Origin of the sequence: Allomesorhizobium camelthorni, assembly GCF_011045125.1 — a bacterium.
In the GTDB taxonomy this organism is placed as follows: Bacteria; Pseudomonadota; Alphaproteobacteria; order Rhizobiales; family Rhizobiaceae; genus Allomesorhizobium; species Allomesorhizobium camelthorni.
Genome location: NZ_JAAKZF010000032.1, coordinates 1 through 57,671, shown reverse-complemented (window position 1 = coordinate 57,671; position 57,671 = coordinate 1). Strand labels below are relative to the sequence as shown.

Here is a 57,671-nt window from a genome sequence, read left to right as displayed (position 1 = left end):
CGCACTACCGTCATCCGACCGGTTTCGCCGGGTAATACCGACCGCTATGGCTATGGTAATAGACGTAGCTGCCGTCCGGCATACGGTAGAAGGTGTACCGAGTGGTGGTACCTTTGATCACGCCGTTCGGCAGCAACGTATAGCTGCCGTGATGAGACCAGCCACTGTCGTCCTGATAGGTGTATGCACCACCACCCAGTTGGAAGAAGAATCGGCCTCTTGGGCCTCGCCAGGAATGATCGATAAAGGTGGCTTGCACCTCGGCAGTAGTGAGCTGAGTGCGTTCAGAGCTGGAAGTGGTGGCTGAACAACCAGCCAACCAAGCCACTGCCATCAGAGAAAGTATCGTTTGGCTCTTCATCGTGGGTTTTCTTTTCGGTTAAGAGCGCCTTGTGAATGTTGTCCTTGCAGTGACATTCGAAGCTTTACGGACGGCATAAAGCCTCCCGTCACGTTCGGTGAACGTGAACCTAATTGCATCGCCCCACGAGAGTTGGTTTCCAGAAACGTTCGCTTGCGTGCGCTGACTTCCGGCACTGGTGAACGATGTCTGCTGCCACGTGTACGTAATATCGGCCGTGTTGCCACTAACGCTATGAACTACGAGCGTCGTGTTGATTACGCCACCCCAATTGCTTTTCCACGCACCAACGAACGCGCTCTCCGCCGTTTTAGAGGTGGCTGACGACGTGCCGTCACCTTCGGAGGTGGTGGCGGTGCAACCACCAAGCGCCAGTCCAACCAGTACGATGCCGATAGCTGTTTTCATTCGCTGAATCCCGTCCTTTTGCCTCGAAAATATAACTGTTTGGAATATCGAAGACCCAGCAGTTGGTCAAGCGGTCTCGGTGTGGTTGCAGCGGACGGGATATCAGGATTTCCGGATTGATGGTTGCTGAGGACGGTCATGAGATAGCTCCCTGTTCGGTCCGTTTTCGTGCTGCCAGTCTTCGAATTGGAACTATTCTATCAGCAGGAATGAGTTAGCCACACCATTAACTATCGTTTCACGATCCACTTCGCTAAATGAGTCGCTGAAACTGAAGGTCACCGTAGTCTCCGTCGATTTCTCAAGTAGTGAAAATGTATAGAATACCTGCCCATTAAACGTATTAATGTACCGTTTTACGAACGATATTCTATTTTCTTGCAAGTCAATTACACTTAACTCTACGAGATTGCTCGGTCTGTTTTGGAAAGTAAAGTCAGCGTACCCCCCAACTGAACGAAAAGATGTTGTCTCTGAAGGCTCGATTACAATCTGAGCCCCAGATATTATGTATTCTCTTCCGTATTCTCCTCCTTCGCGATCGGCAAAATCACTCGTTTGAAAGATGCATCTGCCCAAAAGGTCACCCGCATCAACTCGAAAGAGCCAATCCGTCGGCACCTTCATTGATGCGTAAGGACATTTCCCTCCTGTGGAGGCTAGAATAAGCCTAGGGATTTCCTCAGGCGTTTTTCTGTGATCGATCAAAAATCTGGCGTTCCAGAAAAAAGACAAACCTAGAACTACCATAGCTGGTAATAAAAATAATTTACATATCATAAAACAACAATATTATTGTGTAAGAATTATATTGTATAAAAAACGAATAATCAATTCTATATATCTATTGGCGAAGTAACGTCTCTACTGCCATCTGCTACTGTAGCATCTCTCCACTTAACAATCGATGTTCCGAAGTGTACATGAAGGTGAGGGCCGCTGCTAAGACCTGTGTTGCCGGATTTTGCAACAGGAGCGCCGGCCGACAATTTATCATTCTGTTTCCAAGGTTCTCCCGACGAATTGACGAGGCTTCCTCGACTTAGATGGGCATACGTTATGTATACTCCACTGTTTGTTCGTATGGTGATGTAATTTCCAACCCCACTATTACCGTTTTTATTATCTTCGACATTGTCCTCAACTGCAATTATCACTCCTTCTGACATGGACAATACAGGCGTACCCGATGGCATTTGATAGTCAATGCCCCATTGTAGTGGACTGTCTTTGTGATGACTCGTCGTTCCGCCGAAATCCTGTGTCACGGTATATGTTTTATCAGCAGCGTAAGGTTGCAAGATTGTGGACGAATTCAAAGGGATGGCTGTGGTACCTGGATAGGCTGCGACGCATTGAAGTGTGCCTAACATGCATTGAGGTGCGTCCGGATCAGCATACCGGTCAATGATATCCTGCACTGATACCGCCGGGTTCAAAATTGCCTGCGGGATCACCGGTACCGTTGAAATAACCGGCTGAACAACCTGCACGTAATCGACGGTGAAGCTGCGTGTGATCTGCTGGCTGCCGGCGATTACCGTCACTTCCCATTGATAGATGCCTTGCGGATCGCCCGCAGCGACCAGGGCGGGCGAAACGGTGGCAGACGTGTCGCTGACAAGCACGGCACGGCCGTTACCCCAATCGTTCGCGGCGTTCCAGACGACAGTGCCGGTGTTTCCGTTCGGGTCAGTCCATGTCCAGCGGATTTCGGTCACGTTGCTGAATCCACTGCCAGTGACCTCTATGGTAGGCTGGTAGGGATCGCTCGATGTTGAGAAGGTTGAGGGGAACGGGTCCAGGGTGAGCGGCTCGGGATCAGGTTCCGGCTCCGGCTCCGGCTCGGGATCGGGAGTTGGCGTGCTTGCAACTTGCCAGCGCAGATACGGATAGCCATTGTTGATGGCTGGATCAATATCCCAGTCGTTGGTAAAATCCCACCCCGCGTTGATGAAGGTGGAGGCCGTTTTCATTTCGTCTGTAGTGAGGCCGACGCCCTTGCCTGTATCCGACTGGCCAGTGGTTTGCATGTCGTAAAAGCTGGCAGTAACGGTCCCACCGTCATTGTACCCGACAAGCCCGCCGACAGCACCGATCCCCGAAACATTTCCAATAGCATAGGTGTTTTTTACTGTACCACTATTCCCACCAATCAGTCCTCCAACATAATCGTCGCCAGAGACATCTCCAGTCGCGTAGCTGTTTTTTACTGCGCCGCTATTCCATCCACTTAACCCGCCCACCGTATCGCCACCATTGCTTGTGACATCGCCGGTGGCGTAGGACTTGTTGATCGTCCCGTGGGAATTGGTACCGACCAGTCCGCCGATGTCACGGAAACCGGCAACGGAGCCGGTGGCGAAACTCTCGCTGATCGACCCGTAATTGAAGCCCACCAGTCCGCCGACTGCAGTTTGTCCTGCAGATTGTCCGGCAACGGAGCCGGTGGCGAAACTCTCGCTGATCGACCCGCCATTGCTGCCCACCAAACCACCGACTTCTTCCCCTCCGATTACCGTCCCAGTGGTATAGACGCGCGTTATCGTGCCTGTGTTATCTCCAGTGAGCATACCGACCACCGAAGCGCCTTCGACCGAACCGCCCACCAAGCCAATGTCTCGAATGTCTCCCTCGGTATTGCGAAACAACCCCACATAGAACTCTGTGGGGCGGTTAATGGTTAGATTGGTAATGGTGTGCCCGAGGCCGGTGAAGGTGCCAGTGAAGCCATCGATGTCACCGCTCCCTATAGGCTCAAAACCGGCACCGCCGTTCCAGCCGGCAGTGGCGGAGGCATCAAGGTTGGTGCCGAGCGCATAAGCACCAGACAACCCTAGCGCCTGCAATTCCGCCAACGAAGAGATGATGGTGTAATTGACTGTCGTACCGCTATTCCCTCGGGTCGAGAAACTGCCGGTCGAAGCAATGTTCACCGGCTTGTTGATGAAATAGTCACCAGTGCTGTCGGTTTGCGCGTATTGTAGAGCCAAGCCAGCCGTATCTTGCAGCGCCATGGCGTGGTTGATTGCGATATTACGGTCAGCGCGCAATGTCAGCGTATTGGCGTTCCATAATACTTGGTCATTGACGAAGATATCGCCGTTTCCTCCCGGCGTCCCCTGACTGGCGGTCGAGATTACGATGTTGTTGCTGCCGAGCTGGGCGGTGAGTAACCCGCCGGTGATGTTGCCGCCGGAGGCGGCAACAGTGAAGTCGTTTGGATCAAGTAGCCAGGTGCCGGTCTCGCCTCTGGCGGCCGTGGTGGAGACGTTGGTCTCTTCACCGATATTGAGTATCGCGCCCGAGGTTTCCACGAATCCGCCGTCGCCACCATTCGCACCACCACGCGCGGTGATGGTGGCGGCAACGCTGGTGGCTTCGTCAGACCACACCACCACCTTGCCGCCGTCGCCCTGATCGGTAGCGTCGGCACGGAGGGTGGTGCTGCTGTCCAGAGTGACGGTTGAGGCAGTCGGTACCGGGCTGGCCTCTTTAGCGATACCAAGTGAAGCCATCGTGGCATCATCGGCACGGCCACCAAGGTAGTCACCGCCAAGCAGGATGGTTCCGCCACCACCTTCGCCGCTGGTGTCAATGATGGCTCCGGCCACTTCGACCACCTCACCGGTCACGATGATATGTCCACCAGATCCTCTGTCAGGACGCGATGTTGGAGTTGGAATATTGGTCGCCAGCAATTGGCCGGAAACCTTGACACGCTGCACTGGAGCGGAAGCGGTCTTCGTGCCAGCGGTCTGCCCACCCAGCACGATCTTGCCGGCGCTCGTACCAACCGAGTTGGCCTCGACGATGCCGGTGTTGTTAACAACAGAGTTCACCGCCCGTCGCGCCGTGGCGGCTTTGAGCGCCACGGTGCCGCCGGAAGCGGAAATGCGTCCCTCGTTCTTCACCAGATCGGCTACAGGTTGGCCGGTCGAGATATCAACCACCTCTTCGGTAATCTCGTCGTCAACCGTCAGATTAATGAGATTGTCACCGTAAAGGTCGAGCGTGAAGCTGTTGCCCGAGGCAAGCGAGACCGAGCCCATCTTCGCGATAATGACACCAGAATTGCGCACGCCTGGTGCCACGAAGGCAGCTAGACCGTAGTCGGCAATCGAGACACTACCTTCGTTGATAACGGACGCTGCCGGATTGCCGGGCTGATTGAAGTGGAACCGTCCGGCCATGAAATCGTCGTTGGCAATGTCATGCGTGGTGGCGACGAGACCACCCACATCAACCCTCGCATCAGGGCCAAACAGGATACCGTCCGGATTGACGATCGCCACGTTGCCGTTGGCTTCCAGCGTTCCCAAGATACGAGACGGCGCTATGTTGCCAGTGACACGGTTGAGGGTCCAAGCCTCCCGGCTCGGCTGGACAAATCGGGTTGTCTCACCGGCTTCAATATTGAAGCTCTGCCACTCAATGACGGCACTGTGGGATGTCTGGTCAATTTGCAGCGTCGTGGCGTTTGGTGCGCTGATAGCGGCCTCGCCGGCCACCACTTGGCCATCAACTGGATTGGCATGGGAAAATCCACCCATAGCCAAAGAGAAGAGCATAGCCGAGCTAAGGGTGGTGGTTGTCTTCAACCAGACGATGGTTGGCTGTCTTTTCATTCCGCTCTCCCTCAAAAATGCGTAGCGAGGCTGAACCAGCCGCGCCAGTCGCTCGGATTGGTGACACTGGTCGGTTCAACCAATGTTCTGGAAACCGCCACATCAACACTGAACCGCTCACGTCCGAAACGAAGCCCTAAACCAGCCGAAGTCCCATCGTCAGTGCCGGGGGTGCCGGCCGGCGCGTCGATGTTCCAAATGCGTCCGTAGTCGGCGAAGACGTATGGCTGGAGATAGTCAAGCGCTCCACTAAGCGGCTCCGGTACGCCGAGGTCGTAGCGTAATTCGCCATTTAGAATGAGACAGTGGTCGCCGGTGACGATGGAGGGGTCAAACCCGCGACCAAAACGACGACCGCCATAGCCGCACTCTTGTGACGACAGCAATGGATCGGCCGCTAATTGTCCATAGGCACTGACATAGATACTGAAGCGTTCAGGAAGCGGCTGCTGGCGCGACAAGAACAAGGTGGTTTTGAAGAAATCCACCTTGCCGGGCGTGCGCGAAGCGTTCGGATTGTCGTTCTTGGTGCTACCAAGTCCATCAATGCCTTGGCTGGCACTCCAGATGACCTGATTGATACCACTCCAACGATCCGCAAAGTCATAGGCGAGTTCCGTGCGCAAGATACGCAGGCGATCTTCGCTCGCCAGTCCGGCCGCTGAGAAGCCTTTGGAGTGTTCCAAATCAAAGGCGAGCGTGCCGGTGAGGTTGGTGGAGCGGGTGCGGATAAAGGGATAAGACACCGCTGTCGAGAGATTAAGCCCCTCGGTTTGATAGGCGATGTCTGAGAGAAGCGGCGTGCCGGGATCACCCCAACTGGCATTTCCAGAGAGCGAGAACGTCAGCCCTTCGCTGTTCAATACCTGATCATAGCCGAAGGACAGGTAATGGAGTTCGGGCTGGTTGGAATCGAAGGTCGGCCCGGCCAGGGCGTAGCCAAGATGGAAGCGTTCGTGGAGACCGAACGTATTGTTGAGCCGTCCCGAGATAAGGCCTTGATAGGGACCGCTGGCTTCCGTGCTGTGGTTGTTGGTGGAGAGCGAGGCGTCGTATGGTGTCTGCTCCATCGTCAAGACTAGGGTCGAGGCACCGGGATTTTGCTCCGAGGCTCGGAGATTGGAGCGGAACATCAGTCCCGGCAGGTCATTGGCCAGCAGTAGATACCGCTCCAGTTGTTCCGCCTTGATCGGTCGTTGTTCGGTGATCTTGGTCGCGTAGCCCGTGAAGAGATCGCGGTAGCGGCTCAGACCGTCTGGCCACACCACCTCGTCAATATACCCCTCGACCGCTTGAAGACGGATGACGGCACCATGAGGGTCGAGTTCCTGCGGCGGCACGATAACCCGAGATAGTAGGTATCCTTGCTGACCATAGTGGGCGGTGAGGGTGGCGGCGACCTCGAAAACCTCAAGTAGGGACACTTCCCGCCCTAGCAGCTCCCGCCAGTACGGTTGCAGATCGCCAGCGGAAAAGACGGTGGAGCCTTCAATCTGAATGTCGCGGATGACCAGCGTGATCTTAGCGGCCTCTGCCGCCGGCATGGTGCTTTCCAGACCTTCAATCACTCTCGGTAGAGCCTCCGGCTCGCGCGCTTCCAGGAAGCGCTCTTCCACCCGTCCCGGTTCTGCACCCGGCGGCAGGGTCTGTGCCGCCGCCGACAATGACAAGAAGCCAACCCACACCAACGCCGTGCTGGTGCGCAGAATACCACCTAGATTGTTCACCGATTGTCCCCGCCGAAAAAGCCCTTGCCCACTTATGCCCGAAATTATTCCACTTTCAACCGTTGGGTATACGCTGATTGGTTGCATTTCCAGCCTTGCTACTATTCCACATCCGGCGCTCCCGTCTAATCAGCACTCGGGCAAAATCTTATTCCAATAGGAATATAATGTTTGGAATATCGAAGACCCGGCATTTGGTCAAGTGCTCTCGGTGCGGCAGACGGTTGTTTGGAGTGGGCGGTGCACCTTGGCGACAAGCTTCATCAAGAGCTGTCAGCTCGGCTCCTTGCAAGCGGATTGCCAGCCTTGCTACTATTCCACATCCGGCGCTCCCGTCTAACCGGCACTCGGGCAAAATCTTTGCATTGAGGTTGATCAAGACGAAGGACGCCTTGGTGGGTCAAAGGCGTCCTTCGCTTCGGCGACATGCTCAGACCCCCCCGGGAGATCAACAGGACCAAGCATTTCGCGCGAGCCGTAAAAAGCTGCTTCTTTGGTATCGCCGCTCAGCCGATGCTGGCTGAGCGGAGAGTCTCGCGCACGCAGTCACATACCGCGGTCGCTGAGATGCAACTTTTCATTCCGTTAGAAGCTGCGCTGGAAGCGGAGGAATCCGCCGATCTCGTCGCCATCATCGTCATCGTCGTCGAGGTTGTCGACATACGAGATTTCAGGCGTAATCACGAGGCCCGGAACGAGCGTGTAGTTCACGTTCGCAAGGGCAGCGAAGTTTTCGTCCTCATCATAGGAAAGCTGGACGTTGATCTTGGCCTTTTCCGAAACGGTGAAGGTGCCACCGCCCCAGACAGCATAGTCGCCCGACCAGCTACCGTAGTAGTTCGGACGATCCGCACCCGCGATGCCGAGGAAGTCCTCATCCGCGCCCGACTTGTAGCCGCCCATGATGAAGAGAACGAGCTGTTCGGTCGCATTCACGTCGAGACGTACCTTGCCGGCCCACTCCGACCAGTTGGCGTCGTAACCAGCGACGGCCGAGATGCCGCCCCAGCCCTGCGTCCAGGCAACACCGCCGACCACATGCGGGACATAGCTGTCGAGCGTGAACTCGTTGGCAAGTCCCGAAGCGCCAGACGAACCGTCGCCTTCTTCAAGAGCGATCGCGGCCGAGAAGCCATTGCCGCCGGTGAAGGTGTAGGCGATCTGGTGCGTGCCGAACGGGCCGTAGCTGACAAAATCGTCGTAGAGGACGCCGCCGGCATAGCCGGTGAAGGTCGAGAACAGCGAGTCGGTCTTGCCGATGCGGAAGCCCCCGAGTTCGATATAAGCATGCGGTATGCCGACAGCATCGGATGCATCGGTGATGCCGCCCGGAGCGCTCGTCGTGTACTGGAAGTCGATCGCAGCGTAGGTTCGCAGGGTGCCGAGCTCGGTTTCCGAACGGCTGTCGACGCGCAGTTCGAAGCGGGCACGCTTGTAGTAGGTGTCGTTGAAGTCGTCGACACCGTCCGACAGGTCTTCCTTGTCGGAGACGTCCTGGTGGCCGACGAGGCCGATGCCGATATCGTAACGGAGATAACCGCTGATCTTCAGGCAGGTCTCGGTGCCAGGAATATAGAAGAAGCCCGTGCCGTACGCGTCGCAGACGCGCACATATTCCATAGGCTCCGGTTCAGCTATCACGACCGCATCGGCAGCGCGGGCGCTGGAAACTGCGACGAGAGCCGCAGCTGAGCCGAGAAGAAGGCTCTTGATGTTCATTCTTTATCTCCTTTCAAAGATTTAAAAAGAGGGAAGGACGTCAAAAGGACGAACCCTCCCTATCCCCACGATCGAAAAAGAGGCGCATCGCGCTCTCATTCACAGCCTGACGCTATCAGGCATACTGAATTACTCAAGAACAAAGCTGGCTTATTTTAGCTGTTTTGAATTCTCAGTTGCAGTTATGTCACAACGTACCAGTATTCATTGCACAACTGGCACAGACGATACAAAGTATACAAACTGCACAATTGGTACATTATTTAGCACGCTGACATAACTGCCATGAACGAGCATTAAAAACGCACCACGACTGTATAGCTGGTCGACGCAGTCAATGCATACCGGCGCACCGATCCGTCAGCTGGACGCGATTAGAGAAAAGGCTCGTGCGGCCGATACTACTTCCTCAGTCAAATCTTTTCTGAGCATTTCGATCGGAACGCGATTATTAAGAAGAGGCGATGGGTGGATCAGCCACAGCCACGCCGATCTGGGATTGGAAATTGAGGCGAGCACCTGCCGGATTCCCGGCGCAGGCCTGCCATCGATGAACTGAGCTAGGGGGAACACATACTTGCGAGCGCCTTTTCGCAACGCAATCACATCGTTGTGCCGCTGCCACCGATACAATGTGGAGCGCGGTATCCCAAAGTGTTTTTCCAGATGTGTTGGTCCGGCAATCTGGCCCGCCCAGTCTGCAATTCGCATGTCATCTGTTTGGTGATTGTGCGCTTCTAGAACCACAGAGCCAGGCGTGTCCTCGACTCGAACCATGGACGAAGCCACCTCCCGGGCGTCAACATTCAGGCGTCGTGCTGCTTCGACCGCGAACTTGTAGACGAATTCGAACGCCAAGGCGGTTAATTCGTCAGCAGTATGAAGTCGATGGGTAGCAGCAGTTTCTTCAGCTCCAATACATAGTGAGATTGAACTCCGTCCCCGTACCGCCTCATTGTAGTGTGCCAGAACGCGCTGAAGCTCCTTTATGATCAGGCTCGAAAGCTCGGCATGAAGTTCATTTCCACGATCACTTGACCCGGTCATGTTTGGCCCCCACGGCGTTGGTGCCTGCACAATCCTCGAAAATATAACTGTTTGGAATATATAACAGGCGGATTTTAGTCAACCCGTTGTCGCGACCTAAGGCGAACAACGGATGCGCATCGCGCTCTCATTCACAGCCTGACGCTATCAGGCATACTGGATTACTCAAGAACAAAGCCGGCTTATTTTAGCTGTTTTGAATTCTCCGTTGCAGTTATGTCACAACGTATCAGTATTCATTGCACAAATGGCACAGACGATACAAAGTATACAAACTGCACAACTGGTACATTATTTAGCACGCCGATATAACTTACCATGAACTAGAATTAAAAAACACATCACGACTGTATAGCTGGTTGACGTGGGCAATGCGTGTCGGTGCACCGATCCGTCAGCTGGGCGCTAGAAAGATCACTTGACCCGGTCATGTTTGGCCCCCACGGCGTTGGTGCCTGCACAATCCTCGAAAATATAACTGTTTGGAATATATAACAGGCGGAATTTAGTCAACCCGTTGTCTCGACCTAAGGCGAACAACGGATGCGTACCTCGATCTATTCAAATTTGAACGCTCGTCTCTCTGACGTGATGAAGCAGGCTCGGCTTGACGCTGGCCTGACGCAAGCCGAACTGGCTCGTGCCACCGGTCGCACCCAGGCATACATCTCCAAATTTGAACACGGTCAGCTACGGCTTGATGTCGAGGATTTCATCGCCTTTTGCGATTCGCTGAAAATTCAGCCCTCCGAAGTGATTGATACCCTTAAAGGTAATCAATCAACCAGATCGGGGATTAAAGGGATTTAAGATACGCCCCCTTTCCAAAGAAACGATCGCCAAGTACAGATCGAAAAGCCGGAAGACACGAGGATAGGTAGTTGCGATTCCTTTTTCTCACATACATTTTCGTTATGGCTATGTTATCGCTGGTGACACTCTTTGTAGACCAGTCGCAGGTGGCCGAGCTTGAAGCCAAAGCCAAGGCTGAGCAGGAACAAGTTGAGCGTGAACAGCAAGCCGCCGAGCGTCAGCGACAGCAAGAAGAACTGGCGCGCCGTGAGCAAGAGCGACGAGAGTCGGAAGCCAGAAAGGAACAGCTTCGGCAACAGCAAGAAGAGTTGGTGAGGGAAAAACAAACTCCTGATTATCTAGGAAAAAGACGCCCCAACTCCTTGTCGCCATCAATTCAGACCAAACAACAACCACCCACACTAACCGCCAAACCACCGCAGCCAACCTATACGCCACCACCGGGCTGGAAACTATCCGATGGCAATTGTCTGGGAAGGATAGAGTATATTCCTGAAATTCAGGAATACATCTGCAAGCTAGTGGCTGGTGAAGATACTGTAGACGGCAAGGCTGGTCGTTGGTTGGACTGCCAAGGGACTAATTTCTGGCGTGGGCGCCAGCGTTGTCCACTCGGTCATCAGGTTTTTGTACCGTTTTGATGGTGGTAACTCGTGGCGGTTAGCCCAACAAAGTAATTGGCCTGGCCAGGCCATCACACAATGGACAGGTCAGAATGCGGTTCTGCTGAGCGACCAGCGTTTCAATATCAACAAACAGGAACCGCACCGGCGGAACCCGATAAAGCGGTCCGGTTAAATGCTTTTGGTAAGCCTCTATCATCTGCCGCACTCGTTCACCGGTGGTGGTGACAACCAGTACCTGAAAAGTTGGAATGCCGAAGAGTGCGGTATGCGAACCAGCTAAAAACCCTTGTCCATAGACCACGAGCTTCCGCAACAAGGAGTTGCCACGAAAGAGCTTGTCACCCCTGAGGTTGCGAGCTGATGGCTCGATCGTCTCGGTGCCTCTATCTATCTCAATGAAGAGGTAACGGCTACTTTTCTCCGGTGGAGCATCAATGTAGCGCAACGCACAAAAGCCGTCTGGTATCGTACTCTCTTTTTCGTGCCAGCCGTGCCAGTTGACCCTGGTCGCGAAGATGAGGGGGTGCTGTTGCTTTTTCAGTAGTGCCGGCTTCAGACGCGCGAATATCTGGTCAGGATACTCAAAGGCCATTGTCTTGGCATGACGTTCTACCGCCAGTCGCAATTGCACCATAAAGCGACCCTGCTCCAAAGAGTGCTCAATATGGAGAGACGAAAGTGCGCCGGTAGTGGTGCGCCAGCGGTCGGTGCGGACCGGCAGATTAAAGCGAGCTTTGAGGTGTCGAGCTGCGCCGTTGGCGAGGGTGTAGCAGAGAGGATGACTACCACCACCCAACTTGTGCAAGCGCCGTTGCTGGCGTGGACGGCAGAGATAGCCGGCGTCGGTTAGTTTGCGGAGCCTTCGTCCAAGCCAATCTTCGCTTCGTGTTGGCAGAAGCTGGCGGATGGTATGAGCATCAAGAATGCCATGCCGGTAGAGATCTAGGAAAATGCGTTCGTCGTCCTCGGTAATCTCGACCTTGCCGGCATCTTTGATTTTGAAGTGTGGGGTTCCTCGCCTCACTTGGTCGTGCATTGCAGACACCCGCTACCAAGACCGACCGTCGTCCTCTTTCGAACTGTCAGAAACTTGAATCGGCACAGCGCGCTTCAACTCGACCAACTTAGTGTCCATTATCTGCTTCGCTTGGAGGCGAGGCACGGTGTATGGACTGGCTGTCAGCACTCGTTCTTTAAAGCGCTCCACATCAATCGGATGAATAGCCGGTTTTCGCACGTTGAAAGTAGCAATATCAAAAGTTGCCCGTTCGCTGGCTTTCACCACAGCGTTCTGGGGCGGTACGCTACGCAAACGCTTCACTGCCATATGCCGCACATTGTCGAGACTGTGAACGGAGGTGGTCTGCATTTCCATAATGGGCTCCAGCGCTTCGGACGTGCCGTACGAACTTGACCGTGTGCTAGTGCGAGCGCCACCTTGTGATGCGGTGGTAACTTGACCGCTACCAGAGCTAGAGCTGGTACCGGTGGCAACACCAGCCGTATAGCCTCCTAGCGGAAAGCCGTATTGATCGAAAAGTTGCGAACTGGATTGACTGGCAGACTCTAGCGACGTGTCACTTTCACTCTCGCCCTGGCTCTCAGTCCAACTGTCGGTGTCACCCTCTGACGTTCCTTCACTCCAGTTGTCGAGCCAGGTGCGGCGATAGCCGATGACACCGGGTTTCCGCAGTGCTTCGACCGGTATCTCCAGGTCGTATTCGGTACGGAACAGCTCGTCCGCGATCACCACGGCGTCGGCGTCCGAAAGACCGCCGAACACCACCTTGTTTTGAGTAGCCATCACGCCGGCATAGATAGCGTCACTAGCGTCCCGTAATTGATCGAGCCACTGGTGCGCCAGTACGGCATGAAGCCCGAACTTGCGAGTTTGCGCCAAGAGTTTGGCGATATCATCGGTGAGGAAGCCGGCGCACTCGTCCACGTAGAGATAGAAGGGATTCAGGGCAGCCTGTTCAATGTTACGACGACGGGCGGAGTAGAACAGTTCGCGCACCAAGAGCGCGCCAAAGGCGCGCGCCGGATCGTCACCCATCACCTCGGCGGACAGATTGACCAGTACGACTTCGTTATTGTCCATACACCGGCGGAAGTCGATTGGCTCGTCATACGCCGCAAAGGTCTCACGAAATTCTTCATCGCCCATAATTTCGGAAAGTCGGCGGCGCACACCGGCGAACTCGGAAATGTGCTCGCGTGGCGCTTGTATGCGTTTGAAATTGTACCCGTCCCAAATCTCTTCCAAAATCGGGTTGTTATGGTGACGAGTTAACCGCTCCACAATCCCATACGGATCGGCAGTGCTGGTGAGATAGAAGGCTTCAGAGAGCGAGTAGCCGTGAGAAATGAGGACCGCGAGCACCGCCTGCAAGGTGGTACGAATGGCTGGCGTTGAAGTCGATTCCTCACCACCCCAAACTTGAGCCAAGGCTGTCACCACGTTGTCTCGGCGGTGAATTGGCTTCTCACCCGGATGAACAAAGAGCGGATTAAAGCGAAAGCGCCAATTGGCTTGGCCAGGGTCGAATAGGTGAATGGTGCGGAAGCGGTCGGCCCGAACAGCGGCACACCACTCCACAACGTCATCATACAAAGAGCCGTGCGGATCAATGAGACAGACGCCGTGGCCGGCCAGAATGTCTTCTCGGATGCAGTGTTCCAGAAATTTTGACTTCCCCTGTCCCGAACCACCGACAACATGCAAATGATATGAACGTCGCTTAGCGTCTAAATAGACCTTGCGCTTGTCTGCGGTGCCGATGGGGATACGGCGGGCGGGCATCGGCTACCCCCGGCTTTCATCACGCTTAGCTGCTTCCGTGCGAAGCAGGCGAATCCGTTCCCGGTCATCATCGGTGAGTTTGTCTTCTCCACCCTTGTCCTTGATGAACTTAGTTATCACAGCCTCGGCTTTTCTCTGATTCGGTCCAGTCGCTCCCGTCCGCAAAATTTCCTCGGCGAAATCCTCGAAGTCGGGTTTCTTTTTAGGTTGTGTTGGTGGAGGGTCTTTTGGTGGATTGTTGATATTTTCAATATCACGCTTGATTTCTGCTACTTCTCGGGCATTCCGCCCTAACTGCAATTTGTTACGCTCCTCTGCTAGCTCTGTCGAGTACCTGACATCTACCTGCGATTCATTGTATTCACCGCGCGTCTTATTGGCCTCCGTCTTCTTCTTCAACGTCTCAATCTGCCTGTCCACTTCTTTGCCCTCGACTGTCTCACGAAGTCGTTCCAGCTTGGAAGTAACCAATGTTGGAATAAGATTGCTTATCGTTATTTTTGTCGACGATACTGTGGTGTCTGGAGATACAGAAGAATAGCGATCCAGCGTTGCATCCAATTCCTTAGAGTCGTCTTCATGTTCATGGCTCATAGATTTATTTCCAGATTGACGTATGCTGTTTGTTGTCGACCAAACCGAAAAAAGAGAAAGAAATTGCCAACCTTCTGGCAACTTACTCAGATCAAACCTTAGAACACTCAAACACACAGTCAACACGCTGACGACACAAAAGAATAAGAGTGACATAAGCCCTAATCTGCCAACCCAACCCTCGCTCCAGCCAATTGAATAATTGTACGAGAAGACACAAACAACAATTGGTATCCAGGCAACCAAGGAGATCAGGACAACAGCCATCACAGTCAAATAGCCTAAGGTATTGAAAAAATTGAAAAATGTGCTATTATTATAGACAGACATAACCCCCTCCTATGCGCCAACAGCGGCTGGAAAGCATTCAAGCCGCGGTGTACGCATAGGAGAATAAGATGGAATCTTTGCTCTATCCAGTAGGTTATGGGTTAATGCTCATTGTTGGGATTTTGTGGGTTTGCCTAGTGGTTTGCGGTATCCGTAAGTTAATTCAAATGGTGACCGCACCAAATGTCACACATTCCACCACTGGCAATCGGAGCGGTGACAATCGTCGCTCGACATATCGAAATCCATACATTGATCCGACCGAACTTCGATTTCGACCACACCTGAACAATCCGCAGGTGGCTCGGCGCATCGAAGAATGTGCCGGCAACCTCCATAACTCTCGTCAAAATCTGGCGAAGGAACTCGGACGGAAAGCACTCACCAGTGAGCGTGTCGAACACGGTCACAACTCTGAATTTCTTCGGTCATGGAAAGCGGTATGCGAGGTGGTACGCGCCAAGTACGGCGAGGAAATCGTCCGCATCGCTTTGGAGATTACTGGCTACCGAGAGCCTTCCCATTTCGATATAGAGTACGGTCACCTCTGGTGACGCACCTCAATTCAGTCGACCACTCCTGTGGTCGACTTTTTCTTTGTCGGGCAAAGGAATTAGCAAAACCTGCCTTTCTCCAAAGGCAGGAATGAGGCGGAGCGAAGCTCCGCCAATTAGCCATCGGAAACCTTTGTTTCCGTTTTTTTTGTTTCCGCCAACGGCGGAATCGGAGGGCGGTTCACCGCCCCTTTTGCGATTGTCAAAGAGCGTGCCGTTCACGGCACTAACGTTCCCCCGTGTTGTCGGAAGCCGACGAAGCAGCCCAGCCCTAGTTTTGCCACCCCACAACGTCACGAATTTCCTAAAACAGTACGATGGCAAAACTGGAGCTGGGCGTGGCGAAGTCGAGCGCCCGACCCCGAACATTCTGGCGCAGGACGCACACCACTATGAATATCAGGGTGCGGACAAGCCCGAGCAAGGGAACGCTCTCTCACTTAGTGCTAGCAGTGAGAGAGCGTTTCTTTGTGAAGCCCGACCCAAAACTCGTGGTCTTCTTGAAGCCACAGAGTTTTGCGGAGGGAGAAGGTTCGGGGTCGGGCGCAGCCCGACAACACGGGGGAACAAATTTCTTTTTCTATTTCAGGCGGATACGCCTGAAATAACGATATCCAGACCCTCCATTTCTAGAAATGGAGGGTCAAACGTAGGGGCAAATTTCATCTAACCGACTGATCTAATTAGAGGATTGGATGATTTCCAGATTCGAGGGTGTGAAGCAGGCAATCGGAGCTGAATCAGCCCGAATAACGCCCTTTTCGCCCTCAATCTCTTGCACAAACACTTGCACAAAAAATTAGAGTATGCCAAATAAGCACGGTACAACAAGTCGATAGGAAGAGGTAATTCGGACTGAAAATCCGCGTGTCGGTGGTTCGAATCCGCCTCTGGGCACCATTTCCCCTTCTCTCTACATTCCCTTCCGCCAAGCCTCCTACGCTGAAGCCCGCGTAATTAGCTGTTATTCCATCGCTTTTGGAAGTGCCCATCGAATTTCAGCGTGTTTCGGGACAGGTCGTCGCGTTTGGTCCAACGGCGCGAACTGTTGGTATTTTTGTTGGTATCTGCCACCCTGTTGGTATCGAAGGTTACGAACAGGAGCATTGGACGATGCCGCTCTCTGACGTGAAATGTCGGAATGCCCGGCCGGGATCAAAACTTCAGAAGCTCTCTGACGGAGGTGGTCTCCAGCTATGGGTACAACCGGCCGGCTCAAGGTTGTGGCGCTTGGCCTACCGTTTCGGAGGGAAACAAAAGCTCCTGGCTTTGGGGACGTATCCGCTTGTTTCGCTAGCAGATGCCCGGGAGGCGAGAGACGAAGCCAAGCGGCGGCTGATGGCGGGGATAGATCCCGCCCGTGAGAAGCAGGACAGCAAGGACGACAGTCGCGACAATTTCCGCGTTATATCCGAGGAATTCGTCGCCAAGCTGGAAAAGGAAGGCCGCGCCGACAGGACGATTACCAAGACGAAGTGGCTGCTTTCCTTCGCCTATCCGGGGTTGGGCGACCAGTCGATCAGGAAAATCGATGCGGCAGCCATTCTCAAAGTACTTCGGGAAGTGGAGGTTCGCGGCCGGTATGAATCGGCTCGTCGGCTTCGCTCAACAATCGGAAGCGTATTCCGCTACGCCATTGCCACGGCCCGGGCCGAAACGGATCCCACCTCAGCACTCAAGGACGCCCTTATCAGGCCGACCGTCACGCCACGGGCGGCAATAACCGCCCCAAAGCGGCTAGGAGCGCTTTTGCGTGCAATTGATTCGTTCGATGGGCAACCGACTACCCGGGCTGCGTTGAAGCTGATGGCACTCATGTTTCCTCGTCCGGGAGAGTTGCGCGCAGCGGCTTGGGCCGAGTTCGATTTCGACAACGCGGTCTGGACCATACCTGAGGCCCGCGCAAAGATGCGGCGACCGCATAGCGTTCCGTTGTCGGCTCAGGCCCTCGCGATCCTTGATCAGCTGCGGGAGATTTCTGGTCACGGGTCGCTCCTGTTTCCCAGCGTTCGAACGACGAAGCGCCCGATTTCAGATAACACGCTCAATGCGGCCTTGCGGCGTCTCGGCTACAGCAAAGACGAGGCTACGGCCCATGGTTTCCGGGCGACTGCGTCCAGCTTACTCAACGAAAGCGGCAAGTGGCATCCCGATGCTATCGAACGCCAACTCGCTCACGTGGAAGGCAACAATGTTAGGAGAGCCTACGCCCGTGGCGAACATTGGGATGAACGCGTCAAAATGATGCAGTGGTGGGCCGACCATTTGGACGAGTTGCGGCTGTTACATCATGATCATCGATACGCCACTCGTGATGCTCAATATATGTAGACATTATAAGCGACACTACTTTGCGCTCGTGTCACGCCAGTCACCAATGGGTCCCATTCCCGCCATGGCCGATCCCGAACCCTGTCCGGTCGTTCGACGCTCTCCTCGATGCATTGAGCGATGGCGGGTGCCGGTTACAACTCCTTCGCGTGCTCCTTTACGGCCAAATCAAGCGCTTGGCTCAGAGGCACCGCCTTGGAGAATAGGAAGCCCTGAGCGGTTCTGCAGCCCAGCTTGCGCAGCGCTTGCCGATCCGCCTCTGTTTCGACACCCTCGGCCATGACCTCTATTCCGAGCGTCCTACCAAGATCGATCACCGATTTGACAAGCAGTCGATCTTCCCGGGACTTGGCTAAGCCGCGAACGAAGCCCTGGTCTATTTTCACCTTGCCTATCCGACTGTCCTTGAGCGATGCCAACGTGGAAAAGCCGGTGCCGAAGTCATCGAGGGCGATGGAAATGCCGGCATGTGAAAGGCGTCCGAGCTTTTCATCCACTCTGTCCGGGTCCACTGGCGATTCTTCGGTAATCTCGATTTCGAACATCGTTGCAGGGAGGCCTTTTGCCGCCAGACCGTTCAGAATCATATCGTCGATATCGCCGGCTTCCAATTCGCGCGGTGAAACATTCATCGCCACACGAATATTGCGACAGTCAGCCTTCATCAAGCCGTCGATGAGAGCGCAACAGTCGGCGAATACCGTTTGGGTTAGCAGCTGAAGCATTCCGGTTTCGCGGGCGGCTGTCATGATTTCGGGTGGAGAGATGGCACCATGAATCGGATGGGACCACCTTAGCAAGGCTTCAAAACCGACCACGGCTTCGGTGTCGAGTCTCACGATGGGCTGGAACCATGGGCCCAAGCTTCTTGTCTCTATCGCCGAATGGAGGTCGCGTTCGATGGACTGGCGGCGTTGTAGTTCCCTGTCGAGTTCGGCGTCGAACACGCAAAATTCGTTCCTGCCACGACGCTTAGCCGTGTAAAGGGCGACATCCGCTCGCCGCAACATTTCCGTCAGCCCCGGCCTTTCAGCCAGGTATATTCCTATGGATGCACCGATCCGGACGGATGCGACCTTGGGATAAGGGCTGGCAATTTTGGCTATGATATTCGATGCGAGGTTACTGGGAGAAAGCGAATCCCTCAGTGAGGGAAAAAACAGCACGAACTCATCGCCGCCGATGCGGGCGAGCGTTGAGCCTTCCGGCGCTTCCTCCTCTATCCTGCGGGCGATCATGGCGAGCAGTTCATCCCCGGTCCTGTGACCGTAGGTATCGTTGACAGATTTGAAGCCGTCTAGATCAATCAACATTGCCACGAAAGGGCCGTCTGTGTTCTCGAGCTGATCGATTGCGTATTCGAGGCCCCGCCTGTTGAGAAGGCCCGTCAGGTGGTCCTCCCTGGAATTGCGCTCCATTTCCGCCGCAAGCCGCTCCGCCTCATGTCGCAGGCGGCTCGCTTCGCGGAAGCGCGCTTGTCCAACAGACGAGCTTCGAACCAAGCCGCCCATGAAGAGCAGAACGGCAAAAGCCAGAATGTACCCTTCAAAGTTGCCATTAGCCGACAAGCACCCCACCGTGATGAGGAGCGGCGGTGTGATGAAGTTGGTCGCTGCCGCGGCATATGAACTGCCATATGTAACCGCACCAGCTGAAATGCCCGCCAGAATAATCAGATGCAGCGGCGCTTGGGGTGTTGTGTATCCGACAGTAAGGACGGCAAGAAAGGACCAGGCAAACCCTGCCAGAAGAGCAAGGATGCCAAACCAGCGAAGCCGCTGCGAAATCTCCGTTAAATCGTCCTGGCGCCCCGTCTCCTTTAGCTGATAACGGGCGAGTCCGAGGCGGGCGGCATTTATCGCAATGACGACCAAGAACCAGACTGCGGCGGCAAAGCCGCCGTCAGAAAGGGCCTGCACCGTCAAAATTAGGCCTGACAGGATAGTGCTTATCGGCATTGACACGAAGAGACCGGCCCTCAGGTCAGCAAGCTGATCCTGAAGGATTCTGGCCTCCAGCGCGTCTTCTTTCTTTAGGGCCATAGTCCGGTCAGCTTGCTTCCCATGCTTCTTCGCAGCGCAACTCTATGCAAGCCCACTGAAGGACGGGTTAACTATTCAACGGGGAGTGGCACGACGTCGACGTGACTTAGGTCTCCGATCTAGGACGGTTGACAGGTGCCGAGCAGTTGCCATTTCAACTGCAAGCATCTCCAAGGCGTCCGTGGACATCAGCGATCCCAAGTTCTGACGCACTTCATCGATTAGCCACATGATGGACACGGGAATTGTCTTGGAGTGCCCCTCGAGAAGGTGGTCGATCGCCACCACGACTTCGGCGTTTATCTCACTCGACAGGGTGCGCATCAGTTCGTCGAAGCAAACGAGCGATCAGAGACCAGTAGCCCGTCCTGAGACCGCAGATTGCCTCGATTAACGAGTTCCGAGACGGCAGCAGAGATCACGGATCTCAACTGAGCACTTGTGGCTTTGAACCCAAGCATTCGGGCTACCCTTGTGGCAATCTCGTCTTCGGTCGCTCCAAGATTGGACTTCACAATCTCGATGACGCCATCGGCGATCTCCTCTTGGGCGATCGTTTCCGGTTTCCGCAAGCCCGGAGATATCACCTGACTTCGATTTCGCAGGGAGATCGTTGCGCCTGGTTTGAAGCAAAACTGTCCGCGTCGGACCAGGGCGCCGCGACTCTCAGCCACGATCAGTCCTCGCTCAACAGCATCCTGAATCCTTCCACCCGCGCGCTGCAGTCCCCAGGCGTCGCGGATTCGAGAGACCACTTCATCAAGATGGATTGGCGCTTCCGTCGCTACTACCTGTTCGACGAGCCCGGCCATCAAGCCAGTTGGCGTTTCATGGAGCTCAAAGGGTCCGGGCCGCTTCAGCTCAGTTTCCACGTAAGTTCGATGCGGATCCTCAACTTCCGATGCGTCCGCCAAACCGATCTCCGTCACGTCACCACGGTCGACGGTGACGACCTCAACCGGCACCGCCCGCTGCCTTTGGAAGCCTAGCTCGGCCCGTGCGTCGAGTTCTTTCCTCGCGGCTTCGATGGCAGCTACAGTCCTCTCAAGCTGCTCGCGCGGGCGCTGGAACCAGTCAGGGCTCCAGATGCGGTGGATGATCCAGCCATGATCCTCGAGAACGGCCTGCCTAAGACGGTCGCGGTCCCTGGCCGAGCGTGAAGAGTGGTATCCTATGCCATCGCATTCGATACCGAGTATGTATCGGCCGGGCCGCTCCGGATCGGCAATTGCTAGGTCTATAAAGAAGCCTGCGATTCCGACTTGGGCATGAACTTGGTAGCCTTTCTCGATCAGGGCGTTGGCGACTTGCTCCTCGAAGATTGAGTCCATCTCCCTGGCCGTGGTCACGGCAAGCGAAAGCCTCCCCGTCCTCGCGTAGTGCAGGAATAGCTTAAAGGCGAATACGCCCTTACCTTTGCCTCGTTCCAGGTCGATGTCCTCGTCCGTGATCGAGGCGAAGACCTCGCAGCGGCGCTTGGCTCGGCTTATGAGGACGTTCAGCCGGCGCTCGCCGCCCTCTGCACCGAGGGGTCCAAAGCGCATGGCCATGTAGCCCTGAGCATTCTTTGCGTAGCCTACCGAGATCATGATGACGTCGCGTTCGTCGCCCTGAACGTTCTCCAGGTTCTTCACGAAGAACGGCTCGCTAGGATGGGCGTGGAAGAACTCTTCGGACTCGGGGTTCAGTCGGCGCAAGGCCTCGAGCTCGTCCTGGATCGCGCGGCGCTGGCTGACTGAGAAGGTCGCGACGCCAAGGGACTCATGCGGATTCGCTTTCGCGTGGCGGATGATCGCCTCGGCCACGGTTCGGGCCTCCACAGGATTAGTGCCAATCCCGCCCGAGTTGAAGACCCCGTCCGGCACATGTTGGAACCGCAAGCCCATCCCGGCCTCCTGCGTGTAGGGGCTGGGCACAATGAAGAGCCGGTTCTCGTAGAATTGGCTGTTCGAGACAGCGATCAAGGACTGGTGGCGGCTCCGGTAGTGCCAGCGCAGCATCCGCTGCGGCAAGCCCCGCGCCGTGAACAGGCCAAGGATGCTCTCGATATCGGCGACCTGCGCGCCTTCCCCGTCCTCATCCTCGGACTGGGAGCCTGTCATCTTCGCGAAGAAGGTGGTAGGAGGCAGCTGGCGTTCGTCACCGACGACGACGACCTGCTTGGCCCGGGCAATCGCGCCGAGTGCGTCGACTGGCTGGATCTGGGAAGCCTCGTCCATCACCAGCAGGTCGAAAGACATCCTCCCAGGCGACAGGAACTGCGCCACGGAGAGCGGACTCATCATGAATACCGGCTTAAGCGCCTGGATCGCAGGCCCTGCCCTCTGCATCAGCTGCCGGATCGGCATGTGGCCGCGCTTGCGCGCCATCTCCGAGCGCAGTAGCCCGACCGGTCCAGCGCCGCCGTCCCGCGGAGGAATCCTGCGATGATGAGCGGTGACCACCTCAATTGCAGCAGCCTTGATCCGCTCCCGGTCAAGATCCGCGAAGTGGCGCACAGCTCTGGAGTGCAGTTCTCCGTCGAACCTCGCCAGCTCCGGCTCCTCCGTCGCCATCGCCGTGAGAATCCTTTCGTAATAGGCCATTTCGAATATCGAGCGCGCGGCTCCGGTGGCCACTCTGCCTTCGGCGAGGGCGTGTACCAACTCTGCGAGCCCTGCTTTTTGCGCGCTGTCGGATCGCTCCTGGTAAGCAACCCATTTCGACAGCTGTTCCTGGTGTTCAAGCCAGGAGCCTAGCCTGGCAAGGGCCTCGGGCATCTCGATCTCAGAGAAGTTCTGCGCTCCGAACAGCGAAACCGCGTCGGCCTTCAGGTCTCCCGCAAGCGCCGCAAATTCACCGGCTACTCCCTGTGCCGCTTCGTGCGCCGAATGCGCCAAGGCCGCGATCTCCACTCGTCCTGGCAATCGCGCAGCGAGATGTCGTAGCTCGCCATTCTGCCGGACCCACAGCTCGCCATCCGCTAGCGCGGTCCAGTCAGACATGCGCCCGGCCCATGCCGAGCCGAATGCGGACTCCCCGAGAGCGTGGGCGGCGTCGATTGCCCCGGCAAGCTCCTGCAGCCGCCCCAGCCGCCGGACGAGCTCCAAGCGGTCTCCAATCAGATCCGGAGGCGAAGTCAGGGCTTCCCGCGAGAGTTCATCTGCCCGAGTTACGGCTTTCGCTTTGGTCTCCAGCAGGTGGAGCGCGGCGCGCTCGACTGAAGCAACGTCGCCAAGCACGGACGACGCGAGATGCCCGAGATCGCTCCAGAAGCCTTCGATGATAGGTCTGCCGATTTCGATGATCTTGCGGACCCGCTCTGCGCGGGCGCCAGCCTCGGAACGCTCCGCCAACCGCCCAGCGATGAGCCGAGGTTCCGCGCCCAACCCCCTCAGCGTTCCCATCCACTCCACCAATGCCAGCAGCGGCGCGGAAGGCGACCGATCGCCACGCCAGTCAGCCCCAAAGGCCGATTGGCCAAAGGTGTCGCCTTCACGAATCCTTGCAGCGGCCGCTTGTCCCTTCATCAGGACGTCAAGCAGCCGGATCAGGTCCGCCGGAGGAATATCGGGATTAACGATGATGGACCGCGTGAGCGCTTTCGCTCGACGGTAGTCGCTGTTCAGGGCCCTCAGGATTCCCGTGTGGGTGGCGAGCGCCTGCCGTGCCGCGGCGACGTCCGTGGTCCACGCGGCGTCCATGACCAGTCCCTGGAGTTCGGCGCGAGCCGCCTCGAGCGTCGCGACACTGTCCGCGAGGTCGCCCGCCTGCTCAAGCCCGGAATCCCAGACGGTGGCGGCGAACGCCTCCGGACTAGCGTCGGGCGCAAGGAGAGACGACCATGGAGCATTATGCAGGGATCGACGTGTCTTTGGAATACTCGAGCGTATGCGTTGTCGATGCAAGCGGCACGATCGTTCGCGAGACCAAGGTGGAGAGCGAACCCGAGGCGCTGATTGCCTGGTTTGCTTCGCTCGGCCTTGGCCTGGCGCGGATCGGGTTGGAAGCCGGACCGCTGTCGCAATGGCTCTATGCGGCGATGCGGCAGGCGGGACTTTCGGTCGAGCTGCTGGAGACGCGGCATGTGCGCGACGCCTTCAAGGCGATGCCGGTGAAGTCGGACCGCAACGACGCGCGCGGCATCGCGCAGCTGATGCGGCTGGGCTGGTTCCGACCGGTGCATTGCAAGTCGCTGGCCGCGCAAGAGGTGCAGGCGGTGCTGACGGCGCGCAAGCTCGTTCAATCGAAGCTGCGCGACGTCGAGAACAGTGTGCGCGGGATCTTGCGCGGCTTCGGGCTGAAGGTCGGCAACACAACGCCGCGCCGCTTTGCCGCTCGCATCCGTGAGCTGGTGGACGGCCATCCGCAACTGAAGACCGTGGCCGCAGGGCTGCTTTCGGTGCACGCCGTGCTCTTGCGCGAGTTCCAGACTTTCGAGAAGCAGGTTCGCGCGCTGGTGCGCCAGGATGCCAGAGCCAGGCGGTTGATGTCGACGCCGGGGGTTGGTCCTATCGTCGCCCTCACCTATGCTTCTGCGATCGACGACCCGGGACGATTTTCGTCGTCGAAGCAGGCAGGTGCGCATTTCGGCCTGACTCCGAAGAAGTATCAATCCGGCGAGACCGACTATAGCGGCCGCATCAGCAAGATCGGCGACGCGGCGGTGCGCACGGCGCTCTATGAGGCCGCCCACATCATGCTGGTGAAGCCGCTCAAGGGCTGCACGGCGCTGAAAAGCTGGGCGATGCGGATCGCCCGGCGGGCCGGGATGAAGAAGGCCAAGGTGGCGCTGGCGCGCAAGCTTGCGGTGATCCTGCACCGCATGCTCGTCGACGGAACCGTCTTCAACGCCGCGGCCAGGACGATGACGGCAGCCGCCTAAGAAGAGGGAGAACCACGGTTTTCGGGCGGGCCACGACACCAAGGCCCTTCCCGAAGCGAAGTCCCATCGCCGGGACGATGGATCAGGTCAGACCGCAAGTTGGGACGTCGGCATTGCGACCACGCGACTCTAGATTGGTCGGCCTCATCCTCTTCAAACCCCATCAGGTGGCGGCCGTCGCGCCGACCCCGGACAGAAGCGAGACCCCGGCGGTTGGATGACGCGAAAAGGGATTGACTTACCGAGGCCCGTTACAGAAGGCCAATATGACGATCAGCGCCCTGCTGGAACCGCGCGTCCACGCGTGACCAGGGCGGCCAAGACCAAAGGCGCCAAGTATAATCATCTGGTAATACGAGGAGATGTTCTCAACATTCATGCCGTTTGTGAGAATGGCAAACAAAAGAGCGCTGAGCACAAACGCTTTCGACAATGTCAGCTCTTGGGGTTCTGAACTGGCACAACGCGAGGGCTCAGCTGCTCGGCGGACAGATTGGAACTTCAGTTTGTTTGTCGCCACACACCAACATCATGCACCGTGTAGGAGTCTCGTCGAAGCTGTACGATCGCAAAAGAGGCCCCGGGCGGTGCCGGGGCCAGTTTGCGGTGTCTTGGGGGCCACCTTCACTTCCCGACAGAGTCAGGATCTCCGCGGGTTGCGCAAATCATTGCTCGCCTATGCCTACTTGCCCGAAGCTGGAATTTTCGGAAGGTAGGAGATCGTGTAGACGTCCTCCGGCTTCACGTCCTTTTCGAAGGTCGTGAAGCTACCGATGAGATCGATCGTTTTGGCCATTTTCTCTTCGTCGATGTAGCCAAGGCCATGGGCCTTCGCCAGATCGGTGATCATCAGGTCGAGCGTGATCTCAAACTGAGACGCGACCAGTTCGGACGAGCTTTCCGGGAACTTTTTCGCAAAAAGCTCCACCGCTTCGGCCGGATTGTCGCGGGCCCAGGCGTAGCCACGCATGGTCGCATCGAGAACGCGCTTCACCAGATCGGGATTTGTTTCGATGAGGCTGTCATTGGCCAAGATCGTCATCGCGTAGCGATCGACGCCGAAATCCGCAAACATGAACTTGCCGATGCTCTTGCCGGCGGCTTTTGCCGCTTCGAGAATGGTCGGTTCTTCGGTAACGAAGGTTACGATCGAATCCACCGATCCGGCGATCAGGCTGGGAATTTTCGCCGGCGGAGTCATGTTGACGACCTTGATCTTGGAAACGTCGATGCCTGCACCCTGACCGAACGCCGACATGAGATTCAGGGATGCTTCTCCAGCTGCGGCTCCTAAAGTCCTGCCTGGCAGGTCTTTCACTGATTCAATGCCACTGTCCTTAAGGTAGTAGATCGCATCCGATGACTTATCGAGTACCATGGCCACCATCTTCACCGGAAGCCCTTTCGAGTAGCCGATGATGACCGAACTGGCATCCGCCATGCCGAAATCGGCGCCTCCGGTGCCGACCCGTTTCGTCGTGTCTCCCGACCCAAAGCCGCGGAAGATCTCGATCTCAATCCCGTTCTCCTCGTAAAAGCCTTTCGCTTCTGCGACGTAGGGTCCAAGGTGCAGACCGTAGGGCACCCAATTAAGCGCAAAGCTGACCTTGTCGGCCGAGGACGACGGAGTCGCCGCTGCCATACTTGCGAGTCCAATGATCAATATCGAGAGAAGTTTGATCGGTTTCATTTGAAGTCTCCCAGGTTTCGATTGCGTGTTGTGCTTGTTCAGACGAACTCGAGGCCGATCAGCCTGCCCACATGGTCCACGAGATCGATGAACTCGCGGCTGACGCGCATTTCTGGGACGCGCGGGCGGGGAAGCGGAATCTGCACGACCTCGAGGACCTTCGCCGGCCGCGCGCTGAAAACCACGACCCTGTCTGAAAGAAATACCGCCTCTGAGATACTGTGCGTGATGAGAAGGCTGGTCTTGCGTCGCTCGCTCCAGATGCGAAGCAGCTCAAGGTTGAGCTGTCCGCGCGTCATTATGTCCAGGGCGCTGAACGGCTCGTCGAGCAGGAGGATTGACGGATCATGGATCAAAGCGCGTGCGATCCCGACACGTTGCTGCATGCCGCCGGACAGCTCATGAGGATACCGTTTTTCAAAGCCCTTCAAGCCGACCAGTTCGATCAGTTCCTGGGCACGTTCGAGGGCTTCAGCTTTCCTCATGCCAAGGATTTCGGCAGGCAAGAGCACGTTTTGCTGGATGGTGCGCCACTTCATAAGGGCGGGAACCTGGAAGACGAAGCCAATCTTCTTCTGTGGTCCACTTACGCGCTTGCCGTCCACATTTAGGTGGCCGGCACTCGGGCTGGCCAGGCCTGATACCAGTTTTAGCAAGGTCGTCTTTCCGCAGCCGCTGGGTCCAACGAGCGAAACGAACTCGTGCTCGTTGACGTCGAGATTCACGTTATCGAGGGCCAGAACCGGGTCCGTGCCTTGGTTGTAAACCATCCGCAGGTCGCGGGCTTCGATCATTGGGGTGATTGCGTTCATTACCTGTGATCTCCCAAAATTTGGCCACTGGCCGCAGAGTTCCAAGGGATAAGGACACGCTCGGAAGCCTCGATGAGGGCGTACAGGACGAGACCGCCTGCAGACATCAGAAACAGCGACGCGAAGGCGAGAGCCGTGTCGAGTTCCTGGTTTGCGATGATGATAAGAACCCCTAGTCCTTCATTGCCTCCCACGAACTCCGCGATAACGGCGCCGATGACGGCGAGCGTCACAGAGATCTTCATGCCGTCGAAAAGCAGTGGCAGGGCGCTCGGCACGCGAAATTTCCAAAATATCTGCCATCGCGTCGCTTCGAGCGACCGCGCAAGGTCAAGCAACTCGCGCTCGACCGCCGCCAGTCCGGACGCGGTGTTGATGACGATCGGAAAGAACGCCACCAGGAAGGCGACGAAGATCTTCGGCGCCAGGCCGTAGCCCAGCCAGATCAGCAGGATGGGTGCAATCGCGACCTTCGGAACGATCTGGGCTATCAGGAGCAACGGCATGATGATGTCCGCCAGCTTGGGAAAGACCACGATGATGGCGGCGGCAAGAGCGCCAAGGGCGACCGCAGCGACGAACCCGAGAAGCGTCTCGTAAAGCGTCACTGAGCCGTGGTGCACGAAATCGACAGACGACCCGAACAGGGAGGCGAAGACGCGACTGGGGGCCGGTAGCAGGTAGCTTGGTACTTCGAACCAACGGCATCCTGCTTCCCAAAGTAGACAGACGACGACGAGAGTGACCGAGACCTTCACAGAACGATGAAAGGCAGGGGATCTGAAGACATTGTTCGAACGTGGGGGTGCCGCGACCTTCGCACCTCCAGCCTGCATTCTCGCGCTAGTTCTTTCCACGACTTTTCCTCCCAGTTTGATTTGACGCCATGCCAGGCGCCCGGCGACGTCCCGCCTTGTTTTGACTGCAACTGACCATTGACGTTGTCCCTGTATGTGGTTCTTCAGCCGTTGACTCCGATGGACTGAACACCCAAGCGCCTGAACTGGCTAAGCACGGTTGCCAACTGACACGGTCACCCCAGCGGGAGCATTACTGCCCGACGAAATGCAGGCCGAGCGGTCAGCCGGTCGTACCAAAGCCGCACGTTCGGAAACTCCCGGCGTTCGAAATCCATGTTGAACCAGCGATATACGACGGGCCCGACCACGAGATCGCCCATCGTGAGATGATCCTCACCGCCCAAATGCGGTTCCTGGCCTAGGTGGTTGTTCAGGATCGCGAGGGCATCGGAGGCCCGTTTCACGGCCTCTTGGATCAAGCTATATTTCCGCAATTCGGGCGGCGTGCGGACGAGCTGGATGAAGATCGTGCGGATCTCCGGCCAAAGCGTCGAAAACTGCCAATCCATCCACTTGTCCGCGGCGGCGCGTTGCGCCGGGTCATTGGGCCATAGCAGTCCGGGCGAGTACGACGCACAGAGGTATCGAACGATCGAGTTGGATTCCCACAGCACGGTGTCACCGTCGATCACGCACGGGACGAGGCCATTCGGATTCAAGGACAGGTATGAACGTTCCGAGAGTCCGCCGAACTCCCCGCCCATGTCTGTCCTTTCGTAGCGCTTCCCGATTTCTTCACACGTCCATAAGACCTTCTGGACGTTGATCGAGTTGGCGCGCCCCAGTACCATTAACATGTTAAAGCCCTTCCGCGACGCTTGTCGTTCCGCCGATGCCCGCCGTTACGCGCCACGAAAGCGTGCGGCTCGCCTTTCGGCGAAGGCGCGCAAGCCTTCCGCGCTGTCCTCGGATTGGAGGAGTTGCTTTTGCAGCGCGCCCTCCAGGCTCAGGCCGTCGCCGATGGGCAGTTCACGGCCTTCCAGTACGGCCCGCCGAGCTGCCCGGACGGCCAGAGGCGCGTTCGACACAATCGTCCTGGCCAGTTGCAAGGCCTCGTCCAAAAGAGCATCGGGATCGACAATTCTGTTCACGAGGCCAATCCGCTCGGCTCGCTCGGCGTCGATCACATCGGCCGTCAGGATCATTTCCAGGGCATGCGCGAGAGGAATGGCCCTCGGCAGACGCTGTGTCCCGCCACCGCCGGGCAGGACGCCCCATTTCACCTCTGCGAGCCCAAAGGCGGCGTCCGGCGTACAAAGACGAAGGTCGCAGGCCAGCGCGAGTTCGAGTCCGCCCGCGATGCAAAACCCGCGAATTGCCGCGATGATCGGCTTGCTTCGCGATGTCGCCGTAAGCCCGCCAAAGCTGAACACCGTCTGATCACCTTCCATCGCGACGGTACGACGCCAGGGCATGTACGACTTCAAGTCTCCGCCGGAGCAGAATGCCTTCTCTCCCGCACCCGTCAGGACGGAGACAAGGATGTCTTCATCATTCTCGATCCTGTCCCAGACATCGGACAAAGCCTGATCGTGGCTCCGATCGAGGGCGTTCATGGCCTCCGGCCGGTCGATCGTCACAAGAGCCACGCGGTCATTCTTCTCAAGACGAATGGGCATGGCTTCCCTCCTCGGATTTGCGGAGCGTGTCTTGCGCGATTGTGCGGAGGGCCCCCTTCTGGATCTTGCGACCGTTTGCGCCGAGCACTTCCGGGAAGGACTCGACGATGACAATGCGCGACGGAACCTTGTAGTTGGCGATCCCGGCGCGGCAAAACGCCAGAAGGTCGGGCTCTTCCGCGTGGCAGCCTGGCTTCAACGACGCAAAAGCCACGGCGATGTCGCCGACACCGGGCTGATTGACCCCGACCACCGCAGCCAACTCAATCGCTTCGTGAGCGGACAGGAATTCCTCTATCTCACCCGGGTCGACGAGGTAGCCGCGTAGACGAAGCGAGTCGGCGATCCGCGAGAAGTAGGTCAACGTTCCCCGATCAAGCCTGCAGAGATCGCCGGTCGTAAACCAGCCATCGACGGTGAAAGCACGCCGGGTGGCTTCCTCATTGTTCAGGTAATGGCTCAGCACGTTGTAGCCCCTGATCTGAAGCTCCCCGGCCTGTCCGTCGGACATCGGAGCGCCGGTCTGGAGGTCGACGACACGGAGTTCGATCTCCGGATGAACGGGGTCGCCGCCCCCGTTGCCTCGCGCGTCGGCGGGCAGGGTCGGGGACCAGGTCGTTGTCAGGGCGAAACACTCGGATGAACCGTAGGCGCCGGCGATCCGCGTTCCAAAACGGTTCTCGAAAACGACGCTCATGTCCGTCGCCCGCCCGGCGAAGTTCGTGACCGCTCCCCGTCGAAGCGAACTCAGGTCGAAATCGCCCGCGGTGAGGATTGCCGCATACATGTCGTCCGACCCGAAGAAATGGGTTACCCGCTTGCCTTGGATGGCCTCGGCGGCAAGGGCTGGCTGGAACAGCGCGTGGAGAACCACCTGGGCGCCCGAAGCGAGGGCAGCGATCGTCGAGGTGAATCCGATGATGCCGTAAAGCGGCAGGCTGCACAGGTAGACGTCGCCGGGCTGCATGCCGAAGGCCTTGCCGGCGGCCACGGCGTGGGTGGCCACCGACGCTAGATCGTGGACCGCGAGTTTCGGATTTCCGGTGGTTCCCGAGGTGCTGAAGGCACAGCAAGGCGCACTATCCGAGCCGGTGTAGAACGGCGCGGCCGCCGAATCAGGGACCCGCCACGAGGTGTCGGCTTCGACATCGATGACGTGCAGATCCTGAGGAAGTCGGGGCCGAATCTCCTCGACCATGCCGAGGAAATCGATGTTCAGGAACGTGGGCGACACGGCTATCGCGCTTGCCTTGCTGGTGGACAGCAAGTGCAGGAGCTCGAAGGACTTGTAGCGCGTACTCACGGGAATGACGAGGACGTTCAGGAGCGCGGCGCCGAGAAACATCCCGATCCACTCTACTCCGTTGGGCAGCCACAGTGCCAGTACGTCGCCCTCGCCAAGACCGAGCCGACGAAGCTTGCGGGCGTTGTGCCATGCGAGGTTCGCGAGATCGGCCCGCGTGTAAACCGTTTCCCCCACGGTGAGGGCGGGCAGGTCCGAATGCCCGCTGAACAGCGAGTCGATGTTTTTGCTATTGATCATGCCGCCTGACTCCGATCGCGCATGCTTGCGTTGGATTGTGGATAGCCGGGCCTAACCAGCGAGGATTCCGCCAACGCCAGAAATCCGTTCAGGGCGAGGCCAAAAAACCCCACCACAACCAGCAGCCCGAACACCTCGGCAGCGTTGAAATTGCGTTGCGCCAGCAGGAGAGTTGCGCCCAGGCCGGGCATCGAAGTCAACATCTCCGTCAGCAAGGAGATGATGATTGCCAGAGGAGCAGCTACCCTGATCGCAGTGAGTATGGCAGGCAGGAGTGCGGGGATCGTGACCTTGATCAGCTTCTCGCGCTTGGTCAGGTGCAGCGAGCGTGATACGTCCCAAAGCAGCGGATGCAGCGCCTCGACCGCGGCGAAGGTGCCTAGAACGATGGGCCAGAAGGCAGCGAAGACGATGACGAATACCTTCATCGGTCCGTTGACGCCGACGATAAGTGCCGCCACCGGCACGACTGCGGGCGGGGGAAGCGTCCGCAGGAATTCAAGCGTGGATCCGAGATATCTGGCGAGGGCCTGTGACATTCCCAGCGCGACGCCGAGGGTCACTCCGAGCGTCGTCGCGACGGCGAGACCAAGAGAAACAGACGCGAGGGTCTGAACCATGGCCGGCAGCAATTCCCCGGCTTGAATTCGGTCTGCGACCGCATCGACCCACGTAGCGGGCGGCGGAAAGTAGGGAGAACTGCTGTCGCCCAGCACCTGCCACGCCAGCAGCAGGAGCACAAGCGGAGTTGTTCCAAGCAGCAGTCGCGGGACGCCCAACGCCCAGCGCGACAGTCGGTGGGGAAACCAGAATGCGGCGTCGACCTCGGCCGTTCTCTGGAGAGTGCTCATCGGCCGAGCTCCCTCATACCTGGAAAGAAGCCGCGCACGAGGCTGGTCAGAACCGTGTTGGCCAGGACGCCGAGGATACCGATGGTCATCAGGTATGCGAACATGATCTCCGGACGCAGTGCCTCCTGCGCTGCGATTAGACCCCAGCCAAGGCCGGCAGGATTGCCGACCATCTCGACGATCACGGCAACGATGAGGGCAAGACCGAGGGAGATCCTGGCGCCGACGAAGGCAGAGGGGAGAATTGCCGGAAGAATGACCTTCGTCGTCCTTTCCAAGGGCCGAAGATGCATTACGCAAGCTACTTCGAGCAGCCTCGGCTCGATGCCTCGCACCCCCGCCGCAGTATTCACGATCACAGGCCAGAGGCAGGCGTAAACAATGACCACAATCTCGGTGTAGATAGTGAATCCGAATAGCAGGACGGCAACGGGCACGAAGGCTACAGCCGGCAACGGGCGCAGGATTTCGATTGAGGTTCCGACAAACAGGGAGAAGACGCGCGAGAGTCCTTGCCCCACGCCGATCGCGCCACCGAACACCAAAGCGATGGCCCAGCCCACCAAGGCGCAGGCTAAAGTATGGAGACCATCCAGGGCGATGTCGGCGAGCAGTTGGACATCGAGGAAGGCACGCAAAACATCCGACGGCTGCGGCAGGAACCGGAAATCTGTCCAAACGAAGCCGACCGCGAGCTCCCACATGAACAGGAGCGTCAATGGCACCAAAACAAGTTCAGCCAAGCGTCGGTGGCTAACCATGCAGCTCATCCTTGAATGCCTCATAAAGACTGTGGCGCAGCCGAAGATATTCCGGCAGTTCCTTGGTCAATACTTGATTGCGAGGGCGTGGAAGGTCGATTTTCAGATCCAGACGAATTCTGGCCGGGCGTCCATTGAGGACGATGATGCGATCGCTCAGATAAATAGCCTCTTCGATGTCATGGGTGACGAACAGTATCGTTGCGGCCGTTTCCCGCTGAACCGTTAGCAATTGATCCTGGAGGGCAGCCTTGCTCATAGCGTCGAGCGCGCCGAAGGGCTCGTCCATCAACAGCGCGGAGGGTTCCATCGCCAACGAGCGAGCAATCTGCACCCGCTGCTGCATACCGCCGGATAGCCGCCAGGGGTATTCGTCCCGTGATTGCTCCAGATCGACCATCTGCAGGGCCTTGCCAACCCGCCGCGCGACTTCGGCTTCAGGCATGCGGGCTTCAATCCCCAGCGAGACGTTGCGCCTGACGGTACGCCACGTCAGAAGCGCATGCCCGTAATCCTGGAAGACGATGCCCGTCCCTGGCGGCGGTCCCGAGACAACTTCTCCCTCGTAGCGGACGATCCCCGCTGAATAGGCCGTCAGTCCGCCAAGTACGCGCAGGAGCGTCGTCTTGCCGGTTCCCGAACCTCCCAGGACTGAGACGAAATCGCCCCGATCGATCTCCAGATCGAGCCCGTCGATGAGACGAAGCGTGCCGTTGGCTCCGGGAAGTTCGATCCGGACCCGTTCGCAGCAAAAAGCAGGCTGTGCCATCACCATCCTCGCTTGGCTGGACTCATCCGGCCACGAGCGTTGCGGGATCAAGCTCGCGATCGCCGGGTATTTGGCCGGCATCGCGGGTTGCCTTGATCCAAGCAGCAACATCCGCCGCGTTCAGCGCCGTGCTGTAAGACGGCAGTCGGATTTGATCGACGATCGATGATGGAAGCTTGGTCCATTTCTCGAGTATCGATCGCGCAGGTCCGTCATTCGCTTCGATATACGCGCGCGCCTCATCCAGGGAGGCCCGCCAACTCGCGATCGCCGCCTCATTGTTCCGCGCCCATTCACCTCCTGCCATCCAGCAAGTGAGGGTGACCGGATCACCGACGTTGAGCATGGGATCCCCGAGATCCTGGTGGCCGGCGGCGAGAAGCATGCTCACGAACGGCTCCACCGTTTCGACGGCATCGACCTGCTCGGCTGTGAGTTGGTCCGCCATGTTGGGAAACATCATCTCGACGAACCGGATGCCCTTGGGATCGATTCCGGATTCCTTGAGAGCCAGCAACGTCGCTACGTGAATGGCGCCGTTGATTGAGGGGGTTCCGATCGTGCGTCCCCTCAGGTCGGCGATGCCCTGAATACCGGCACCCTTCCTGCCCACCAGCCGCATCTGACGATTGGCCGAGGTTTCGATGGTGTTGCCGCTGATCCCGACGACATCCAGGCCGCCGGCCGCTGCCTTGACGATATCGATCGTGGTGGCGCCGGAAATTTCCAGTTGGCGCCCCAATGCACCGATCGTCGTCGAGAGGTTCTGGACAGTCTGGATTTCGACCTCCAGGCCGGCATTGTCGAAGATGTCCTCGTCCTGTGCCACCCACAGCGGCAGCCAGGCGGCCGAGATCACGGATGCGACCCGAATCCTGGTGCGGGACGCTGCCGAAGCGGGGCGAAGGATGTGGGGCGCAGCCAGCGTCATCGCAGACGCTGCTAGCAGTGAACGACGAGATATCATCGTGAGCTCCCAATCATTATTTTTGTTGCAGTCAATTCCCCATTGCCCTAGAAGCTATACGTGCGTTAAATTGATGTCAACTAACTTTATGTGAAGCGAACAATGAGCAAAGATGTAATAGACGGGATGGTGGGCGAATGGGCCGTCGAGTGGCCAGAACTCGACGCCTCCCACATCGAAACGTTGGGCCGGGTGCGGCGGATCAGCGAGCACATGAGGCGCGAAGTGGATGGCTGGCTTCAGCCGCTTGACTTGAACTGGGAAACCTTCGACGTGCTAGTGACCTTGCGCAGGTCCGGTCCGCCCTACCATCTTCGACCGATCGACTTGAATCGGGCGTGCCTCTTGACCTCGGGAGCGATGACCAACCGGCTTGACCGTGTTGAGCAGGCTGGTCTGATCGTTCGCAAACCGGGCACCGATGATCGCCGATCGATCTTCGTGGAACTCACGCCGGCCGGATTGGAACTCGCGAACAAAGCGATCGAAGTGCATTTTTCGGCGGCAAGGGCCCTGCTCGAACCGCTGGCGCCTCAGGAGCGCGCCACGCTCGCGGCCCTCTTGCGAAAGCTCCTGGTCCAGCTGGAACCGATGGGCGAAACGGGCGGCAACGACACTTCGCAGCAACAGGATCGCGCGTCACGCAGGGCCCGGCGGGCTCGACAGCCGGTCCAATAGCCCGATCAATCAGCCGTTGGCAGGAAGGAAATCCAAATGAAGCGGAAATCCGAAATCAGAACGGACATAGCCTGGGCAACCCCATCGAAAATTTCAATCCATGGGCTCGACCTTTGCGAGGAGATAATCGGAAAGGTGGATCTGGGTCGGATGACCTTCCTGCAGGTCTTTCGTCGCCTGCCCGATCAGCGGGAAGCCCGCATGTTCGACGCGATGATGGTCGTTCTGGTCGAGCACGGCATAACGCCCTCTTCGCTTGCCACGCGCATGACCTTGTGCGGCGCGCCAGAGGCGGTACAGGCGGCAATCGCGGCCGGGCTTTTGGGACTCGGTTCGGTTTTCGCCGGTTCCCTCGACAACGCCGCGCGCATGCTGCAATCGGCCATTCCGCTGGGCGGCGGTCCGGAGGGCGATATGCGAGAGATTGCAGAGCGCCTCGTGGACGACTACCGCACGCGCAAGGAACCCATCCCCGGGATCGGGCACCCTTTTCACAAGCCGATCGATCCGCGCGCACCGGCCTTGTTCGCTGTCGCCGAGGAGACTGAATATTCCGGGCACTACGTCACGCTGATTAACGAGGTCTCGGCGGTTGCGACCGCGCAACTCGGTCGTCCACTGCCGGTCAATGTGACAGGGGCGATGGGGGCCATCGCGTCGGAATTCGGCCTAGCCTGGAACACCTGCCGCGGCCTCGCGGTGGCGGCTCGCGCCATAGGTCTGGTTGGACACGTTCTGGAGGAGTTCCGCAATCCGATGGCAGAAGAAATATACTTCCGCATCGAAGACGAAGCGACCCGCCACGCCCGGCCCGAATAGAGGAGATTCCGTCATGGAAAAGGCCTACGTTTCAACTGACGGCGCTCCACGCCCCCGTGGTCACTACGCCCAAGCGGTACGGGTCGGAAATATGATCTTCGTATCGGGCCAGCTACCTGTGATCCCGGGCGCTGACGAAACGAAATTTCCTGAGGGAATGGAAGCACAGGCGCTGCAGGTTCTGCGGAACGTCCGGGCAGTTCTGGAGGAAGCGGGCAGCAGTTTAAGCGACGTTGTCAATGTGCAGGTGCTGATACCGTCCAACGAGTATTGGGCTCCGTTCAACGATGTCTACAAGCGGATGATGGGCGCGAACAAGCCCGCTCGGACGGTCATCCGAGGCGGTGAACTTCCGATTCCCGGCATTCTCTTGGAGATGACTGTTATGGCCGTAACGCAAAACTGAGATCCCGCCGGTCTCGATTGCATTCCCAGCAAGCCTGAACCCGCGGTGACCTGAAGGTCGACTGCAAAAACCGATGGGGCCGCATACCTGCTCGCGGCAATGGAGGAAACATGTCTGAAGCGACGACCGAAGAACTAGAGATGATCCGCAACACGGTGCGTAGTTTCGTGCACAAGGAACTGGTTCCCCTCGAGCAAGGAATCGAGGATGCGGATGACGTCGACCACGAGGTGACAAGGAAGCTTCGGTCGAAAGCGGTGGCTCTCGGCATCTACGGCTTCAATCTCCCGGATTCCTGCGGCGGACCAGGTTTCTCGGTCCCGACGCAGGCCGCGATCATGGAGGAGGTTGGCTACACCTCGATGCCGCTTTCGGAGACCATCGGCAATCTGCCGATGTCTCTCACCTTGTTGAGCGCTGAGCAGAAGGACTGGTTGCTGCCGGACGTGCTGAACGGATCCAAGACTTTCACCTACGCTCTTACAGAACCGGATGCCGGATCCGACGTCGCCAGCATCAAAACGCGCGCCACCCGGACCAATGACGGATGGATCCTGAGCGGCGCTAAGCAGTTCATCTCGAACGCTGAAACGTCGGACTACATCCTGGTCCTGGCGGCCACCGATCCAGCTGCGCCTTTGAAGAAAAGGCTGACGACTTTCATCGTCGAGCGCACCAATCCGGGCGTCCGGGCCATGACCCGGTTCGCGAAGATGGGGTGGCGCGGATACCATCTGAATGGGTTCGTGCTGGAAGATTGCTTTGTGCCCGATTCGCATGTGATTGGCCGCCCCGGAGACGGCTTTCTCGCGATGATGGCCTCAGTCAACCACGACCGCCTGTTCTCCGCGTACCGTTCCCTGGCCATCGCGCAACGCGCTCACGACATGGCATGCACGTACGTCAAAGAGCGCGCGGCATTCGGCAAGACGTTGGACCAACATCAGGCAATTCAGTTCATGATTGCCGACAACGACGTCGAACTGAGCGCCGCCCGGGCTCTGGCTTACCAGGCAGCTGAAACGGCCGAGAAGAACCCCCGGGGATTTCAGTTGGCAGCTTCCCGAGCGAAGCTCTACGCCAGCGAGATGGCAGGGCGTGTAACCGACAGGGCGCTCCAGATATTCGGCGGCATGGGTTATTCCTGCGAGTTGCCGATCGAGCGCTTCTACCGAGATGCGCGCGCTTTTCGGATCGGTGAAGGAACGTCCGAGATGCAGCGAATCCAAATCGCCAGGCGTGTGCTCAACCAGTAGCGACACCCTGTGTCGGCCCAGACGCCCGCCTCACCTCCCATAATAGTCAGGAATGAAACGATGGTCATAGGGGAAATCCTCGTTAGGAACGCTCGGTTGTATCCGGACAAGATCGGCTACGTTTTTGAGGGGCAAAGGCGAACGCACCGGGCCCACCTCGCCCGGTGCAGCAGGCTAGCCAACGCCTTGGCGCAACGCGGCTTAGCGCGTCAGGCGCGTGTGGCGATCCTTGCGCAGAACTGCATTGAGTACGTCGAGACTTTTGGTGCCGGAGAACTGTCCGGCTTCATCATCGTCAACCTGAATTGGCGCCTGGCCGTACCGGAACTCCGGGCGATCCTGGAGGACTGCCGGCCGGAGGTGCTGATTTTCGAGGCCCAGTTCGCCGAACAGGTCGAAGCCGTCAGCGATCTGCTCGTTGGTCAAGCGCGCCGCATCTCGATTGGGCCGGGAGCCGATTGGGCGGAGAAATATGAACAGGTTCTCGCCGAAAGTTCGGAAACTTTGCCGGCAATGCGGGCCAAGCCAAACGACACGGCCTACCTCATCTATACGAGCGGCACGACGGGGAAGCCGAAGGGGGTCATGGTCGGCCACGAAGGGTTTCTACATGGCGCCAGAGCAATCAGCCTCGAAAGCAACGTCTACCAGACTGACCGCATGTTGGTCGTAATGCCTCTCTTCCATATCGGCGGCAAGTCATTGATGGCTGGTTGGACCTACCGAGGCGCCACGATCTATCTTGAGCGGTCGTTCGACGTTGATGCGATTCTGGACCGGATTAGCGCGGAAAGGATTACTTGCGCGCATTTCGCGCCGGCGATGATCCATTCTCTCCTCGAATCGCCTAATCTCGATCATCACGATCTAAGCAGTCTTCGTTACATCTGCTATGCATCCGCACCAATGAACGTGACGCTGTTACGGCGGGCGATGCGACGGTTCGGGCCGATCCTGGCGCAGATTTACGGACTGACGGAATCGATAAACGCGACGATCTTGCACCCGCACCAGCACATCCTGGACGGGCCGGATGATCAGACCAGGCGCCTCGCGTCGGCCGGCCAGCCGTTCCTGGGCGTGGAGATCAAAGTCGTATCCGACGACGGCAGTGATTGCCCAGCCGACGAAATCGGACACATCCTCGTTCGCGACGGCGCCCTTATGCAGGGCTACTGGAACAATAATGTCGTTACCACAGAGGTCATAAACGACGGCTGGTTCCACACCGGTGACATGGGCTTCTTTGACCGAGAAGGCTTTCTCTTCGTGGCCGATCGCAAGAAGGACATGATCATCTCGGGCGGCGAGAACATTTATTCGCGCGAAGTCGAGGAAGCGCTTCTGACCCACCCCGCGGTCGAACATGTCGCAGTGATAGGGGTTCCGGACGAACAATGGGGCGAAGCCGTCAAGGCCTGCGTGGTTCTTCGAAAGGCGACATGTGCCACGGAGCAGGAACTTATCGAACACTGCCGCAAGTCGATCGCCAGCTACAAGAAGCCACGAAGCGTGGATTTCCTTGGCGACCTTCCCCGTCTCTTCAATGGCAAGATCGATAAGAAGGCTCTGCGTACCCCCTATTGGCGTGGTCAGACTCGGCAGGTTTCCTGATGACGGCGTCGCGCGATCAATTCTGTTCTTGGACGGCCGAGAAGATCAGGAACGCGGACACCGATCGGTTCGGACACGTCAACAACAGTGTCGTCAGCACCTACCTGGAAGCCGGCCGTACCGAGATCATGGATGATGCCTTATCGGCCTGTCCAAACGGGCGGGATGACTACAACGTCCTGATCGCGAGTTTGTCGATAAACTTTAGGTCCGAACTGCATTTTCCGGGCTGGGTTCAGATTGGCTCAACCGTCATTTGCATCGGGAATTCCTCGCTGAGGATGGCGCAAGCTGTTTTCGCCGACGGCCGGTTGGTCGCGGATTGCGAGGGGACATGCGTGTTGACGAACGCCAAAACCGGGCGACCCACGCGTGTACCGGAACCGGTGCGCGCGTTCCTTCTGCGGCCGGCTTCGATGCCCCGTCCCATCCTAAATCCAACTGGCAGGTGAATAAATGACTGAGACTTCTGAGAATAGTTCGGGGTTCAGAAGTGAGTTGCGAGGCCATGTTCTGCTTTTGACCCTCGATGATGTCGCGCATCGAAACGCTCTTTCGCGCAGCATCGTGCGAGGTTTCGTTGACACTATCATCCGATCGCGGTCTCAAGGCGCGCGGGTGATCGTGATAGCGGCAGCGGGGTCGGTGTTCTGCGCCGGCGCAAACGTGAACGATCTCGCTGGCGGCTGGATGGCCGCTAACGACCCGGAGACGGATCCGGTCACCCTCTTTCAGACGCTAGCCGAGGAGCGGCGGCTGGTTATCGCCGCGGTGAACGGCCCGACGTTGGGTGGAGGAGTGGAACTGACACTAAGCTGCGATGTCGTGTTCGCGGAGCAGGACGCTTTTTTTTGCCTCCCGGAGATCGGGCTGGGTGTCGTCCCAAACACGGCGCTGGCGCGTTTGAGCGGCATCGTCGGACCCCGCAAGGCGCTGGAGATGATCGTTTCGCGACGCCGCGTGAAAGCGGCGGAGGCAGCCGAGATCGGATTGGCAACGCAACTGGTCAGCTCCGGAGAGGCGTTGTCGTTAGCGCTTGACTTTGCCGAGAAGATCGCAGTGGAGGTCTCGCCGGGCGCGCTGCGTGTCTCGAAGGAATACATCAACAAGTACGAAAGTACGGACTGGAAAGGCGTACGAGTGTCCCCGACCGAGGTGCCGCACGAGGAGTGGCAGGAAGGCATCCGCGCTTTCTCGGAGCGTCGAAGGCCCGATTTTGATCGGTTCTGGTGAGCAAGTTCTGGCACTTGCAAGTTCTTGCCGCCTTGGGATGGGAGTGAATAGAGCTCCGGACACCATCGTTCAGGGGAAATGGATGTGACGACCCAAACACAACGCATCGACATCTATTACTGGACCACGCCGAACGGACGGAAGGCCACGATCATGGCCGAGGAACTGGACATCCCTTACAATGTCCACTTCATCGACATAACGAAAGGTAAACAATTCGAGCCCGACTTTCTGGCAATCGCGCCAAACAACCGCATCCCTGCCATCGTCGACCCAGAGGGACCAGACGGCGCGCCGATCCAGATATTCGAATCCGGGGCGATTCTGCTCTATCTCGCCCGAAAGTTCAGACGCTTCTACCCGGAAGAGGAACGACAGCGGGCTAAGGTTGATGTCTGGCTTATGTGGCAGATGGGGGGCTTCGGTCCGATGCTGGGGCAGGCACATCACTTCAACCTCATGGACGAGGCGATCCCCTATGCGATCAAGCGCTATAATGACGAGACCCAGCGGCTTTATCGTGTCCTGAATGCTCAGCTGACAAAGCAGAAGTTCGTTGCAGGCGAAGAGTACACGATCGCTGACATCGCGATCTTTCCGTGGGTAGCTCGGTTCGAGCGGCACCGAACCAATCTTGACGACTATCTCGCGGTTAAGAGCTGGTTCGACAGAGTGAAGGTACGACCAGCGGTAATTCGTGGCATGGCCATAGCGCCCAATTGATGAAACCCGCAATGCGTCAAGCAATAAAATGTCGCATATGTGGAAGTAACTGAGGCGCAACCGTTTTACGCCACTCGCGCGCTGACTCGCCTGCTCGAGGACTGGACGCAGCCATTCGATGGCTTCTCGCTCTACTACCCACGCTAGCGCTTGCCTTCAAAGGAGCGCGCTGCGCGGCATCGCAGCGAGCTCTAGTGGTTCTGGCGACGACTTTCCTGTCTATATTGGACAGCGACCCACTCCAGAAAGACGCGCAGCCGCGGCGACAATTGACGCGTGTGTGAGTAGAGCACATGAACGGGAATGGGCGGTGGGGGCGTCGCCGACAAAATCTCGACCAGAACTGAGCGCGCTAGTTCCGACACAACCCGGTAGCGAGGCACCTGAATGATACCCAGACCCACACAAGCGGATGCGACATTGGTTTCCGGACCCGTGACCGTGATATCAGAGGGCAGAAGGATCGTTTCTGTCTCGCGGGCGACCTGGAATGCGAATGGCGCGACGGCTGGTTGATCCGGCGAAAGAAGGCCAACCATCCTGTGTCCTTTTTTTAGATCCTGGACGCTTTGCGGCACACCAAACCGCTCAAGATAATCTGGACTGGCGAAGGTGCCGCGCTCGAGCTCGGCAAGCTTGCGCTGAATGAGCGAGCTGTCGGTCAGTTCGCCAACCCGGATGATGCAGTCATAGCCTTCCCTGACAATGTCCATTGGCTGATGGACCTCGCTGATATGCAACTGGATTTCCGGATAGGTCTGGAGAAACGCCGGCAGTGCCGGAAGCAGGAAATGACGGGCTTGCGTGCCGTGGACGTCAACACGCAATAGGCCCGATGGCTTCGCGCTGCTGAACCCGGCCTCCGCGTCTTCCAGGTCGGCGATCAGCCGCACGCAACGCTGATAATAGGCCTCGCCATCGAGCGTCGGACGCACCACGCGCGTCGTGCGCTCCAGAAGGCGCACGCCCAGCCGCTGTTCAAGCAGTTTGACTGCATCCGTCACCGTTGAACGGGGGATGACCAGATCCTCAGCCGCCCGGGTGAAACTGCGCCGCTCCGCTACACGGGTGAAGATCCGCATCGACTCGAACCGATCCATTGTTCGCATTCCCCGGCAAATGATACCGGATCATGCCCGATTATATGGCGGCTTCAAGAGGTCATGTTTGTTCTCGTCAAGACGCGCTGAGCGCGAAACCAGAATGGAGAACGAAAATGACCACTTCCAAAAACAAGGTCGTGATCGTCACCGGTGCCTCTCGCGGGATCGGTGCGGCGATCGCCCAGCGACTGGCAAAGGACGGCTTCACCGTCGTCGTCAACTATGCCGGCGGCGAAGACGCTGCACGCCAGCTCGTCGACAACATCGAGACCGCCGGCGGCCGCGCCATTGCCGCCCAGGCCGATGTCAGCGATGCCGCTGCTGTCTATCGCATGTTCGACACCACGGAAGCCGCGCTCGGCGGGGTCGACGTGCTGGTCAACAATGCAGGCATCATGAAGCTGGCCACGATCGCCGACGGCGACGACGCCTTTGTCGACAATCAGATCGCGATCAACCTCAAGGGCAGCATCAACACCATGCGCGAGGCCAGCCGTCGCCTGCGGTCTGGCGGCCGCATCATCAACCTGTCGTCCAGCGTCGTCGGGCTCTACCAGCCGACCTATGGCGTCTATGCCGCGACCAAGGCTGGGATCGAAGCGATGACGCATGTGCTGTCCAAGGAACTGCGCGGCCGCAACATCACCGTCAACGCCGTTGCGCCCGGGCCGACGGCCACGGCGCTTTTCCTCGACGGCAAGCCGCAAGCGGTGATCGACAACCTGACCAAGCTCGCCCCGCTCGAACGCCTTGGCCAGCCCGAAGATATCGCCAACACGGTCGCGTTCCTCGCCGGTCCTGACGGCGCCTGGATCAACGGCCAGGTGCTGCGCGCCAACGGCGGCGTCATCTGACCGACCGCCATCTCCCCCAGTTGCTCACAATAGACGAAAGGATATTCGCCATGAGCAAGAAAATTGCCCTCGTCACCGGATCATCCAGCGGTTTTGGCCGCCTGACCGCCGAAGCCCTCGCCCGCGCCGGCCACACCGTCTACGCCTCGATGCGTGATGTCGCTGGCCGCAACGCCGGCAATGGCGCCCAGCTCGTCGAGCTGTCGGACAAGGAAGGCATAGACCTGCGCCCGATCGAGCTGGACGTCCAGTCCGAACCCTCCGTCGGCGCGGCAATCGACAAGATCATCGCCAAAAGTGGCCAGATCGATGTCGTGGTGCACAATGCCGGGCATATGATGTTCGGCCCGGCCGAAGCTTTCACGCCGGAGCAGTTCGCCCAGCAATACGATGTCAACGTGCTGGGGACGCAGCGGGTCAATCGTGCCGTCCTGCCCCACATGCGGGCTCGCCGCGAAGGCTTGCTGGTCTGGGTATCCAGTTCCAGCTCGGCTGGCGGCACCCCGCCCTACCTCTCGCCTTATTTCGCCGCCAAGGCAGCCATGGATTCGCTGGCCGTCCAGTATTCCCGCGAGCTCGCCCGCTGGGGTATCGAGACCACCATCGTGGTCCCCGGCGCTTTCACAAAGGGCACAAACCACTTCGCCCATTCCGGCAGCCCGGCCGACGCGGCCCGGCTCGCCGAATACGAGGCGGACGGTCCCTATGCCGGCTTCAGCGAGACCGTGCAGAAGGCCTTTGCCGACATCGTGCCGGATGACGCCGAGCCCGCACCGGTCGCGGATCTGATCGTGCAGGCCGTCGATACGCCCTTCGGCGAGCGCCCGTTCCGCATTCACTACGACCCGACCGACGATGGCGCAAATATCGGCTTCGGTGTGCTCGACCGGCTGCGTGCAGAGATGCTGCACCGCGTGGGTCTTAGCGATCTGCTCAAGCCCGCCAAGCAGGCTTGAATTACCCAATCACCCGGCGGGCGAACATAGTATCCGCCCGCCGCAAAGCTGCTTCGAAAGGAATTCAGAAATTCGTTCTCGCAGACAGATCGCGCACCTCTGGATTAACTCAGGATCGATTATCAAAGGCTTCCTTTTCAGTGGTTGAAGACCATGACCAAAGGCAAGCCGAACAGAGAAGCCCACGCCTCAGCGTTCCATCGAGCACTCGGTGGCATAGGCGAAGATGTCGATGACATCGTGCTGGCTGCCCTGGGGCAGGATACGCGCCTCGCGCTGCTCGATCTGTGAGGGGAGAACCGCTTTGTAAGCTATTGACGGATAACGATTATGTTAGTCGCTGAGGGTCAACGTTTCCTACAGACAATCAATATGTTAGCAGCTGGTTCGCCAATCCATTTCCCTCGTATTCTCTCATATGGTCTGGCGAACCTAATGACCAAGAAGAGGAATGACCTCAGGTTGTTCTACGCGCAAATTTGACCTCCCTCTTAGCCTTCCCCTCTTTGTGCGGCTCCAGCACTTCTGCAAATGATCCCCTACGGAAGGCTTTGGCACCCAGGCCGACCTCTACTTCCACACAGGGGATGGCAGTGCGCGGCGCCCCTTTTCAGCCATTCCGGCGTGCATTTTGACTCCCTCAAACCGGCCGTTCGTTAGACTGCGTCTTTCGTCGTGAGACCGACGGGAGCTCGGATATGTGTTTGCGCGCGCGCCTGCGCTCAGCTTCGAAGGCTCGACGTGCCATCTCCTCGATCAAGCTTCACTCGCTATAGCTCAGCGGAACTATCACTAATCGCCGAAGGACTTGGCTTGTGCTTTGGTGCCCGACGAAGCGCCAAACGCGGCATCAACGCGTTCTGCCAGTCAACGCGCTTACGATACGAGAAACGCTCCTCAAGATCGCGAACGGCTTGGTGCCCTGGACAAGCTTCGACGGCGAATCCGACCCATTCCCGCGCTTCCTTGTAACGACGCGCTACGCGAAAGCGTTCAGCAAGCGCCAAGCACATAGCAGCCTCCAAAATTCTCGGCGCCTGCAATCCTGAAGGCGTCACGCGCGCAGCAATATACTGCTCTAGCGCCTCGCGATGCACATCGATCGACCAGGCCTCAAGCATGCCGAAGATCGTGCGAGCGACGAGCGCCTCGCTGCTTGGCGCTCCGATGACATCCATGTGCTGCTCGATCAACGCGTCCAGCTTGGCGGAGTGATCGTGCTTCGGAATCAGACGCGCAAATAGTGCATACAGCGTTAGCAGCTGGGAACGCTCCAGCTTGGCGCAGGACTTTGCCAGCCGCTCCATATCCGGAAAGATCGGTCGCAGATCCGTGACGGTCGCGTTTGGCGCGTTCATGAGCACAGGCACAAGCTGCTCAAGATGCCCTTCAAGCCGTTGTCGAGCCTGCTTCGCGCTCATGAGCGGCATGCCGACCCACATCTCCGGGGCAAGCGGGACCATGACCACCCCAGCCTGCTCACGCGTATAGTTATAAGGCTCGTGTGTGGTCGTCGGACCGTTGGCGATAAACGCCGTGATCACATGGTGAGTGAGGCGGACCAGCCCCTGGAAGCTCAGGACCGGACGACGATCCACCTCGGCCGCCTCGCGATCGCCGTCCGACAGCGTGATCGCGTCCGGCAATTGGCGGACATTATGGACATAGCGTGAGCGGAGCACATAAGCCTGACGCAGCGCCTCACCTAGTTCATGCCGAGCGATGGCGGCGCCTGCGATCAGGTCCGGTGCGCGAAAATAGTCGCGATCGACATGGTGGAGAACAAAGGCACGGTAGCGCCGTGCCAGTGACGCGTGCTCCGAACCAAGTATAGCCTCGCGAACTGCGTTGCCGGTACGCTTTGACGCCTTTGCCAAAGCCCGGTCCACAGGTACACGCTTGCGTTCGTCAACATCTTTCCAGCTGGTCGTGTACCCATCGAACTCCTGCGCGAGCGATTCTACCGCTGACACGAGCAGCGTATATGCGAGCGCCAGATCATCGCGCATGCGGTGGAGCGCAGTCACGAAAGTCCGGATCGCGCGCATCGCGCCAAGAAAATGGCGTCGATCTAGCGCGAGCAGCTGATCGACGAGCTCCTTGAAGCGCGCAATCTCGCCTTCCTGCAGTGCGATCCGTTCATCAAAATATCGCCGGATGAACTTGCTCGGCGGGTCGTACGACGCCAGACCCGGCGCCTTCGAGGTCAGCCGGTCGACCACCGCTGGATCTGGAGAGACGATCGCGCGCAGGCCGAATGTCGCCAGCGCGGCAAAGTCGATCAGGAACGGGCCAATCGTGTGCGAGATTAGGAAACCAGGGCCGACCTCTGCCTGCTCGATACGCTCCTCGATCTCATATACGATCGCGCGATTGCCGCGCATGCCGTCGGTTTCCCGCAGCGTCCCGGCAGCTGTCGCCACGTCATAGCCGTAGCAGAGTTCGAGGTTGGAATAGAGCACGCCGCGGAGCTGGTTGGTCCGACCTACGCCGCGCGCATAGAGCTTCCCCGTATTGATCTGCAGCATGTCGTGCTCAGCTTCCGGCCAGCGGTCTCGCGCGCCGCGCGCGGCCGCGCGGCCAGGATTGTCGACGGGGAACGCCGAGCGCCTCCACCGCTGCGAAGCGATCGGCGAACTCGCCGCGCTCATAGTGCCCGAGCTTCGCGATGGCGGCTCGCAAGCGCGGTGGAACGGTGAACACTAATTCGAGCGGCTCCTCCGGCCGAACGATCACCGCCAGCATCTGGTGCCGGAAATGGTCATCGTTCGGATCCTTCTCAACATAGCGCCGCACCTTGATCAGCATCAGCAACGCCTGATCCTGCGCCTTCAGCATCGCCACCAGCGCGTCTCGATCAACAGAAAGCCGCGTCCCGCCGCGTTCGGTCTCATGCCGACCGCGACCTGAGCGCATTCCCCAGGCCTCGGCGGTGAAAATCGCCTTGCCTCCAGGGTCGGTCCAATTGCGGGCGAATGGGTCAGCCTGCTGGAGCCGCATCTTGGTCACCGTCGGTGCGGATGGGCGCGCACGTTGAAGCGCCGTGGCGAAGCCGTAAGGGTCGCGGCTGTCGAGCTTGGTATAACTGTGCCCGTCGCCCGCCAGCCATCGCGTCAGCAATGCGCGTTCGCTCGGATCGCGCCGATCATGCGCGTCTTCCCCCTCGTCGTCGGTCGGGAGATACGCGAAGAAGGGATCAGCCGAGTAGACCGCATGGGCCACGGCACGAGCTCTTCTTTGATCGACCAACTGCGATCCGATTGTGACATCGAGGCCGTCACACGACTCCCAGCTCGCGCTCACCAGAAGGCGCTCGGGCGTAACCAGCGTGTCAGCGAAGCCGGCGAGCGGGAGAAGGTCGAGGGGATGCGGCGTCACCAACACCTGGTCGCCTGCTTTCGATTCGTACCGCAAAACCGGCTCGGCAATTTCGACCGGGAACAAATCGGTTCCTTCAGACAACCAGCGGCCGTCGTCGCGCGAGAGCAAGCGCTCCGACAGCCAGCTGTCCCAAGGTGCTTGCTCCCACGCTTCGCCGCTGACCGGACGCTCGCGAGCCAATTGACCAGCGGCAAGCATGAGGGCGTGCCATGCCAACTGGCCACCATGAAGATCCACCGGTGGAAAGGTGCTCGATCCGTAGCGCACGTCATCGCGCGACCACCGACTACTCGGTCCATCATACATCGATCCGACCGTCGTGTCGTAGCGGCGGATCCAGGCAATGGTGGTGTCGGAAACTTCCCATTTGGCCAGACCGAATACGCTGCCGAGCGGGTCGACCTGATATTTGTCGAAATCATAGTCGAAGTGAAAGCGCGGCTGCGGTTCAGGCCTGTCGTCGGGACGCGCGCTGTGGAAGCCGGGCCGGTGCGAGGTGCGCGGCTGCGGGGGAAGCGCCGGGCGATTGAGCGTGTCGAGCCATGCGGCATAGGAGGCGGCATTGGCGATCTGCCCGCTTGCCGTCAGCGCACGCAGCGCCGCTGTCGCGAAATGGCGGCACAGAACGTGGGGAAAGGCGTCGCTCGTGGCGATCGCCTCAAGCGTCGCCCGGTGCGGCGCGACTGCCACAGGCGTCTCCGCAGCGATGCGGGCAACCGCAATCAGCAGCCAGGTGCGAGCGTGGAGATGAAAAAATGGCCGAGGTTGATCCTGATAGGCGCCGGCCGAGCTGCGCTCGATAGCATTCAACAAATGCGCAAGAATCTGGTGCTCACCTTCAGCACAGAGCGCCCGGACCGCGTGCGCCGCTCGCCAGCGATCGCCGGCATCGGGTGAGCCCAATCGCATCCAGAGCAGGTCGGCAACGATGTTGGGTGTGCCGCCGTCGACCGCGAACGCGCTCGAATAAGGTCCATCGCCGATCGTGTCCGGGAAGAGTGCGGTTGATTGTGCGGCATAACGAGCGAGCGCATCTCCAATCGCCTGCGCGGAAGCCGACTTAGCCAGAATGATGGCGCAGGCCATCCAGAAGTCGCTGGAGATATCCACGCCTTGACCCGGCAGCGCCTTGAGCACCTCCCGGACCAGTTCGTCGCGCTTTGTTCCGGCCAGATGAGCGATCCGCGCCAGGGGGCGGCGCCAGCTGTCGCCCGATCGGACGACGTCGTCGACGTGCCGCAACGCGACACGGATCGCGGCGCCATCAAGCGCCTCGTCCAGTGCGCGCGAGGCGCCATGCCAGTGCTCGCGCGCGCCCTCGAGAAACCAGACCTTGTCCTGGAAGCGCAGCAGGTCGTCAGCGGCGACCGCGTTCAGCAAGGCCATGCGTGGTGCTGGGTCGGTCGTTGATGGCACGAAGCTCTGCAGGATGAAGCCGTCGGTCGGTCGGTTCCCGCTGAACGTCGCTGCCGCTTCGTCGATCGCAGCACGTAGCGCGGCTGGCGTGACCATCGTCACATCTCTCAGAAATGCGGGCATTTCGGCCGGCTGCTCAGACGCAGTTGCCTCGGGCAAACTCGATTGGCGCGCCTTTGCCGTCGCAAAGGCGTCGATGCGCGCTCGAACCGGCGAGTCGCTCGGCAGCTCGGCATCGAACAGGCGCTTGTACTGGTACAGGACCTCGGAACGAAGGGTTGCGCCATCGTCACGATCGAGCTCGACGAGCAAGGCCTGCGCAAAGCGCTCGCGCGCGGGGTTAGCGAGACGCGGTAAGATGACCTGCGCGACCTGAGGCGGAAACCAGTTCCAGGTCGCTTCAAAACGCGCGACGCCGATAAGACCCGCGGCAAGCGCGGGGGTCAGTCGGTTACGTTCGACAAGCGCCTTGAGCATTGGCGGCAAGGTCCAGCCCATGCCGATCTTTTCGCGATCGGCCATGCGCGCGAGCGGTGCCAGACCCGCTGGCCCTGCAATGTTGGTCAGCGCGGTTGTGAAACGGCGCCAGTCGAGCGCCTCCGCCTCATCCGGGATATTGAGCTCAACGAGCCGCACAAAGGCGTGCGCAATCTCCGGCGACAATGGCTCACCGGAATATTGCGCGGCGAACTCGATCAGATCGCCGATCCGCTCCTGGTCATCAGACCCCACCGCATCCGCCAGTTCGAGGCCAATGCGGAAATAGGGCCGAGCCTCCTCCACCGAAACCGGCAACAGCGCCCGCGCCAGCGAACCATAGCCCTGGATTTGTGCCGAGACGTCGGTGTCCGCGCAGATGATCGGTTCAGCCAGGCGTGCGAGCCGCAGTGCCGAGGTTTGGGTTGCGGGGGTGCGCGCCAGCAAGGCGATCATTCCGATCCAGTTCGCAACGACCTGCGTTTGCGATGCCTCCAAAAACGCGGCCAGTCCGGCCCCGCTCGCCTGATCCAAAGGCGCGCGGCATGCTGCCGCCCAGCGGATGACATCGAGGTAGAGCCGCGTCAGGAAGCGTGGCTGATCCCGGTAAGGGTAGGTTTCAGCCGATGCGATTGCGGCGGTCGCATCCGTCAGTGCGTTCGCGATCGCCGGTGCAGGATCGGGGTCTTTGAGGATCGCAACGATTTGATCGACGAATCGCGGCAGCGGCGCCAAGCGCTTTGCCAAGCATTGCTCCCAGCGCCGCGCCTCTTCCGCATCGATCGGCCGCTTGCTCGGGCGCTTCTTGCGCTCGTTCTTGGCAGACTGGAGCTTTTGCCTGAGATTGCGCTCGAACGCGACAGGGCCGCGTCGACGCACTGTCGGCGGGACAACCTCCGCCATGTCGCCCGGTAGCAGGTCCGTCACATGCGTGTTGCGCCGCCGCGCCGCCGCGGCGACCGCCGCAACTTTGAGATGCTGCGTCACTTGGCTGCCACTGAGCGGCCAGGGATCGTCCAGCTGATAGGCCCTTAGCGCTGGGCCCGCGGCATGTGCAACGATCTTCCGTGCGTCGCGTACCAAGCCAAGTGCCACAGCTTGGCCCGCGGCATCGAGCAGTCCGTCGGTCAACTGGTCTTCCCGGCGATAATCATGATAGCTGCCGGGTTCGGCAGGTTCCGCGTTCACGCCCGCAAGACGCCGATACAAGGTTCGCCGAATCTGCGGATCAAGGTCGAGGCGCGCGGCGATGGCTGCGATCACGGCGGGCGATCGGCTTCGGCAATGCGTCAGATCGTACACGACTTGCCGCGCGGGCTCGCCTTCGATGCCGAGGCGTGCGAGCCGCTCGGCATAGCCGAGCATCTTCGCTGCGATTCCGTAGGCGTAGCGATCATCCAGCTTCGCGAGCCAGCGGTCGATCCTGACCGCATTGCCGCGCAACAGCTGCACAAAGATGGCATCGGCCTCGAGGCTGCCCCAGTCGCCGCGATCGGTGCCGCGGCCCTCGCGCTTCTCGCGCAAGGACCAATCGAACCAGGTCAGCGCGCGATCCGATTCCAGCGCCGCGGCGTGCTGGTCCCCGCTGAAGCTGTCGAGCACTGCCAACGAGGCATGGCGGCGACCCGCCCAAGTCGATCGATCGTCACGGAATCGCCGGATCGCCTCCGCATCGTCGCTCAAGGCGACCAGATCAGGGTGCGCGCGCAGATAGGCGTCGCTGCGTTCGGTTGCGCTCGAGATGCGCGCCGCCTCCAGCGTAAGTTTCGTCAGGTCATCGACCTGATCAGCAGCTGCGCACGCCGAGATCGCCGCGCTGAGCCGGGCGAGCCGAATCGCGCGATGCGCGACGCGGCTGAGGTTCGGCATCGCCCGCGCGTCGAACGCCAAGGTGACCAACGCATCGACCTCGCCGGCTTCAGCGAGGATCCCCGGTAACGCGCGCGCTGCGTAAATCGAGTGCGCCTGCCGTGCATCGAGCCTCGCGATCAGGTCGGCGCGTGCCGCAGCATCGGCACCGATCATCTCGACCACCAGCGTCTCGGTCGGTTCATCCCGGAAGATCAGCCCAGTCGGGGTGAGCTCGATAAGCGGGAACAAATCGGTGACGAAGCTTTCCACGTCCGACTGCGAAAGCCCGAGGGCGGACGCCAGTTCATCGATCGGTACCGGCGGCGGCAGCATGGCCATGCCCACCAGCAGACCGCGCGCTTCGCTCGCGGTCGCGCCGCGTTCGATGGCCTGTTCCTCGGCAGCCTCGATCTGTTCGCGCAGCAGCTGCTCGAGCGTTTCCGACGACTGGCCCGGCCGCGCCACGTCGAACGGTGCGCCTCGCCGCAAAAGATTGTCGAGCAGCCGCGGGTTCCCGTTCGACCGGCGTTGCAAGACCGTCACGTCGTTCGACGTCGCCGAGGGCAAGCGCTTCTGCACCAGCGCTGCTGTCTCCTCGCGCGAGAAGGTCGGCACCGCGAACTCGCGGCACCGCGTGTCGCCTTGCGCGTCATGGCGGCGATGCGTGCGGCACGAGGCGACGACCCGAACCCCAGCAATGCTGGCGATGTTGAGGCTTTGCAGCAGGATGTGCGCGAAGGATGCCGTTCCGGTTCGTTTGGCTTGCATGCCGCAATGGTCAATCGCGTCGAGTACGAGGATGACATTGGCATTGGCATCGAACCGGCGCAGCGTCGCGACACTTGCCGCGAGCCGTTCACGCAGTGCCGCGAGGCTTTCCTCGACATGGCTTGATTGAAGCATGATGTCGCACAGGCCATTGGCGGCGAGCAGGTTGGCGAGGTGCGGCAGCGACTTTCGCGGGAGATGCCGGCCATCGGACGGCTCGCGCCACATCCCAGCACCGAAGCCATCGAACAGCAGGACGCAGTGATACGTCGAGAGCTTGTCCGCCAGGGCTTGCATGAGCACCGTCTTGCCGACACCGCCCGCCGCGTGGATCAGCAGAGCACGCGGGTCGGCGAAAACGAGATCGATAATCTCGTCGAGAACGGGTCGCTCGATCTGGGCTTCGACGTCGGGAAAAGCGGCTCGAACCGGATAGATGTCTCGCTCATGCGCGATATCTAGGGCGCCGAGCACATCGACCCGGCCGATTCGGTTGTCGCCCCGGCCTTGACTGCCTGCGCGGTCGCGCACGAGCCTGCGCAAATTGGCAAGCCGCGCATGGCTCAGATTGTCGGTCGCACCGGACCAAGAGGCTAGAGTGCGAAGATTGGCATGTTCGACCCGGGCCAAGGCGCCGCCCGCGCCAGTGAGGGTCAGCTTGTTCGCAAAGGCCTGCAGCGCCGCGCCGGTAAGGTCAGTCGCACCCGCAATCTGGCTTGCGTGATCCGCTGCGCGTCCGTCGAGATTGTCGCCAGCACGCAGCGCTGCGAGCGCGGCGAGCGTGTCCGCATCGATCGGCCGGTTTGTCACGAGTTCAAAGTGCGCCAGATCGGTAGCGTCCGGCCGCGCCTTGGCAAGATCGGCGTCGGCGATTGCAAATTTTCGTAACGTCTTCGCCATTTCCGATGCGCGCATCGGCCGATCGGCGGCGGCGATCGAATATTTGAACTGTAGGGTCTCGACCCGGCTCGCGGTGACCAGCGTTTGGCCGCCGCGATAGCGGACCAGGTCGGCTATCTCGTGGGCGGCGTCGGAGACTTCCGCCGCGTCTTCGACCGCGAACCCCTCGATCGCGATCGCGGCCAGGCTCGTGTCGGGTGGCAGCAGTTCAAGCGCAATCCGTGCCGCCCACGCCTCATGAAATTGATGGCCGTCGCGTGACGCCCGCACGACGTCGATCGATGCCGGTTCGGTTGTCACATCTGTGCTCGCCATTGCATAGGAACGGAACTAGAACAGATACTTATCGTTGGGCAAGCTGTAGTGACAAATGATTTGTGCGGGCGCATTTGCTGTGTGACCCCAAGCAGTGTGATGGGTCGTCCCAACGACGGGCCTTTCTGCCTCGCGATTTAGCGTAGGTTTGTTGCTTGAACGACCGGCCGGCAACGATCCGATCCGAGATCTCGTACTAATAGCTGCTGCTTAGGCAGTTGCGCAAACGGCCGCTTTATCGTCCGCGTCACTAAAGATCTGCCAGTCCGCTACCGGCCCCAAAGCGTCAGATGCCGCCGCTCCGCAGACTTCGAAAGACTTCCGCCTCTGGATCGACACCAGATGCCGTAGCCGCCCAAACGACGCATGTTGTCCCCTGTTGCGCGTAGACAGCGATCCGACTGCCTGGACCACTTCCGCTGTGTCCGATGGGATGGCCGAGCGGGTCGTCTAATCGCCCGACCGTCAAGGGGGTAGGTGCAAGGCAGTCGTCCTTTTTTTGCCGATGCTCGTTCGTATGCCGGGTACAGGGTCGTCTACGCGGTCGATGCAAAGCTGATCGCCGCAGGATGAGTTTCGCAGGTGAGATCTTCCTATGTTCGTTACGCAATCTGCTAAACGAGGCAGTTGCTTCCCGCTTCGCGGAATGATCTCAACCACGTCCCGGCAGGGACGGCTCGGTGCGTCCTGTAAGAACGCTATCGGTTGAATGGCTTGAAGAAATCGTCGCAGGCGAGCGTCTGCAGGATCAGGCAGCGGCGGGCGTTCCTCCGTGCGGATCGAACAGCTCGCCCGTCCGGAGCATCGCATGCATGATCACTGCCAGCTTGCGCGCCAGGGCCACGGCGGCTCGCTTGAAGCCGAGCCGTTCTTTCAGCTCCAACGCCCAGGTTCGCAGGGTGCTGGTATCCGTCGACCGATTCAGGATGACCGCGGCCGCTTCGTATAGCAGTCCGCGCAACTGATTGTCGCCACGGCGCGAGATATGGCCGTCATGATCGACTTCGCCGGACTGGTAGCGCCTCGGGGTCAGGCCCACCCATGCGCCCACGGCGCGCGAGTTCCTGAAGTTCGCCGGATCCTCCACGGCTGCGGTAAAGGCGGTGGCTGTGACGGTGCCGACACCGGGCACTGACATGAGCAGACGGCAGTGCTGGTCCTCACGCGCCATCGCGGCCAGCTGCTTGCTCAGCTCTGCTGTTTGGTATCGGATATCACTCCATACCTGAAGCATTGGCACAACGATGCGCGCCAGCTTTTCTTCGCCCTGCAGAAGCTCGCGAACGTTGCGCTCGAACACGCTGCCGGCGCCCTTGGGCACGATGAGGCCGAACGTCTTCATCAACCCACGGATTTGGTTGGATATCTGCAAACGCATCTTAAGGAGCTGGCGCCGCGCGGTGATCAGCGTGCGGATCAGCATGCTGTCGAAACCTTTGACCCGAACCTCTCGGTAGAAGCCGACCTCGGCCAGATGTGCCAGGCCATCGGCATCGTTCGCATCGGTCTTGTTCGCGGCCATGTCGAGCGCGGCCTTGGCATGCCGAGCGTCGATGCAGATCACCGGCAGGCCCTCTGCCGTCAGCGCATGGTAGAACCACACCGACAGCGGCCCTGTCTCGAACACGACCCGCCGGACATACGGTGCGCGCTTGCGGATCACCGCCGCGAGCAATTGCGGGTCGGACGCGCACTTTGCCCCGCCAAATCCTCTTGCCGTCCTGCCGGATCGATATTGCCGTCTCTTTCATGGAAAGTAGAGCCGGCTAGATGTTCGAACATCGCCGCCACATCTTAGGTGGCCACCGCTCCCGCGATTACGTCATGTTCGTTGCCCTAAGCATCAGTCCCAATCCGTATGCCGGATCGGGAAGAAGCTCCGAGCGGAATTGTGGGATCGGTCTAGGTTCGAGCATTCTGGAGAGCGAGTGGGGTCTGACAAGATCGCCTGACAGTAAGTGGCGAAGAAGGCGGGCCGCGTCCATCGCCGTTCCCACGACCAGTCCGTGGTAGACCCAGCCCGGATGGTAGCCGACCGCATCGCCCATGCGAACATCTGCCAAATCTGCCGGAGTGACGACGAGCCTGGCTGTGGCAAGTTCGGCGGGAATGAAGACGAGATCGGCAAGAGCATCGGCTAGGGGCAGCTCCGATGCTTTCTTGATCAATCGGGCGACCTCTAGGTAGCCGATATTTGAATAGGCCCAACCGTGACCAGGTTCATATCGCAGTCGATCCGCTTCAACCGCGTTCAATAGATCATCAACGGACCAGGGCGAACGCCTCGCTTCGACATCAGCATGGTAGCTCGGAAGGGAGCCGTAGTCTGGCAACCCCGCTTCGTGCCGCAGGAGTTGGACGGGCGTGTAAGGCTTGCCCTCGACGATTTCGTCTAGGCTGACCCTGCCTTGTTCCGACAGACGTAGCAGAGCGATCGCGAGCGCCGTCTTGGTGAAGCTCCACCAAGGCAACGGGACCGAAACCCCCGTTGCGTCCACTTCGCCATCTTCCCGAAAAAATGCCCTCGCTTCCATGCCGCATCATAGGCGACTTACAATGACGTCGCGAGGTCCGTCCGTTTTCCGGAACAAGCCCGATGCTCGGAGAAGCAGACCTCCCGAACTGACGCAAATAGGCGGCAGGCACTTAGAGAGATCCTATGAGGAGTGGATAGCGACCCGTGCTGTGGCAGAGTGGGTTCGCTAGAAATTTCTCTGGAGGCCCATCATGCTTATGACAGCTGATCAACCTGAGGCACATGCCGCCATCCGCGTCGATCTTGGCGCAATTTTTGTCTCGTTGGAACTGAGTAAATCGACCTGGCTGGTGACGTCGCTTTCGCCGGGCAGCGAGAAGATGTCGCGCCATACGGTCGTCGGCGGTGATATCGCGGGCCTATTCGCCTGCTTTGCCGAGCTGCGCAAAAAGGCACAGGCGCGGGAGAGCAAGCTTTACCCGTTGGTAGTGATCCAGGAATCTGGGCTGGACGGGTTCTGGATCGCCCGGGTGCTGGACCGCGAAGACTGGATCGAGAGTCACATTGTCGACGCTGCGTCGATCGCAGTGTCGCGCCGTCGCCGTCGCGCGAAGACCGATCGCATCGATGGCGAGACGCTGATCCGCACGCTGATGGCCTACAGGCGGGGAGAACCACGCGTCTGCTCGATGGTCAGGATACCGACGCCCGAGGAAGAGGACCGCCGACGGATTGGCCGGGAACGAAAGGCGCTGGTCGCTGAACGGGTTCTCCACGTCAATCGCATCAAGGGATTGCTCTTCAGCCAGGGCATCCGGGATTATGAGCCATTACGTCGTGATCGTCGCGCGCGCCTGGAAGCGCTCCGGACGGGCGATGGCCGCGCGCTGTCCAGCCATATCAAAGCTCAGATCTGCCGTGAGCTCGACCGGCTCGAGTTGCTGCTCGAACAGATCAAGACGGTAGAGGCGGAGCGGGATGCGCTCTTGACCCGCCAGACAGCGGGCACACCCGCGCCAGCGGCAATGCTGCTCGGCATCAAGGGAATTGGTCCGGAGTTTGCGGCGATCCTCCACTCGGAAGGCCTGTTCCGGCACTTCGACAATCGAAGACAGATCGCCGCCTATGCGGGCCTGGCTCCGTCGCCATGGCAGAGCGGATCGATCAACCGTGAGCAGGGCGTCTCGAAAGCGGGCAATCCGCGGCTGCGATCGACAATGGTCCAGCTTGCCTGGCTATGGCTGCGCAACCAACCGGATTCAACATTGACTCGCTGGTTCCAGAAACGCGTCACGCGCAATGGCGGCCGCCTCAAAAAGGCGATGATCGTAGCGCTCGCCCGCAAGCTGCTGGTCGCGCTCTGGAAGTATGTGACCGCCGGTGTCGTCATCGAAGGAGCGGTCATGTGAGCTCGCTTGACGTTGCCCCAATTCTCAAACTTCTTCCAATCCCCAGGACCTGATCAGTCTGGGTGGATCCAGGCGAGCGGACCGAAAACGGACATGGCTTTGAAAGGCCGACTTAGAGAATGGTCCCGTTCTCCTGAGCCCTTGCCCGCCGGAAGCGGGATAATGGTGCAGCCGCCTCGAGCGGCGACCGCATGTGAGGTTGTACGGGCTCGGCAGATCGGGCCGGTATTATGGAATCGGGCTCAGATCCTGGATGCCGAACGAGGAAACAACATGTCGCCCTGATAACCCCTTGACCCCAAACTCCTCATGTGAGT

General features: G+C 59.0%; 42 protein-coding genes, 1 tRNA gene and 1 pseudogene. 18 read left to right on the top strand and 26 right to left on the bottom strand.

From position 1 onward, the window contains the following. Positions 1 to 10 precede the first annotated feature (10 nt). From G6N73_RS20350 to G6N73_RS20325, 6 genes are all read right to left on the bottom strand, one after another. A complete protein-coding gene (locus G6N73_RS20350) occupies positions 11 to 361 on the bottom strand; it encodes a hypothetical protein (RefSeq protein ID WP_165030898.1) in 351 nt (116 codons plus the stop codon). 18 nt (positions 362 to 379) lie between these two features. Continuing rightward, a complete protein-coding gene (locus G6N73_RS20345; RefSeq protein ID WP_165030896.1) occupies positions 380 to 769 on the bottom strand; it encodes a hypothetical protein in 390 nt (129 codons plus the stop codon). Between the two features lie 836 nt (positions 770 to 1,605). Next, positions 1,606 to 5,397, bottom strand: coding sequence for a two-partner secretion domain-containing protein (locus G6N73_RS20340; protein WP_165030894.1), 3,792 nt, complete (start codon positions 5,395 to 5,397; stop codon positions 1,606 to 1,608). Positions 5,398 to 5,408: 11 nt separating this feature from the next. After that, positions 5,409 to 7,124 (bottom strand): ShlB/FhaC/HecB family hemolysin secretion/activation protein, encoded by a 1,716-nt coding sequence (locus G6N73_RS20335; RefSeq protein WP_165030892.1) that lies wholly within the window; start codon positions 7,122 to 7,124, stop codon positions 5,409 to 5,411. 585 nt (positions 7,125 to 7,709) lie between these two features. Further along, complete coding sequence (locus G6N73_RS20330) at positions 7,710 to 8,843, bottom strand: porin (RefSeq protein ID WP_165030890.1); 1,134 nt, start codon at positions 8,841 to 8,843, stop codon at positions 7,710 to 7,712. Positions 8,844 to 9,203: 360 nt separating this feature from the next. Beyond that, positions 9,204 to 9,890, bottom strand: a complete 687-nt coding sequence (locus G6N73_RS20325; protein ID WP_165030888.1) for an antitoxin Xre/MbcA/ParS-like domain-containing protein — start codon at positions 9,888 to 9,890, stop codon at positions 9,204 to 9,206. 543 nt (positions 9,891 to 10,433) lie between these two features. Here G6N73_RS20325 and G6N73_RS20320 point away from each other — a divergent pair. Together G6N73_RS20320 and G6N73_RS20315 are read left to right on the top strand one after the other, a co-directional pair. After that, the gene (locus tag G6N73_RS20320; RefSeq protein ID WP_165030886.1) at positions 10,434 to 10,700 is read left to right on the top strand and encodes a helix-turn-helix domain-containing protein; all 267 of its coding nucleotides are present in this window, start codon (positions 10,434 to 10,436) and stop codon (positions 10,698 to 10,700) included. 71 nt (positions 10,701 to 10,771) lie between these two features. After that, entirely contained in the window at positions 10,772 to 11,344 is a 573-nt protein-coding gene (locus G6N73_RS20315; RefSeq protein ID WP_165030884.1) for a hypothetical protein, read from the top strand. 19 nt (positions 11,345 to 11,363) lie between these two features. Here G6N73_RS20315 and G6N73_RS20310 read toward each other — a convergent pair whose 3' ends face one another. From G6N73_RS20310 to G6N73_RS20300, 3 genes are read right to left on the bottom strand one after another with little or no spacing between them, the layout of a single operon-like run. Beyond that, on the bottom strand, positions 11,364 to 12,365 hold the full coding sequence (locus G6N73_RS20310) for a replication-relaxation family protein (RefSeq protein ID WP_165030882.1): 1,002 nt from the start codon (positions 12,363 to 12,365) through the stop codon (positions 11,364 to 11,366). 12 nt (positions 12,366 to 12,377) lie between these two features. Continuing rightward, positions 12,378 to 14,132: a type IV secretory system conjugative DNA transfer family protein gene (locus G6N73_RS20305; RefSeq protein WP_165030880.1), complete on the bottom strand. Its 1,755-nt coding sequence runs from the start codon at positions 14,130 to 14,132 to the stop codon at positions 12,378 to 12,380. 3 nt (positions 14,133 to 14,135) lie between these two features. Further along, positions 14,136 to 15,056 carry a hypothetical protein gene (locus tag G6N73_RS20300; RefSeq protein ID WP_165030878.1) on the bottom strand — a complete coding sequence of 307 codons (921 nt, stop codon included), beginning with the start codon at positions 15,054 to 15,056 and terminating at the stop codon, positions 14,136 to 14,138. A 68-nt stretch (positions 15,057 to 15,124) separates the two neighbouring features. Between G6N73_RS20300 and G6N73_RS20295 the strand changes: the two genes are divergently transcribed. From G6N73_RS20295 to G6N73_RS20285, 3 genes are all read left to right on the top strand, one after another. Next, positions 15,125 to 15,610: a hypothetical protein gene (locus G6N73_RS20295; RefSeq protein ID WP_165030876.1), complete on the top strand. Its 486-nt coding sequence runs from the start codon at positions 15,125 to 15,127 to the stop codon at positions 15,608 to 15,610. 835 nt (positions 15,611 to 16,445) lie between these two features. Continuing rightward, a tRNA-OTHER gene (locus tag G6N73_RS20290) sits at positions 16,446 to 16,510 on the top strand. A gap of 213 nt (positions 16,511 to 16,723) precedes the next feature. Beyond that, positions 16,724 to 17,941, top strand: coding sequence for a tyrosine-type recombinase/integrase (locus G6N73_RS20285; RefSeq protein ID WP_165030923.1), 1,218 nt, complete (start codon positions 16,724 to 16,726; stop codon positions 17,939 to 17,941). A gap of 134 nt (positions 17,942 to 18,075) precedes the next feature. On the opposite strand, the gene G6N73_RS20280 is transcribed toward G6N73_RS20285, so the two are convergent. Beyond that, entirely contained in the window at positions 18,076 to 19,983 is a 1,908-nt protein-coding gene (locus G6N73_RS20280) for a putative bifunctional diguanylate cyclase/phosphodiesterase (protein WP_165030874.1), read from the bottom strand. A gap of 323 nt (positions 19,984 to 20,306) precedes the next feature. Continuing rightward, the gene (locus tag G6N73_RS20275) at positions 20,307 to 22,862 is read right to left on the bottom strand and encodes a DUF3320 domain-containing protein (protein ID WP_246252298.1); all 2,556 of its coding nucleotides are present in this window, start codon (positions 22,860 to 22,862) and stop codon (positions 20,307 to 20,309) included. Positions 22,863 to 23,806: 944 nt separating this feature from the next. Here G6N73_RS20275 and G6N73_RS20270 point away from each other — a divergent pair. Next, positions 23,807 to 24,847 carry an IS110 family RNA-guided transposase gene (locus G6N73_RS20270; RefSeq protein ID WP_165030870.1) on the top strand — a complete coding sequence of 347 codons (1,041 nt, stop codon included), beginning with the start codon at positions 23,807 to 23,809 and terminating at the stop codon, positions 24,845 to 24,847. A gap of 682 nt (positions 24,848 to 25,529) precedes the next feature. Here the strand turns inward: G6N73_RS20270 and G6N73_RS20265 are convergent. The 10 genes from G6N73_RS20265 to G6N73_RS20220 all read right to left on the bottom strand — a co-directional run bounded on the left by G6N73_RS20265 (position 25,530) and on the right by G6N73_RS20220 (position 34,683). After that, positions 25,530 to 26,489 (bottom strand): ABC transporter substrate-binding protein, encoded by a 960-nt coding sequence (locus G6N73_RS20265; protein WP_246252309.1) that lies wholly within the window; start codon positions 26,487 to 26,489, stop codon positions 25,530 to 25,532. An 86-nt stretch (positions 26,490 to 26,575) separates the two neighbouring features. Beyond that, positions 26,576 to 27,349, bottom strand: coding sequence for an ABC transporter ATP-binding protein (locus G6N73_RS20260; RefSeq protein ID WP_165030866.1), 774 nt, complete (start codon positions 27,347 to 27,349; stop codon positions 26,576 to 26,578). Continuing rightward, positions 27,349 to 27,972 (bottom strand): ABC transporter permease subunit, encoded by a 624-nt coding sequence (locus G6N73_RS20255; protein ID WP_165030864.1) that lies wholly within the window; start codon positions 27,970 to 27,972, stop codon positions 27,349 to 27,351. Before G6N73_RS20255 ends, G6N73_RS20260 begins: the two co-directional genes overlap by 1 nt. A 410-nt stretch (positions 27,973 to 28,382) precedes the next feature. After that, entirely contained in the window at positions 28,383 to 29,006 is a 624-nt protein-coding gene (locus G6N73_RS20250; protein ID WP_165030862.1) for a glutathione S-transferase family protein, read from the bottom strand. 45 nt (positions 29,007 to 29,051) lie between these two features. Beyond that, positions 29,052 to 29,828: an enoyl-CoA hydratase/isomerase family protein gene (locus G6N73_RS20245; protein ID WP_165030860.1), complete on the bottom strand. Its 777-nt coding sequence runs from the start codon at positions 29,826 to 29,828 to the stop codon at positions 29,052 to 29,054. After that, positions 29,812 to 31,371, bottom strand: a complete 1,560-nt coding sequence (locus G6N73_RS20240; RefSeq protein ID WP_165030858.1) for an AMP-binding protein — start codon at positions 31,369 to 31,371, stop codon at positions 29,812 to 29,814. Before G6N73_RS20240 ends, G6N73_RS20245 begins: the two co-directional genes overlap by 17 nt. Then, positions 31,368 to 32,111 carry an ABC transporter permease subunit gene (locus tag G6N73_RS20235; protein WP_165030856.1) on the bottom strand — a complete coding sequence of 248 codons (744 nt, stop codon included), beginning with the start codon at positions 32,109 to 32,111 and terminating at the stop codon, positions 31,368 to 31,370. Before G6N73_RS20235 ends, G6N73_RS20240 begins: the two co-directional genes overlap by 4 nt. Before the next feature lie 107 nt (positions 32,112 to 32,218). Further along, complete coding sequence (locus tag G6N73_RS20230; protein WP_165030854.1) at positions 32,219 to 32,983, bottom strand: ABC transporter permease; 765 nt, start codon at positions 32,981 to 32,983, stop codon at positions 32,219 to 32,221. Next, entirely contained in the window at positions 32,976 to 33,833 is an 858-nt protein-coding gene (locus G6N73_RS20225; RefSeq protein WP_206078981.1) for an ABC transporter ATP-binding protein, read from the bottom strand. The genes G6N73_RS20230 and G6N73_RS20225 overlap by 8 nt, the downstream gene beginning before the upstream one ends. Further along, positions 33,775 to 34,683 (bottom strand): ABC transporter substrate-binding protein, encoded by a 909-nt coding sequence (locus tag G6N73_RS20220; protein WP_246252295.1) that lies wholly within the window; start codon positions 34,681 to 34,683, stop codon positions 33,775 to 33,777. The genes G6N73_RS20225 and G6N73_RS20220 overlap by 59 nt, the downstream gene beginning before the upstream one ends. Positions 34,684 to 34,845: 162 nt before the next feature. Here G6N73_RS20220 and G6N73_RS20215 point away from each other — a divergent pair, with 162 nt between their 5' ends. The 8 genes from G6N73_RS20215 to G6N73_RS20180 all read left to right on the top strand — a co-directional run bounded on the left by G6N73_RS20215 (position 34,846) and on the right by G6N73_RS20180 (position 41,448). Beyond that, positions 34,846 to 35,397 (top strand): MarR family winged helix-turn-helix transcriptional regulator, encoded by a 552-nt coding sequence (locus G6N73_RS20215; protein WP_165030851.1) that lies wholly within the window; start codon positions 34,846 to 34,848, stop codon positions 35,395 to 35,397. Positions 35,398 to 35,433: 36 nt separating this feature from the next. Further along, positions 35,434 to 36,216, top strand: a complete 783-nt coding sequence (locus G6N73_RS20210; protein ID WP_165030849.1) for a citryl-CoA lyase — start codon at positions 35,434 to 35,436, stop codon at positions 36,214 to 36,216. Between the two features lie 13 nt (positions 36,217 to 36,229). Beyond that, complete coding sequence (locus G6N73_RS20205; protein WP_165030847.1) at positions 36,230 to 36,622, top strand: RidA family protein; 393 nt, start codon at positions 36,230 to 36,232, stop codon at positions 36,620 to 36,622. A gap of 110 nt (positions 36,623 to 36,732) precedes the next feature. Further along, entirely contained in the window at positions 36,733 to 37,878 is a 1,146-nt protein-coding gene (locus tag G6N73_RS20200) for an acyl-CoA dehydrogenase family protein (RefSeq protein ID WP_165030845.1), read from the top strand. 60 nt (positions 37,879 to 37,938) lie between these two features. Beyond that, positions 37,939 to 39,492 carry a class I adenylate-forming enzyme family protein gene (locus G6N73_RS20195; protein ID WP_281352931.1) on the top strand — a complete coding sequence of 518 codons (1,554 nt, stop codon included), beginning with the start codon at positions 37,939 to 37,941 and terminating at the stop codon, positions 39,490 to 39,492. Then, positions 39,492 to 39,944, top strand: a complete 453-nt coding sequence (locus tag G6N73_RS20190; RefSeq protein WP_165030841.1) for an acyl-CoA thioesterase — start codon at positions 39,492 to 39,494, stop codon at positions 39,942 to 39,944. Before G6N73_RS20195 ends, G6N73_RS20190 begins: the two co-directional genes overlap by 1 nt. A 4-nt stretch (positions 39,945 to 39,948) precedes the next feature. After that, positions 39,949 to 40,725, top strand: a complete 777-nt coding sequence (locus G6N73_RS20185) for an enoyl-CoA hydratase/isomerase family protein (RefSeq protein ID WP_165030839.1) — start codon at positions 39,949 to 39,951, stop codon at positions 40,723 to 40,725. A 78-nt stretch (positions 40,726 to 40,803) separates the two neighbouring features. Beyond that, positions 40,804 to 41,448, top strand: a complete 645-nt coding sequence (locus G6N73_RS20180) for a glutathione binding-like protein (RefSeq protein ID WP_165030837.1) — start codon at positions 40,804 to 40,806, stop codon at positions 41,446 to 41,448. A 191-nt stretch (positions 41,449 to 41,639) separates the two neighbouring features. Here the strand turns inward: G6N73_RS20180 and G6N73_RS20175 are convergent, their stop codons facing one another. After that, positions 41,640 to 42,548 carry a LysR family transcriptional regulator gene (locus G6N73_RS20175; RefSeq protein ID WP_165030835.1) on the bottom strand — a complete coding sequence of 303 codons (909 nt, stop codon included), beginning with the start codon at positions 42,546 to 42,548 and terminating at the stop codon, positions 41,640 to 41,642. Between the two features lie 116 nt (positions 42,549 to 42,664). Here G6N73_RS20175 and G6N73_RS20170 point away from each other — a divergent pair, with 116 nt between their 5' ends. The 3 genes from G6N73_RS20170 to G6N73_RS20160 all read left to right on the top strand — a co-directional run bounded on the left by G6N73_RS20170 (position 42,665) and on the right by G6N73_RS20160 (position 44,652). Beyond that, the gene (locus G6N73_RS20170; RefSeq protein ID WP_165030833.1) at positions 42,665 to 43,405 is read left to right on the top strand and encodes an SDR family oxidoreductase; all 741 of its coding nucleotides are present in this window, start codon (positions 42,665 to 42,667) and stop codon (positions 43,403 to 43,405) included. A 50-nt stretch (positions 43,406 to 43,455) separates the two neighbouring features. Beyond that, entirely contained in the window at positions 43,456 to 44,361 is a 906-nt protein-coding gene (locus G6N73_RS20165; RefSeq protein WP_165030831.1) for an SDR family oxidoreductase, read from the top strand. Positions 44,362 to 44,514: 153 nt separating this feature from the next. Next, on the top strand, positions 44,515 to 44,652 hold the full coding sequence (locus G6N73_RS20160; RefSeq protein WP_165030829.1) for a hypothetical protein: 138 nt from the start codon (positions 44,515 to 44,517) through the stop codon (positions 44,650 to 44,652). A gap of 479 nt (positions 44,653 to 45,131) precedes the next feature. On the opposite strand, the gene G6N73_RS20155 is transcribed toward G6N73_RS20160, so the two are convergent. From G6N73_RS20155 to G6N73_RS20140, 4 genes and pseudogenes are all read right to left on the bottom strand, one after another. Next, positions 45,132 to 46,889 (bottom strand): hypothetical protein, encoded by a 1,758-nt coding sequence (locus G6N73_RS20155; RefSeq protein WP_165030827.1) that lies wholly within the window; start codon positions 46,887 to 46,889, stop codon positions 45,132 to 45,134. Positions 46,890 to 46,896: 7 nt separating this feature from the next. Further along, positions 46,897 to 53,454 carry an NACHT domain-containing protein gene (locus G6N73_RS20150; RefSeq protein WP_165030825.1) on the bottom strand — a complete coding sequence of 2,186 codons (6,558 nt, stop codon included), beginning with the start codon at positions 53,452 to 53,454 and terminating at the stop codon, positions 46,897 to 46,899. Positions 53,455 to 54,217: 763 nt separating this feature from the next. After that, positions 54,218 to 55,220: pseudogene (locus tag G6N73_RS20145) on the bottom strand (IS110 family RNA-guided transposase). 66 nt (positions 55,221 to 55,286) lie between these two features. Next, on the bottom strand, positions 55,287 to 56,003 hold the full coding sequence (locus G6N73_RS20140) for a serine hydrolase domain-containing protein (RefSeq protein ID WP_165030823.1): 717 nt from the start codon (positions 56,001 to 56,003) through the stop codon (positions 55,287 to 55,289). Positions 56,004 to 56,196: 193 nt separating this feature from the next. On the opposite strand from G6N73_RS20140, the gene G6N73_RS20135 reads away from it, so the two are divergent. Further along, complete coding sequence (locus tag G6N73_RS20135; protein WP_425484120.1) at positions 56,197 to 57,354, top strand: IS110 family RNA-guided transposase; 1,158 nt, start codon at positions 56,197 to 56,199, stop codon at positions 57,352 to 57,354. Positions 57,355 to 57,671 lie beyond the last annotated feature (317 nt).

Coding starts and splice junctions, on each gene's coding strand:
- G6N73_RS20270 (WP_165030870.1), top strand. CDS start 23,807: ATGGAGCATTATGCAGGGATCGACGTGTCTTTGGAATACTCGAGCGTA.
- G6N73_RS20155 (WP_165030827.1), bottom strand. CDS start 46,889: ATGCTGCAGATCAATACGGGGAAGCTCTATGCGCGCGGCGTAGGTCGG.
- G6N73_RS20250 (WP_165030862.1), bottom strand. CDS start 29,006: ATGTTAATGGTACTGGGGCGCGCCAACTCGATCAACGTCCAGAAGGTC.
- G6N73_RS20195 (WP_281352931.1), top strand. CDS start 37,939: ATGGTCATAGGGGAAATCCTCGTTAGGAACGCTCGGTTGTATCCGGAC.
- G6N73_RS20210 (WP_165030849.1), top strand. CDS start 35,434: ATGAAGCGGAAATCCGAAATCAGAACGGACATAGCCTGGGCAACCCCA.
- G6N73_RS20190 (WP_165030841.1), top strand. CDS start 39,492: ATGACGGCGTCGCGCGATCAATTCTGTTCTTGGACGGCCGAGAAGATC.
- G6N73_RS20285 (WP_165030923.1), top strand. CDS start 16,724: ATGCCGCTCTCTGACGTGAAATGTCGGAATGCCCGGCCGGGATCAAAA.
- G6N73_RS20325 (WP_165030888.1), bottom strand. CDS start 9,890: ATGACCGGGTCAAGTGATCGTGGAAATGAACTTCATGCCGAGCTTTCG.
- G6N73_RS20300 (WP_165030878.1), bottom strand. CDS start 15,056: ATGTCTGTCTATAATAATAGCACATTTTTCAATTTTTTCAATACCTTA.
- G6N73_RS20200 (WP_165030845.1), top strand. CDS start 36,733: ATGTCTGAAGCGACGACCGAAGAACTAGAGATGATCCGCAACACGGTG.
- G6N73_RS20350 (WP_165030898.1), bottom strand. CDS start 361: ATGAAGAGCCAAACGATACTTTCTCTGATGGCAGTGGCTTGGTTGGCT.
- G6N73_RS20330 (WP_165030890.1), bottom strand. CDS start 8,843: ATGAACATCAAGAGCCTTCTTCTCGGCTCAGCTGCGGCTCTCGTCGCA.
- G6N73_RS20320 (WP_165030886.1), top strand. CDS start 10,434: ATGCGTACCTCGATCTATTCAAATTTGAACGCTCGTCTCTCTGACGTG.
- G6N73_RS20185 (WP_165030839.1), top strand. CDS start 39,949: ATGACTGAGACTTCTGAGAATAGTTCGGGGTTCAGAAGTGAGTTGCGA.
- G6N73_RS20205 (WP_165030847.1), top strand. CDS start 36,230: ATGGAAAAGGCCTACGTTTCAACTGACGGCGCTCCACGCCCCCGTGGT.
- G6N73_RS20140 (WP_165030823.1), bottom strand. CDS start 56,003: ATGGAAGCGAGGGCATTTTTTCGGGAAGATGGCGAAGTGGACGCAACG.
- G6N73_RS20310 (WP_165030882.1), bottom strand. CDS start 12,365: ATGCACGACCAAGTGAGGCGAGGAACCCCACACTTCAAAATCAAAGAT.
- G6N73_RS20265 (WP_246252309.1), bottom strand. CDS start 26,489: ATGGCAGCGGCGACTCCGTCGTCCTCGGCCGACAAGGTCAGCTTTGCG.
- G6N73_RS20345 (WP_165030896.1), bottom strand. CDS start 769: ATGAAAACAGCTATCGGCATCGTACTGGTTGGACTGGCGCTTGGTGGT.
- G6N73_RS20220 (WP_246252295.1), bottom strand. CDS start 34,683: ATGACGCTGGCTGCGCCCCACATCCTTCGCCCCGCTTCGGCAGCGTCC.
- G6N73_RS20230 (WP_165030854.1), bottom strand. CDS start 32,983: ATGGTTAGCCACCGACGCTTGGCTGAACTTGTTTTGGTGCCATTGACG.
- G6N73_RS20305 (WP_165030880.1), bottom strand. CDS start 14,132: ATGCCCGCCCGCCGTATCCCCATCGGCACCGCAGACAAGCGCAAGGTC.
- G6N73_RS20245 (WP_165030860.1), bottom strand. CDS start 29,828: ATGCCCATTCGTCTTGAGAAGAATGACCGCGTGGCTCTTGTGACGATC.
- G6N73_RS20180 (WP_165030837.1), top strand. CDS start 40,804: ATGGATGTGACGACCCAAACACAACGCATCGACATCTATTACTGGACC.
- G6N73_RS20225 (WP_206078981.1), bottom strand. CDS start 33,833: ATGCCGGCCAAATACCCGGCGATCGCGAGCTTGATCCCGCAACGCTCG.
- G6N73_RS20160 (WP_165030829.1), top strand. CDS start 44,515: ATGACCAAAGGCAAGCCGAACAGAGAAGCCCACGCCTCAGCGTTCCAT.
- G6N73_RS20135 (WP_425484120.1), top strand. CDS start 56,197: ATGCTTATGACAGCTGATCAACCTGAGGCACATGCCGCCATCCGCGTC.
- G6N73_RS20165 (WP_165030831.1), top strand. CDS start 43,456: ATGAGCAAGAAAATTGCCCTCGTCACCGGATCATCCAGCGGTTTTGGC.
- G6N73_RS20340 (WP_165030894.1), bottom strand. CDS start 5,397: ATGAAAAGACAGCCAACCATCGTCTGGTTGAAGACAACCACCACCCTT.
- G6N73_RS20280 (WP_165030874.1), bottom strand. CDS start 19,983: ATGGCCCTAAAGAAAGAAGACGCGCTGGAGGCCAGAATCCTTCAGGAT.
- G6N73_RS20260 (WP_165030866.1), bottom strand. CDS start 27,349: ATGAACGCAATCACCCCAATGATCGAAGCCCGCGACCTGCGGATGGTT.
- G6N73_RS20170 (WP_165030833.1), top strand. CDS start 42,665: ATGACCACTTCCAAAAACAAGGTCGTGATCGTCACCGGTGCCTCTCGC.
- G6N73_RS20215 (WP_165030851.1), top strand. CDS start 34,846: ATGGTGGGCGAATGGGCCGTCGAGTGGCCAGAACTCGACGCCTCCCAC.
- G6N73_RS20240 (WP_165030858.1), bottom strand. CDS start 31,371: ATGATCAATAGCAAAAACATCGACTCGCTGTTCAGCGGGCATTCGGAC.
- G6N73_RS20295 (WP_165030876.1), top strand. CDS start 15,125: ATGGAATCTTTGCTCTATCCAGTAGGTTATGGGTTAATGCTCATTGTT.
- G6N73_RS20175 (WP_165030835.1), bottom strand. CDS start 42,548: ATGGATCGGTTCGAGTCGATGCGGATCTTCACCCGTGTAGCGGAGCGG.